This is a genomic window from Streptomyces sp. NPDC104202, assembly GCF_055584185.1.
Map to the genome: position 1 here is coordinate 1 of NZ_JBVJMN010000033.1, position 55,051 is coordinate 55,051.

At 74.8% G+C, this 55,051-nt stretch carries 51 protein-coding genes and 1 riboswitch (1 of these 52 cut by a window edge); of the genes, 21 read left to right on the forward strand and 30 right to left on the reverse strand.

All coding sequences use genetic code 11. From position 1 onward, the window contains the following. Positions 1 to 111: 111 nt before the first annotated feature. From ACZ60W_RS21270 to ACZ60W_RS21290, 5 genes are all read right to left on the reverse strand, one after another. A complete protein-coding gene (locus ACZ60W_RS21270; RefSeq protein ID WP_469756893.1) occupies positions 112 to 486 on the reverse strand; it encodes a VOC family protein in 375 nt (124 codons plus the stop codon). A gap of 248 nt (positions 487 to 734) precedes the next feature. Beyond that, positions 735 to 3,803 (reverse strand): tetratricopeptide repeat protein, encoded by a 3,069-nt coding sequence (locus ACZ60W_RS21275; protein WP_469756894.1) that lies wholly within the window; start codon positions 3,801 to 3,803, stop codon positions 735 to 737. Further along, complete coding sequence (locus ACZ60W_RS21280; RefSeq protein ID WP_469756895.1) at positions 3,800 to 5,665, reverse strand: HSP90 family protein; 1,866 nt, start codon at positions 5,663 to 5,665, stop codon at positions 3,800 to 3,802. The genes ACZ60W_RS21275 and ACZ60W_RS21280 overlap by 4 nt, the downstream gene beginning before the upstream one ends. 127 nt (positions 5,666 to 5,792) lie before the next feature. Beyond that, complete coding sequence (locus ACZ60W_RS21285; protein WP_469756896.1) at positions 5,793 to 6,857, reverse strand: AI-2E family transporter; 1,065 nt, start codon at positions 6,855 to 6,857, stop codon at positions 5,793 to 5,795. A gap of 129 nt (positions 6,858 to 6,986) precedes the next feature. Next, the gene (locus ACZ60W_RS21290; RefSeq protein ID WP_469756897.1) at positions 6,987 to 7,856 is read right to left on the reverse strand and encodes an alpha/beta hydrolase family protein; all 870 of its coding nucleotides are present in this window, start codon (positions 7,854 to 7,856) and stop codon (positions 6,987 to 6,989) included. A 290-nt stretch (positions 7,857 to 8,146) separates the two neighbouring features. Here ACZ60W_RS21290 and ACZ60W_RS21295 point away from each other — a divergent pair, with 290 nt between their 5' ends. Beyond that, entirely contained in the window at positions 8,147 to 9,418 is a 1,272-nt protein-coding gene (locus ACZ60W_RS21295; RefSeq protein ID WP_469756898.1) for a serine hydrolase domain-containing protein, read from the forward strand. Positions 9,419 to 9,458: 40 nt separating this feature from the next. Here ACZ60W_RS21295 and ACZ60W_RS21300 read toward each other — a convergent pair whose 3' ends face one another. The 3 genes from ACZ60W_RS21300 to ACZ60W_RS21310 form a co-directional block, all read right to left on the reverse strand. Further along, on the reverse strand, positions 9,459 to 9,992 hold the full coding sequence (locus tag ACZ60W_RS21300; protein WP_469756899.1) for a GNAT family N-acetyltransferase: 534 nt from the start codon (positions 9,990 to 9,992) through the stop codon (positions 9,459 to 9,461). 108 nt (positions 9,993 to 10,100) lie between these two features. Next, entirely contained in the window at positions 10,101 to 11,069 is a 969-nt protein-coding gene (locus ACZ60W_RS21305) for a serine/threonine dehydratase (protein ID WP_469756900.1), read from the reverse strand. Positions 11,070 to 11,116: 47 nt separating this feature from the next. After that, the gene (locus tag ACZ60W_RS21310; RefSeq protein WP_469756901.1) at positions 11,117 to 11,923 is read right to left on the reverse strand and encodes an alpha/beta fold hydrolase; all 807 of its coding nucleotides are present in this window, start codon (positions 11,921 to 11,923) and stop codon (positions 11,117 to 11,119) included. 180 nt (positions 11,924 to 12,103) lie between these two features. Here ACZ60W_RS21310 and ACZ60W_RS21315 point away from each other — a divergent pair, with 180 nt between their 5' ends. Next, positions 12,104 to 12,541, forward strand: coding sequence for a nitroreductase family deazaflavin-dependent oxidoreductase (locus ACZ60W_RS21315; RefSeq protein WP_469756902.1), 438 nt, complete (start codon positions 12,104 to 12,106; stop codon positions 12,539 to 12,541). Here ACZ60W_RS21315 and ACZ60W_RS21320 read toward each other — a convergent pair. After that, on the reverse strand, positions 12,538 to 13,533 hold the full coding sequence (locus ACZ60W_RS21320) for a DMT family transporter (protein WP_469756903.1): 996 nt from the start codon (positions 13,531 to 13,533) through the stop codon (positions 12,538 to 12,540). The genes ACZ60W_RS21315 and ACZ60W_RS21320 overlap by 4 nt on opposite strands. 71 nt (positions 13,534 to 13,604) lie before the next feature. On the opposite strand from ACZ60W_RS21320, the gene ACZ60W_RS21325 reads away from it, so the two are divergent. Next, positions 13,605 to 14,483: a LysR family transcriptional regulator gene (locus tag ACZ60W_RS21325; RefSeq protein ID WP_469756904.1), complete on the forward strand. Its 879-nt coding sequence runs from the start codon at positions 13,605 to 13,607 to the stop codon at positions 14,481 to 14,483. A gap of 61 nt (positions 14,484 to 14,544) precedes the next feature. Here the strand turns inward: ACZ60W_RS21325 and ACZ60W_RS21330 are convergent, their stop codons facing one another. Both ACZ60W_RS21330 and ACZ60W_RS21335 read right to left on the reverse strand, forming a co-directional pair. After that, the gene (locus tag ACZ60W_RS21330) at positions 14,545 to 15,381 is read right to left on the reverse strand and encodes a class II fructose-bisphosphate aldolase (RefSeq protein ID WP_469756905.1); all 837 of its coding nucleotides are present in this window, start codon (positions 15,379 to 15,381) and stop codon (positions 14,545 to 14,547) included. 39 nt (positions 15,382 to 15,420) lie between these two features. Next, positions 15,421 to 16,344 carry an SIS domain-containing protein gene (locus tag ACZ60W_RS21335; RefSeq protein WP_469756906.1) on the reverse strand — a complete coding sequence of 308 codons (924 nt, stop codon included), beginning with the start codon at positions 16,342 to 16,344 and terminating at the stop codon, positions 15,421 to 15,423. 404 nt (positions 16,345 to 16,748) lie between these two features. Between ACZ60W_RS21335 and ACZ60W_RS21340 the strand changes: the two genes are divergently transcribed. Further along, positions 16,749 to 18,773: a phosphocholine-specific phospholipase C gene (locus ACZ60W_RS21340; protein ID WP_469756907.1), complete on the forward strand. Its 2,025-nt coding sequence runs from the start codon at positions 16,749 to 16,751 to the stop codon at positions 18,771 to 18,773. Between the two features lie 87 nt (positions 18,774 to 18,860). On the opposite strand, the gene ACZ60W_RS21345 is transcribed toward ACZ60W_RS21340, so the two are convergent. Beyond that, positions 18,861 to 19,475 carry a DUF6197 family protein gene (locus ACZ60W_RS21345; protein WP_469756908.1) on the reverse strand — a complete coding sequence of 205 codons (615 nt, stop codon included), beginning with the start codon at positions 19,473 to 19,475 and terminating at the stop codon, positions 18,861 to 18,863. 343 nt (positions 19,476 to 19,818) lie between these two features. Next, positions 19,819 to 20,000, forward strand: a riboswitch (cyclic di-AMP (ydaO/yuaA leader). Positions 20,001 to 20,005: 5 nt separating this feature from the next. On the opposite strand from ACZ60W_RS21345, the gene ACZ60W_RS21350 reads away from it, so the two are divergent. Continuing rightward, positions 20,006 to 20,881 (forward strand): LysM peptidoglycan-binding domain-containing protein, encoded by an 876-nt coding sequence (locus ACZ60W_RS21350; protein WP_469756909.1) that lies wholly within the window; start codon positions 20,006 to 20,008, stop codon positions 20,879 to 20,881. Here the strand turns inward: ACZ60W_RS21350 and ACZ60W_RS21355 are convergent. The 3 genes from ACZ60W_RS21355 to ACZ60W_RS21365 all read right to left on the reverse strand — a co-directional run bounded on the left by ACZ60W_RS21355 (position 20,875) and on the right by ACZ60W_RS21365 (position 23,849). Continuing rightward, positions 20,875 to 22,164, reverse strand: a complete 1,290-nt coding sequence (locus ACZ60W_RS21355) for a phosphoribosyltransferase family protein (protein ID WP_469756910.1) — start codon at positions 22,162 to 22,164, stop codon at positions 20,875 to 20,877. The genes ACZ60W_RS21350 and ACZ60W_RS21355 overlap by 7 nt on opposite strands. A 114-nt stretch (positions 22,165 to 22,278) precedes the next feature. Continuing rightward, positions 22,279 to 22,875, reverse strand: coding sequence for an LURP-one-related family protein (locus tag ACZ60W_RS21360; RefSeq protein ID WP_469756911.1), 597 nt, complete (start codon positions 22,873 to 22,875; stop codon positions 22,279 to 22,281). A gap of 209 nt (positions 22,876 to 23,084) precedes the next feature. Continuing rightward, positions 23,085 to 23,849, reverse strand: coding sequence for an alpha/beta fold hydrolase (locus ACZ60W_RS21365; RefSeq protein WP_469756912.1), 765 nt, complete (start codon positions 23,847 to 23,849; stop codon positions 23,085 to 23,087). 158 nt (positions 23,850 to 24,007) lie between these two features. On the opposite strand from ACZ60W_RS21365, the gene ACZ60W_RS21370 reads away from it, so the two are divergent. The 3 genes from ACZ60W_RS21370 (at position 24,008) to ACZ60W_RS21380 (ending at position 27,975) form a co-directional block, all read left to right on the forward strand. Continuing rightward, positions 24,008 to 26,641: a SpoIIE family protein phosphatase gene (locus tag ACZ60W_RS21370; protein WP_469756913.1), complete on the forward strand. Its 2,634-nt coding sequence runs from the start codon at positions 24,008 to 24,010 to the stop codon at positions 26,639 to 26,641. A 131-nt stretch (positions 26,642 to 26,772) separates the two neighbouring features. Beyond that, positions 26,773 to 27,021, forward strand: coding sequence for a type B 50S ribosomal protein L31 (locus ACZ60W_RS21375; protein WP_469756914.1), 249 nt, complete (start codon positions 26,773 to 26,775; stop codon positions 27,019 to 27,021). A gap of 117 nt (positions 27,022 to 27,138) precedes the next feature. Then, entirely contained in the window at positions 27,139 to 27,975 is an 837-nt protein-coding gene (locus ACZ60W_RS21380) for an SDR family oxidoreductase (RefSeq protein ID WP_469756974.1), read from the forward strand. 142 nt (positions 27,976 to 28,117) lie between these two features. Here ACZ60W_RS21380 and ACZ60W_RS21385 read toward each other — a convergent pair whose 3' ends face one another. From ACZ60W_RS21385 to ACZ60W_RS21395, 3 genes are all read right to left on the reverse strand, one after another. Next, positions 28,118 to 28,615 carry a peptidylprolyl isomerase gene (locus ACZ60W_RS21385; protein WP_469756915.1) on the reverse strand — a complete coding sequence of 166 codons (498 nt, stop codon included), beginning with the start codon at positions 28,613 to 28,615 and terminating at the stop codon, positions 28,118 to 28,120. 143 nt (positions 28,616 to 28,758) lie between these two features. Beyond that, the gene (locus ACZ60W_RS21390; RefSeq protein WP_366301544.1) at positions 28,759 to 28,971 is read right to left on the reverse strand and encodes a hypothetical protein; all 213 of its coding nucleotides are present in this window, start codon (positions 28,969 to 28,971) and stop codon (positions 28,759 to 28,761) included. Then, complete coding sequence (locus tag ACZ60W_RS21395) at positions 28,968 to 29,615, reverse strand: DUF6629 family protein (RefSeq protein WP_469756916.1); 648 nt, start codon at positions 29,613 to 29,615, stop codon at positions 28,968 to 28,970. The genes ACZ60W_RS21390 and ACZ60W_RS21395 overlap by 4 nt, the downstream gene beginning before the upstream one ends. A 99-nt stretch (positions 29,616 to 29,714) precedes the next feature. On the opposite strand from ACZ60W_RS21395, the gene ACZ60W_RS21400 reads away from it, so the two are divergent. Next, on the forward strand, positions 29,715 to 30,236 hold the full coding sequence (locus tag ACZ60W_RS21400) for an AMIN-like domain-containing (lipo)protein (protein WP_469756917.1): 522 nt from the start codon (positions 29,715 to 29,717) through the stop codon (positions 30,234 to 30,236). Positions 30,237 to 30,294: 58 nt separating this feature from the next. Here ACZ60W_RS21400 and ACZ60W_RS21405 read toward each other — a convergent pair whose 3' ends face one another. Further along, positions 30,295 to 30,972: a response regulator gene (locus ACZ60W_RS21405; RefSeq protein WP_469756918.1), complete on the reverse strand. Its 678-nt coding sequence runs from the start codon at positions 30,970 to 30,972 to the stop codon at positions 30,295 to 30,297. Beyond that, a complete protein-coding gene (locus ACZ60W_RS21410) occupies positions 30,969 to 32,237 on the reverse strand; it encodes a sensor histidine kinase (RefSeq protein WP_469756919.1) in 1,269 nt (422 codons plus the stop codon). Before ACZ60W_RS21410 ends, ACZ60W_RS21405 begins: the two co-directional genes overlap by 4 nt. Positions 32,238 to 32,371: 134 nt before the next feature. Here ACZ60W_RS21410 and ACZ60W_RS21415 point away from each other — a divergent pair, with 134 nt between their 5' ends. Next, positions 32,372 to 33,280, forward strand: a complete 909-nt coding sequence (locus tag ACZ60W_RS21415) for an ATP-binding cassette domain-containing protein (RefSeq protein ID WP_469756920.1) — start codon at positions 32,372 to 32,374, stop codon at positions 33,278 to 33,280. Then, positions 33,277 to 34,119 (forward strand): ABC transporter permease, encoded by an 843-nt coding sequence (locus ACZ60W_RS21420; protein ID WP_469756921.1) that lies wholly within the window; start codon positions 33,277 to 33,279, stop codon positions 34,117 to 34,119. The genes ACZ60W_RS21415 and ACZ60W_RS21420 overlap by 4 nt, the downstream gene beginning before the upstream one ends. Before the next feature lie 3 nt (positions 34,120 to 34,122). On the opposite strand, the gene ACZ60W_RS21425 is transcribed toward ACZ60W_RS21420, so the two are convergent. Then, positions 34,123 to 34,980: a YhjD/YihY/BrkB family envelope integrity protein gene (locus ACZ60W_RS21425; protein ID WP_469756922.1), complete on the reverse strand. Its 858-nt coding sequence runs from the start codon at positions 34,978 to 34,980 to the stop codon at positions 34,123 to 34,125. 85 nt (positions 34,981 to 35,065) lie between these two features. Next, the gene (locus tag ACZ60W_RS21430; protein ID WP_469756923.1) at positions 35,066 to 35,539 is read right to left on the reverse strand and encodes a winged helix-turn-helix transcriptional regulator; all 474 of its coding nucleotides are present in this window, start codon (positions 35,537 to 35,539) and stop codon (positions 35,066 to 35,068) included. A gap of 101 nt (positions 35,540 to 35,640) precedes the next feature. Between ACZ60W_RS21430 and ACZ60W_RS21435 the strand changes: the two genes are divergently transcribed. Further along, positions 35,641 to 36,153, forward strand: coding sequence for a PaaI family thioesterase (locus ACZ60W_RS21435; protein ID WP_469756924.1), 513 nt, complete (start codon positions 35,641 to 35,643; stop codon positions 36,151 to 36,153). Between the two features lie 2 nt (positions 36,154 to 36,155). Here the strand turns inward: ACZ60W_RS21435 and ACZ60W_RS21440 are convergent, their stop codons facing one another. Both ACZ60W_RS21440 and ACZ60W_RS21445 read right to left on the reverse strand, forming a co-directional pair. Beyond that, the gene (locus ACZ60W_RS21440) at positions 36,156 to 36,521 is read right to left on the reverse strand and encodes a luciferase domain-containing protein (protein ID WP_366301558.1); all 366 of its coding nucleotides are present in this window, start codon (positions 36,519 to 36,521) and stop codon (positions 36,156 to 36,158) included. Positions 36,522 to 36,657: 136 nt separating this feature from the next. Then, positions 36,658 to 37,833: a PP2C family protein-serine/threonine phosphatase gene (locus ACZ60W_RS21445; protein WP_469756925.1), complete on the reverse strand. Its 1,176-nt coding sequence runs from the start codon at positions 37,831 to 37,833 to the stop codon at positions 36,658 to 36,660. 181 nt (positions 37,834 to 38,014) lie between these two features. Between ACZ60W_RS21445 and ACZ60W_RS21450 the strand changes: the two genes are divergently transcribed. The 3 genes from ACZ60W_RS21450 (at position 38,015) to ACZ60W_RS21460 (ending at position 40,956) form a co-directional block, all read left to right on the forward strand. Then, positions 38,015 to 38,896, forward strand: coding sequence for an AAA family ATPase (locus tag ACZ60W_RS21450; protein ID WP_469756926.1), 882 nt, complete (start codon positions 38,015 to 38,017; stop codon positions 38,894 to 38,896). Further along, on the forward strand, positions 38,893 to 40,281 hold the full coding sequence (locus tag ACZ60W_RS21455; protein WP_469756927.1) for a VWA domain-containing protein: 1,389 nt from the start codon (positions 38,893 to 38,895) through the stop codon (positions 40,279 to 40,281). Before ACZ60W_RS21450 ends, ACZ60W_RS21455 begins: the two co-directional genes overlap by 4 nt. Before the next feature lie 90 nt (positions 40,282 to 40,371). Then, positions 40,372 to 40,956: a nucleosidase gene (locus tag ACZ60W_RS21460; protein ID WP_469756928.1), complete on the forward strand. Its 585-nt coding sequence runs from the start codon at positions 40,372 to 40,374 to the stop codon at positions 40,954 to 40,956. 35 nt (positions 40,957 to 40,991) lie between these two features. Here ACZ60W_RS21460 and ACZ60W_RS21465 read toward each other — a convergent pair whose 3' ends face one another. Then, entirely contained in the window at positions 40,992 to 42,173 is a 1,182-nt protein-coding gene (locus ACZ60W_RS21465) for an alpha/beta hydrolase family protein (RefSeq protein ID WP_469756929.1), read from the reverse strand. A gap of 348 nt (positions 42,174 to 42,521) precedes the next feature. Between ACZ60W_RS21465 and ACZ60W_RS21470 the strand changes: the two genes are divergently transcribed. The 3 genes from ACZ60W_RS21470 (at position 42,522) to ACZ60W_RS21480 (ending at position 45,228) form a co-directional block, all read left to right on the forward strand. Then, entirely contained in the window at positions 42,522 to 42,635 is a 114-nt protein-coding gene (locus tag ACZ60W_RS21470) for a putative leader peptide (RefSeq protein WP_469756930.1), read from the forward strand. A 122-nt stretch (positions 42,636 to 42,757) separates the two neighbouring features. Beyond that, positions 42,758 to 43,867 (forward strand): LLM class flavin-dependent oxidoreductase, encoded by a 1,110-nt coding sequence (locus ACZ60W_RS21475; RefSeq protein WP_469756931.1) that lies wholly within the window; start codon positions 42,758 to 42,760, stop codon positions 43,865 to 43,867. Beyond that, entirely contained in the window at positions 43,864 to 45,228 is a 1,365-nt protein-coding gene (locus ACZ60W_RS21480) for an NtaA/DmoA family FMN-dependent monooxygenase (RefSeq protein ID WP_469756932.1), read from the forward strand. Before ACZ60W_RS21475 ends, ACZ60W_RS21480 begins: the two co-directional genes overlap by 4 nt. Positions 45,229 to 45,314: 86 nt before the next feature. Here ACZ60W_RS21480 and ACZ60W_RS21485 read toward each other — a convergent pair whose 3' ends face one another. From ACZ60W_RS21485 to ACZ60W_RS21500, 4 genes are all read right to left on the reverse strand, one after another. After that, positions 45,315 to 47,201, reverse strand: coding sequence for a CocE/NonD family hydrolase C-terminal non-catalytic domain-containing protein (locus ACZ60W_RS21485; protein WP_469756933.1), 1,887 nt, complete (start codon positions 47,199 to 47,201; stop codon positions 45,315 to 45,317). A gap of 149 nt (positions 47,202 to 47,350) precedes the next feature. Continuing rightward, positions 47,351 to 48,457, reverse strand: coding sequence for a PP2C family protein-serine/threonine phosphatase (locus ACZ60W_RS21490; RefSeq protein WP_469756934.1), 1,107 nt, complete (start codon positions 48,455 to 48,457; stop codon positions 47,351 to 47,353). 1 nt (position 48,458) lies between these two features. Beyond that, entirely contained in the window at positions 48,459 to 49,943 is a 1,485-nt protein-coding gene (locus tag ACZ60W_RS21495; protein ID WP_469756935.1) for an MFS transporter, read from the reverse strand. Next, entirely contained in the window at positions 49,940 to 50,599 is a 660-nt protein-coding gene (locus ACZ60W_RS21500; RefSeq protein ID WP_469756936.1) for a TetR/AcrR family transcriptional regulator, read from the reverse strand. Before ACZ60W_RS21500 ends, ACZ60W_RS21495 begins: the two co-directional genes overlap by 4 nt. 321 nt (positions 50,600 to 50,920) lie before the next feature. Between ACZ60W_RS21500 and ACZ60W_RS21505 the strand changes: the two genes are divergently transcribed. The 3 genes from ACZ60W_RS21505 (at position 50,921) to ACZ60W_RS21515 (ending at position 53,944) form a co-directional block, all read left to right on the forward strand. Then, positions 50,921 to 51,505 (forward strand): TMEM165/GDT1 family protein, encoded by a 585-nt coding sequence (locus ACZ60W_RS21505; RefSeq protein ID WP_469756937.1) that lies wholly within the window; start codon positions 50,921 to 50,923, stop codon positions 51,503 to 51,505. Positions 51,506 to 51,672: 167 nt separating this feature from the next. Then, the gene (locus ACZ60W_RS21510) at positions 51,673 to 52,290 is read left to right on the forward strand and encodes a TetR family transcriptional regulator (protein WP_469756938.1); all 618 of its coding nucleotides are present in this window, start codon (positions 51,673 to 51,675) and stop codon (positions 52,288 to 52,290) included. Then, positions 52,274 to 53,944, forward strand: coding sequence for an acyl-CoA dehydrogenase family protein (locus ACZ60W_RS21515; protein ID WP_469756939.1), 1,671 nt, complete (start codon positions 52,274 to 52,276; stop codon positions 53,942 to 53,944). Before ACZ60W_RS21510 ends, ACZ60W_RS21515 begins: the two co-directional genes overlap by 17 nt. Before the next feature lie 95 nt (positions 53,945 to 54,039). Here ACZ60W_RS21515 and helR read toward each other — a convergent pair whose 3' ends face one another. Next, positions 54,040 to 55,051, reverse strand: the final stretch of a protein-coding gene (gene helR, locus ACZ60W_RS21520) for an RNA polymerase recycling motor ATPase HelR (protein WP_469756940.1). It continues 1,136 nt past the right edge of the window; only the last 1,012 of its 2,148 coding nucleotides appear in the window; its start codon lies off the right edge, out of view; the stop codon is at positions 54,040 to 54,042.

The following is a 55,051-nucleotide window of genomic DNA, read 5'->3' on the forward strand; positions in this document are numbered from 1 at the left end:
CCGGGCCGGGGCACGGCCCGGCCCGGTGCCGCGCTGGTCAGGACGCTCCGGCCGAAGACCCCGGGGCCCTCGGCGGCCCGAGCCGCCGAGGGGCCCGGGCCGTCCGGTCCCCTAGAGGTAGGGCCGGGTGATCAGCTCGAAGGCGTGGCCGGCGGGGTCCTTGAAGTAGACGCCCCGGCCGCCGTGCTCGGTGTTGGTCTCGCCGGGCCGCTTCATCTGCGGGTCGGCCCAGTGCTCGACGCCGGCGTCGCACAGGCGCTGGTAGGCCCGCTCGAAGAGCTCGTCGTCGACCATGAACGCGTAGTGCTGCATCTGGATGTCCACCGGGGGTTCGGCGAACTGGATCAGGACGCCGTCCGGGAGCTGGACGTTGACGAACGGTCCCCACGAGGGTGCTTCGGGGAGTTCCAGGAGCTCACGGAAGAACCGAGCCGACGCGTGGCGGTCCTTGGCGGCGATGATGGTGTGGTTGAACGTGACGGTCATACAGGTGGCCTCGATGTGTTCGACGCGGAAAAGGACGCTCAGTGCTCGGGCACTGGGAGGTCCACGCGCGGAACCGAGGGGGTGCGCGGTGCGCACCCAGGGGCGGATCAGCCCTCCACCGGATAGCCCGTCCGTGAATGGCGAGTCGCCGGTCCGGTGTTCATACCGGAGACGCTACTTGATCGTCTCGGCATCGGGCAAGGACGGCGGGCGGAGGGCCCGCCGCCCCTGTCACCGTTCCCCGTACGTCACTTCAGCGAGTCGAGCACGCTCCGGGCCCGCGTCAGGAACTCGGCGGCCTCCGGCTCGTCACGGGCGTCGAGCTCCGCGGCGAACGCCGTCATGCGGGCGACGCCGTCCTCCACGCGGTCCAGGCGCCGCTCCGTCCAGGCCGCGTGGGCCAGGCACTGGAAACGCTCGCCGAGCGCTTCCGCGCCGAACCCCGCGTAGAGCGCGGCCGCCCGGTCCAGCAGGGTGACCATCTCCTCGAGGGCGGCCCGCGCACGGGCCGGACCCGTCCCGGCCTCCTCCGGACGCGCGCCCTCCTCGGCGCCGTCCTCGGCCTCTTCCTCCGCGTCCTCCTCGTCGTCCCCGTATTCGAGTGCGTCGAGGCCGTCCTGGAGGAGCCGGGCGAGCTGCTGGTACGTCTGCGCCCGCTCGTACCGGAAGGCGGGCTCGTCGGAGCCGCCCACGGCGGACGCCGCCTGCTCCATCCATGCTCGGGCGCGGGCGGCGTCACCCTCGTCGGAGTCCTCCCCCGCGGCGAGCCAGGCCAGCGAGCGCAGCAGCCGCGCCTCGGCCGGAGGGTTGCCGCCGGCCTTCCGCCACAGCTCCAGGGCGCGCTCGTAGGCGGCCTCGGCCTCGGCCGTGAGCCCCCCGGCGGCGAGGGACTCCCCCGCGGAGTGGGCGAGACCCGCCTCGTAGGCCGGCTCGTCCCAGCCCTTGGCGGTCTCCGCGGCCAGCAGGTACTGCTCGGCCGCGGCCCGGGGGTCGTGCAGGTCCCGCAGGATCCCACCGAGCAGTTCGCGGGCCTGCACCCCCTCCCCCTCGCCGTGCTCCAGGAGGTCGGGCAGCGCCGACTGGAGGACCTCTGCGGCCTCGGCGGTCCGCTCGTCCGCCGCGTACGCCCGGGCGAGGAGCATCCGCGCCCGGGCTCCGGCCGTGGCGCCGTGTCCCGCCTGGTCGAGCCAGTGCGTGGCGTCGAGTGCGTGCCGGGCGGCCTCCCTGGCGCCGTCGCCCCCGCCCCGCAGCAGGATGTCCGCGAGGGTGAGCCGTACGCCCGCCTGCTGGGAGGCGTCGGTGAGTTCGGCGGCGTGGTCGAGCGCGGTGCGGGCGGCCGCCTCGGCCTCGTCGCGCTCGCCGCGCGCCGCGAGGACGCTCGCGCGCAGGGCCAGCGGTTCGACCGCGTCCCAGGGCTGCCCGGCCGCGGTGAGGCGCCGGGCCGCCGCGTCCAGCAGGACCGCCGCCGTGTCGAGGTCGTTCTCCCCCAGGGCGAGCCTGGCCAGGGTCACCTCGCTGTCGGCGATCAGGTCGGCGATGCTGCCCGGGCCGCCGGTGTGGGCCGCGGGCTCGTCGCGGTGCCGTCCGACGATCCCCGAGAGTCCCTCGGCCAGGAGTGCGCCGGCCTGGGCCGCTGTCGCCTCGTCCCCCGCCGCCTCGCTCAGGTGCGCCTCGATGCGCAGGGTGGTGATCTCGGCCCCGAGGACGCGCCGGACGCGCTCGGGGGCGCTCTCCTCCAGCGCGTGCGCCGAGCGGGCGGCGGCGGCCAGCAGGGCGCGCACCTCCTCCGGGTCGGCGCCGGCCTGGACCGCGGACCCGGCGACGCCGAGTTCCGCGTGGGCGGCGCGGCCGGGCCGGCCGGCGGCCCGGTAGGACGCGGCCGCCTCCGCGTAGAGGGCACCGGCGGTCGCCGCGCCGGCCCGCGCGGCGGTCACGGCGCGGTGGGCGAGGAGGTCGGCGGTGAGCACGGAGTCGGAGAGCGCGGCCTCGGTCGCGTCGGCGCCGCCGCCCTCGACCCGTTCGGCGACCTCGGCCCAGAGCGCGTCGGCGGACGGGTGGGCCTCCTCTCGGGCCGCGCGGGCGCGGTCGAGGAGGGCGGCGAAGCCGGGCGCGGCGGTGCCCCCCGCCGTTCCGTGCGCGGGGGCGTCGGCGGAGGCGGTCGCGTCCGGCCCGGTGCGCGGGACGGGGACGGCCGCGGGCGGCAGTTCCGCGCTGCGGACGCCCAGGGGAAGGGCGGCGAGCAGGGGCTGTCGGGCGATCCGGTCGACCAGCCGCCGCGAGACCAGCCCGGTTCCGTTGCGGGCGTCGAAGCGGGCGGCTATCTCGGTGGCGGCGGCGTACAGCAGCGCGTACAGCTCCTTCACCGTGCGCTGCGTGCCCGCGTACGCGACGGCGGGGCGGTCGCCGTGGCCCAGGTCGGTGAGCCGGCGCAGGAGGACGAGGACGCCGCCGGAGAACTCCATCTGCGACTCGACGTCGGCGAGCGGGGCGAGGTGGGCGGCGTGCTCGGCGAGGATCTCCAGTCCGCGCGACTCGTTGCCGGTGAGGGCGCAGAACTCGATGTGCTCGCCGACCGAGCGGAGCAGGCTGTCCTTGCCGCGGACCATGCGGTAGCCGCGGAGGTGGTGGGAGCGGGCCTCGTCGGTGCGGCCGAGGCGGACCAGCGGGAGCAGGGCGTGGGCGAGCACCCGGTGGGGCTCCTCCATGCAGGACAGGCCGCCGGAGAGCACCGGGTCCCACACCTCGACGGCCCGGGCGTCCTCACCCTTGCGGGACCAGTACCAGCCCTGGGTGTTGATCTCGCAGGCGTGGCAGTCGCTCATCGCGTCCCGGTCGGCGGCCGACCAGCCGCTGATGGCGCGCTCCGTCCTCGCCGTGTCGCCGATCGCGTCGGCGAGGTGGAACTCGGCCTGCCGCACGGCGCGTTCGCTGTAGCCGGCGATCCGGTAGCGGCGCTCCATGTCGGTCAGCCAGCCGTCCACGGCGGCGAGCGGGATCTCGGGGGACTCGACGATCCGGCCGGCCACCCACTTGAAGCGCCAGTACAGCCGGTGGGCCTCGCCGGACGTGAAGGAGCCCGGGTCGCGGTCGTACTCCTGGAGCAGCCGGGCGAAGGGGACGACCATCTTGGTGCGCTCGGCGCTGTACTCGTACGCCTCGATCTGGCAGACGAGCGCGGCCTGGAAGAGCTTGCGGTCGCCGGTGGACTCGGCCGCGGCCGCGAGTGTCTCGGCGTGGACGTTGCGCGCGGCGCCGTAGGGCGCGCGGCCGTTCTCGGCGAGGCCGCGGCGGATGTCGTCGGGGGTCATGGCGGTCATGCGCGGTTCTCCTCGGCGTCCGTGGCGGAGGCGGGGTGGGTGGCCCACTCCAGGAGCCCGAGGAAGGCCCGGTTGAGCAGGGTGGAGTCGGCGGGCCGCAGGGGCCGCTGGGACATCAGCAGCGCCTGGCCGTACAGCGACTCGACGGCGGTGCCGGTGAGTTCGGCGTCGGGGAGCGCCCCGATGCGGCGGACCAGCGGGTTGTTGTGGTTCAGGACCAGCCGGGCCCGGGGCGCGGAGCCGCGCAGGGAGCCGAGGATGTCGCTCCACAGCGAGTCGGCGCTCGCCTGGGCGGTGGCCCGGTCCCGCTCCTGGCGGGCCTGGCGGTCGTCGAGGTACAGCGCGGGCACGCCGACCGGCTGGAAGGCGCGCAGCACCACGTCGCAGCCGTGCGGGTCGAGCCGGGTACGGGCGGTGGCGAGGAAGGAGGCGAGGGCCAGTTCGGCCGTGGTGGGCACGGGGTCGAGCCGGTCGGTGACGGCGCCGGCGTCGAGTTCGGTGACCGTCACGCCCGGCCGGACGGCGGGCAGCTGGGCGAGCAGCTCGGCGTCGTAGGTGTAGCCGGCGTTGACGACGCCGAGGCCGTGCGCGGCGGCGATCGGGGCGATCTGCCGGAACTCCTCGACCGTCCGGGTGAAGTGGATCTCCCGGTGGGCGGCGGCGAACTCCTCCAGGCCGACGTGGCCGTCGCTGGTCTCGAAGGGGAGCCACGGCAGCATGAGCGCGAAGAGCTCCGCGTCGTGGCGGGCGAGGGACTTCACGCCGAGGTGGTGGACGTCCAGGAAGGCCGCGAGGCGCTGGGGGTCGCCCGCGGCGAGTTCGGCGAGCCACTGGCGGATGCGGGCGCCGAGCGCGTCCCGGACGGCTGCGAGGGTCTCGTCGTCGTAGAGGTTCTCGCGCGAGGCGGTGGGCCGCAGGGTGTCCGTGTCGACGACCGCCCGCACGAAGAAGGCCCATTCGGGCAGCAGGTTGCTCGCGTGGTCGGTGAGGAGCATGCCCTTGAGGTACGCGCGGTGGCCGGCCCGGTGCGCGGGGCTGGTCGGCTCCGGGAGCACGTACGCCACGCCCCGCACTCCGGCGACGGGCAGGTCGAGGTCGATGCTGTCGAGCGGGGTGAAGCCGAAGACCTGGGCGCAGTGGCCGGCGAGCGCCACCCGCCGGGAGGCCGGGGTGGGGTGGCTGCGGTCCCAGACGGCGGGGCGGTCGGTGATCGGCCGTTCCACGTCGTCCGGCCCCGCGAAGGTGATGTCGTACGGGAGCAGGGAGCCGAAGTCGCGGGCGAGCTCCTCGACGCGCGCGGGTTCCAGCCATTCGCCGACGCCGGGGCGGGCCTCCAGATGGACGGTGGTGCCGGGTTCCCGGCGCGCGTCGTCGGGCAGGGTCCGGACGGTGTAGGAGCCGTCGTCGGAGGCGAGCCACTCGACGGGCGCGGCCCACGGGGTGCGGGCGGAGCGGGTGACCACCCTGATCCGGCGGGCGACGACGAAGCAGGCCAGCAGGCCGATGCCGAACTGGCCGAGGAACTCGCGCCGCGCGGACTCCAGGCCGTGCTCGCCGCCGCGCTTGGAGCTGCGGCCGATGGTGGCGAGGAGGCTGTGGACCTCGTGTTCCGTCAGGCCGATGCCGCTGTCCTCGATGGAGACGGAGCCGTCGGCGGCCCTGAGCCGGATGCGGATGGCGGCGACGGGGTCGAGCGCCTGACGTGCGGTGACGGCGTCCACGGCGTTCTGCAGGAGTTCGCGGACGTACACCCGGGGACTGGAGTAGAGATGGTGGGACAGCAGGTCGACGAGACCGCGCAGGTCGACCTGGAAACTGCCGGCGTCGGGCGCCTTCTCGTCGTCCGGGGTGGCGGATGTCATGGTGCATCACCTCGTGTGCGCAGGGTGGGACAAGCGACCTCGAGGACCCCCCCTCATAGATCGCGAACGAGACACAGCCTAGGGGTGACCACCGACATCGGGCCTGGTGATATTCGCCGGCCCGTCCTCAGGCGTTCCTCGTGGTCCGGGCGTCGCGCAGGGCCGTGTGGACGGACCACACGACGGAGACGAGGGGCACGGCGACGACGGCGCCGACGATGCCGGCCGCCACCGATCCGGCCACGACGGAGAGGGCCACGACCAGGGGGTGGAGCCGCACGGCCCAGCTCATCACGAGCGGGTGCAGCAGATGGCCCTCGATCTGGCCGATCACCACGATGAGGGCGACCACCAGGGCCGCCACGAGCGGCCCCTTCGAGGCGAGCGCCACCACGGCCGCGACGGCGAGCGCGAGGGGCGAGCCGATCAGTGGCACGAACGCGGCGACGAACTCCAGTAGGGCCAGGGGGACGGCGAGGGGGACGCCGAGGAGCCAGAGCGCGAGGCCGACGAGCACCGCGTTGGTGGCGGCCACGAGCACGATGCCGTGCGTGTAGCCGGTGAAGGTGCGCCAGGCGGCCCGCCCCGCGATGCCGACCCGGCCGCGCACCGACCTCGGCAACTGGTCCTGGAACCAGTCCCACTGCCGGTCGCCCGAGTGCACGAAGAACACGGCGCAGAACAGCGCCAGGGCGAGGGTCGTGAGCACGGCCACCACGTGGCCGGCCCCGCTCAGCGCCGTGCTGACCAGGGCGGAACGGTGGCTGGAGAGGAACTCGCCGACCCGGGCCTGGAGCTCGGTGAGCGCTCCGGGGTCCAGGTGGAAGGGCGGGCGCTCCAGCCAGTCCTCGATCCGGCCGACGCCCACGCGGAACTCCCTGACCAGGGTTGTGCGCTCGCCCGCCACGGCCTCGCCGACCAGGGCGAGTACCCCGAGGACCAGCGCGATGCCGCCGAGGAGGGTGAGGGCGACGGCCGGCCCGCGGGGGATGCCCCGGGCGACGAGGTCCGCGACGGGGCGGAGCAGTGCGGTGACGACGAGGCCGAGGAAGACCGCGACGCCGATCTCGTGGAACCGGCCCAGGACCGCGAACAGGCTGTAGACGAGCAGGCCGACGACGAGCACGCGCCACGCGTAGGCGGCGGCGGTGCGGAGGAAGGGGGTCACCGTCGGGGGTGTGCCTGGCTGCATGGCGTACGAGGTACCACCCGCCGTCCGGTGCCCCACGCCCTCCGGTCGACATTCGCCCGACCTGGGTGCCGCATTCGCCCGACCGGGGTCCCGGCGGGCGTCGCCGCGGGGACCCCGGTCGGCGGGGCGTCAGGCCGTGGTGCCGGGGATCTGCCGGGCCCTGGCGTTGCGGTCCCAGCCCGACCACAGGCCGGTGTCAGCGCAGTAGGCGCAGCCGGGGCCGAAGAACATCCCGCGGGCGTTCTCGTCGCCGAGCAGCCAGAACCGGAGCCAGGCGGTGGTCGGGGCGCGGAAGTTCCCGCCGTCGCCGATGGAGCTCAGGTGGCCGGCGCCGCGGACCTCGCCGTAGACGGAGGGGACGTGGTCGGAGTCCCGGTGGAAGGCCTTCACCAGGGCGGGCCACACGGTCAGGTCGTTCTGGCCGGCCAGGTAGAAGACGGGTGCGTCCATGAGGTCGGGGTCGGCCAGTGGTCCGGGCTGGATGGGGACGGCGGTGTCGACCCGGGGGTCGACGGCGGCGTTGAGGGCAGCGGCGCCGCCCTGCGAGTGCCCGGCGGAGGCGATGTGGTCGAGGTCGACCTTGCCGAAGAAGGGGCTGGCGCTGTCCGCGTCGCGGTGCTCCAGCACGTCGATGCCGGCGCGCATGCTGAGGGCGAAGTTGGAGGTGGGGGTGTTGGCGGCGGCGACGATGAAGCCCTGGCTCGCCCAGTGCCGGAGCAGGCCGCTGTAGAAGCCGGGGACGGCTCCGGTGCCGTTGCCCCAGATGACGACGGGGTGCCGCTCCCCGCGGCGCCCCATGTCGCGCGGGTAGTAGAAGGTGTGGACGACCTCGATGTCGACGTTCACCTCGTACGGGCCGGGCGCGCCCCAGTCGGTGCCGACGGACGGGATGGTGCCCGTCGTCCCCGCGGCGGCGCCGGCGCTGCCGGGCGCGGCGCAGACGGCTGTGACGACGGCGAGCAACAGGCCGCCCAGTGCGCGGCCCCATTTCCCTGACATAGGAACTCCTCTACGGATCCGTCACGTTGCGCGTCCTCGCAAGCGTGGCCAGCGCCATGATCCGGCTCCCCGTCGCGCGTGTCTGTCCGCAGGAGCCCAGACCTCCGGGAGGCGGCTTGGGCGTCTGCCCAAGGCGCCGTCGGGCCCGAGGCCGCCCGCGCGCCCGTGGCCGGATACCGGTCCGGAACGGTGACCTCCACAACCCGTCGCCCGTGTCAGGAACCGATCCGCCGCGTTGGCACTCATGATCCATACCGAACGAAACGATTCGAAGAAGCAGAGGAATCACCGTGCCCCTGTCGTCACACCGACGTCTGGCCGTCAGCACCACCCTCGTCGCCGCGCTCGCCGCCGGCCTCGCCCCGGCGGGCAACGCCTTCGCCGCGTCGCCCGCTCCGGCGGCCCCCGTCCGGACCGCGACCCCCGCCGTTCCCGCCCCGGACATGGAGGGCGTCGTCGCCGCGCTGAACTCGGCGATGGACAACGGCGCGCCGGGCGCGATGGCCCGCTTCGTCGGCCCGGGCGGCGCCCAGGGCCGGACCGTCGGCGTCCAGGACCGCGTCTCGGGCGCGCCGATGGACATCGACGCGCGCTTCCGGATCGGCAGTGTCAGCAAGACCTTCTCCACGGTCGTCCTCCTCCAGCTCGTCCAGGAGGGGAAGGTGGAGCTCGACGTCCCGGTCAACCGGTACCTGCCGGGCCTGCTCCCCGACGACCGCATCACGGTCCGTCACCTGCTCACCCACCGCAGCGGTCTCGCGGACTACACCAACGCGATGTTCAACGACACCGTGCCGGGCTTCGAGGCGGTCCGGAACCGGGTGTTCAGCTACCAGGAGCTCGTCGACCTGTCGCTGAGCGAGCCCCGCACCACCGAGCCGGGCGTGTCGTACAAGTACTCGAACGCCAACTTCGTGGTGGTCGGGATGATCATCGAGAAGATCACCGGGCGTCCGGTCGCCGACGCGTACAAGCAGCGCATCTTCAAGCCGCTGAAGCTGCGGAACACCTCGTACGTCCACCCCGACACCCGCATCAAGGGGCTGCACGTCCGCGGCTACCTGCACCCCGACGCGGCCGGCGACCCGCTCGTGGACTCCACCGAGCAGACGGTGTCCTGGGCGCAGTCCGCCGGTGCGGTCATCTCCAACCCGGCCGACCTGAACACCTTCACCAGCGCGCTGATGCGCGGCCGGCTGCTCTCCCCGGCCATGATGGAGGCGATGACGACGGTCACCCCGACGGACGCCACCAACACCCGGTTCTACGGTCTCGGGCTGCGCCGCTACGACCTGTCGTGCGGCACCCAGGTGTTCGGTCACACCGGTACCGTCCAGGGCTTCTACACGTACACCTTCTCGACGCGTGACGGCCGCCGCAGCCTGTCGGCCATGGCCAACACCTCGAACCACGGGGCCGCCAACACCGCGCTGGGCGGCACGCTGGAGGCCGCGTTCTGCGGCAAGAAGCCCGTCCCGGCCGCCCACGCGCGCTCCGCCGCCCCGGCCGCGGCCGACCTCACGTCGCGGCCGGCCGAGCGGGACCTGCCCGAGCGTCACTGACGCGGCGCCACGCCGTCGACACCCGGTACGGGGCCCCTGGTCAGGCCTCGTACTCGGTGAGGTCGATGGCGTGGACGTGCAGGGCCACGTCGAGGACCGGGTCGGTCGTCTCGCGCTCCAGGGTCATCCCCAGCTTGCCCGCGACGTTCGCGGACGCGCTGTCGCCGAGCCGTGTGACGGCGACGACCCGGCCCAGCCCGCGGTCCTGGAGCGCGAACTCCAGGACCGCGTGGGCGGCCTCCGAGGCGTACCCCTGTCCCCAGAACTGCCGGCCGAGGCGCCAGCAGATCGCCACCTCCGCGCCGAGCTCCGGCGGAGAGTCCGGCACGAACAGCCCGGCGAGCCCGATCAGCTCCCCGGAGCCGAGCAGCTCCACGGCGAAGACGCCGAAACCCTCCTCGTCCCACTCCTCCTCGTACCGCTCGATCTCCTCGGCGGTCTCGTCGAGGTCCCGGACGGAGCCGTCACCGACCCACCGCATCACCTCGCGGTCGGCGTTGATCTCGGACAGCGGGACGAGGTCGTCGTCGCTCCAGCTCCGGAGGACGAGACGAGGGGTACGAATGTCGGTCATGCCCCCATCCTGGCGCACTCCCGACCGCGCCCGCGCCACGGCCCCTCCACCCCGGCCGGCGCGGGTCGGCGGCGGGCCGGGACCGCGGCGGACCGGTGCGGCAGCACGTCAGGCGCCCGCCGGCGCGCCCGTGAGGTCGGCGGGGTCGGTGTTGGCCCCGCAGAGGACGACGCAGACCGTCTCGCCGGGGGCGGGACGGTAGGGGGCCGGCCCGCCGGGTGCGGTGACGGCGGCGAGTGCGGTGGCGGCGGCGTGTTCGACGGCGAGGCGGCGGTCGTCCCAGAGGGCACGGCGGGAGCGGGTGATCGCGTCGTCGCCGACGAGGACCGGGCGGACGTCTCCCTCCCGGGCCGCGCGCAGGGCGGTGGCGGAGGCGCGGCGGGCGCCGAGGGAGTCGGCCGCGACGGAGTCGACCGGGACGTCGACGGGGTGACCGGCGCGCAGGGCGGCGTCCAGCGCCCGGCAGTTCTCGGGTTCGACCGCGACGGTCCGGACGCCGTGGTGCCGGGCGGCCGTGGCGACCCCGGCGAAGAGTCCGCCGCCGCCGACCGCGACGACGACGGTGTCCAGGTCGGGGACGGAACGGAGGATCTCGTCGAGCAGGGTGCCGGCCCCGGCGGCGATCAGCGGGTGGTCATAGGCGTGGGAGGCGAGCGCACCGCTCTCCGCGGCGAACGTCTCGCAGGCGGCGAGGGCGTCGGCGTACTCGGAGCCGGCCAGGCGCACGTCGGCCCCGTAGGAGCGGAGCCTGTCGGCCTTCACCTTCGGGGCGGTGGCGGGGAGGAACACGGTGGCGGGCACGCCCTCCGCGGCCGCGGCCCAGGCGCAGGCCAGACCGGCGTTGCCGCCCGAGGCGATCGTGACGCCGGCGGCGGGCAGGGTGCCCCGCTCGCGGTGGGCGAGGAGGAAGTTGCGTGCGCCGCGCGCCTTGAAGGAGCCCGTGTGCTGGAGGTGTTCCAGGGCGAGGTGGAGCTCGTAGGGCTCGGTGCCGGAGGCGGGGGCGACCGTGACGGGGCGGACGTGGCCGCGGATCCGGGCCGCGGCGGTGGTGACGTCGTCGTACGTGAGGGGGTGCACCTGGTGCTCCTGGGGGCCGGGGCGGGACGTTCGTGCCGAAGATCCTCTCAGGGCGTCTCGGGAGCGGCACGGCCGGCGGCCGGGGGCGCGGTGCCGTCCGCGGTGAGGAAGGCGGCGAGCGCGGCGACGAACCCTTCGGGGTTGTCCAGCATCAGGTTGTGCCCGGCGCGCGCGATCTCGGTCACCGGGACGCCGAGGGCCGCCATCTTCTCCGCGTCCGCGTCCGGCAGGCTCAGCTCGCCGACGAGGAAGAGCCGGGGCGCGGCCAGGCCGGGGAGCAGGTCACCGGGCGCGGGCACGCATCCCTCGACGAGGGCGACGGCGCTGCGGTGGACGGCCAGCGGGTCGGCGAGCCGCAGGCGGGCCGCGTAGTCGGCGCGGCCGGCGACGGCCAGCATCCGGCCGAACCCCCTCGCCACGAAGGCGGCCTCGTCCTGGGCGGCGACCGGGGAGCTGAAGGCGCCCCCGCCCGCGAAGAGGTTGGGCTCGGCCACCACCAGGCGCGCCACCAGGTCGGGGCGGGCGGCCGCGAGGAGGATCGCGACGGCGCCGCCCATGGAGTGCCCGACGAGGTCCACGCCCGCCACGCCCACGTGGTCGAGCACGGCCGCCACGGCGGCGGCCTGGGACTCCATCCGGTAGTCGAAGGCCACCGGCCGGTCGCTGAGGCCGTGGCCCAGGAGGTCGACGAGGAGCGCCCGCCCTCCGCCGAGCGCCGGGTGCGCGGCGATGTGGGCGAAGTCCGAGGCGGCCGTGCAGCCCAGGCCGTGGACGAAGACCCGGACCGGACCGTCCCCGGGCAGGTCGATCCACCGGATGTACGCCTTCTCGTCCGCGAGGAACAACTCCCGCATGCCGCCCACTCCCCTGTCGTCGACCCGATCCCGCCTGCGCACCCACCCTACGAGCGGTGACCGACATCCGGGCCGGAGGGGCGTGCCGCGCGGGACCGGGAGCGGGGCGGGACCCGTCGCGTCGGATAGCGTCGGCAGGACGAGCGCCGGCGGTGCCGGCATCCCTCCGAAAGGACAGTCATGCCACTCGAAGGCGAGTACGAGCCCAGCCCCTCGACGTGGGTGCGGAACCAGGTCGAGCTGTACGAGTCCTCCGGCGGGACCAAGGGGACGACCATGCGGGGCATGCCGGTCGTCCTGGTGACGAACGTCGGCGCGAAGAGCGGCAAGCTCCGCAAGACCCCGCTCATGCGGGTCGAGCACGAGGGGGCGTACGCCCTGGTCGCGTCGAACGGCGGCGCGGTGAAGCACCCGGTCTGGTACCACAACCTGGTCGCCTCGCCCCTCGTCGAACTGCGGGACGGGACCGAGGTGTGGGACATGAAGGCCCGGCTGGTCACCGGCGACGAGCGGCGGGCGTGGTGGGCGCGGGCCGTCGACGCGTTCCCCGACTACGCCGACTACCAGCGCAAGACCGAGCGGGAGATCCCCCTCTTCGTCGTCGAGCGGATCCACTAGCGGCACGACCCGCCCTCGTCCGGAAGGCGGCGCCGCGCGCCCGAGGCGCGGGCGGGGTCTCCGGACGGGGCCCGGTCCCCCTCGGGGACCGGGCGCGGGACGGCCGCCGGGGTGGGCGCGGCGGCGGCCCGGCCCTGCGTGACCCGGGTCAGACCGACGCCCGCCAGGACGACGGCCATGCCCGTGACGACCCGTGCCGTCAGGGGCTCGTCGAGGACGAGCGCGCCCAGGCCGACGGAGACCACCGGCAGGAGGTAGCCGACGGTGGCGGCGCTGGTCGGCCCCTCCTCCGCGATCATGCGGTAGTTGAGGTGGAAGGTGAGGCCCGTCGCCAGGATCCCGAGCGCGGTGACGGCGAGGACCCCGGTCCAGGTCACCGCCGGCGCGCCGCCGACCGTGAGGGCGGGGACGCCGAGGCCGGTGGCCGTGAGGAGCTGCGCGGCGGAGAGGGCGAGCGGGGCGGTGCCCCGGCCGGTGAGGTGGCGCGCCATGTAGGCGAAGGCCAGCGCGTACGAGGCGGCGGCGCCCAGCAGGGCGAGCGCGCCCGGACCGGTCAGCCCCGATCCGGCGCTCCAGGGGGCGAAGATCAGCAGGACGCCGGCGAAGCCGAGCGCGAGCCCGGCGAGGCGGGTGGCCCGCAGCGGGCGTTCGGTGCCCAGGCCGAGGCCGATGAGCAGGGACCAGAGGGGTGTGGTGGCGTTCAGGACGCCCGCGACGCCGCTGTCCACGGTCTGCTCGCCGATCGAGAAGAGCAGGAACGGCAGGGCGTTGCAGAGGAGGGCGGCGACGGCCAGCCGTCCCCAGGTGCCCCGGTCGCGGGGGAGCCTCTGCCCGGCTCCGTGGGCGAGTCCGAGGAGGACGGCCGTGCCGAGGAGGCACCGCGCAAAGGTGATCCACCCCGGGGTGAGGCCCTCGTCGAGGCAGATCTTGATCCAGAGGAAGCCCGAACCCCAGAGCAGCGCCAGTACGCCCATGCGCGTCGCGGATGTCATGGCTCCACGGTCCCCGGCGGCATTCGACAGGACAAGCGAAGGTTCGTACACCCGGCGTTAAGCTCTGCTACATGATGGATGTGAGACGCATGCAGGTGCTCCGGGCCGTCGTCACCAGCGGCTCCGTCACCGCGGCCGCCGGCCACCTCGGTTACACGCCGTCGGCCGTGAGCCAGCAGATCGCGGCGCTGGAGAAGGAGGCGGGCATCGCGCTGCTGGAACGGTTCGGCCGCGGGGTGCGGCCGACCGCCGCCGGGCGGCTGCTCACCGAGCACGCGGCCCTCATCGGGCGTCAGGTCGCCGAGGCGGAGACGGCGCTCGCCGATCTGCGGGCGGGCCGCACCGGACGGATCGCGGTCCGCTACTTCGCCACCGCGGGCGCCGACCTCGTCGCACCGGCCCTGGCGCGTTTCCGCGTCCGGTACCCCGACGTCCGCGTCGACCTGCGGATCGCCGACGGCACACCCGACGAGGAGGCGGACCTGACCCTCGTCGTCCGCGCCCGGGGCGGCGACGGGGACGGCTTCCGGCTCGTCCACCTGGTCGACGACCCCTACCGCGCGGTGCTGCCCAGGGGCCATCCGCTCGCCGGCCGCCGTTCCGCCGTCGACCTGGCCGCGCTGGCGGCGGAGCCGTGGGTGGGCAGCGAGCGGCCGGGGCCCTGTCTGGACGCCGTCCTGGAGGCGTGCGCGGCGGCCGGCTTCGCCCCGGACATCGCCGTGCAGTGCGAGGAGTACTCCGCCGCCCAGGGGTTCGTGGCGGCCGGCCTGGGCATCACGCTGATCCCGCTCCTCGGCCTGGGCAGCCGTCACCCGCACGTGGTGGTCCGCAGGCTCCGCGGTCCGGAGCCGGTGCGCTCCCTCCACGCGGCGGTACGGGAGTCCTCGCTGGCGCTTCCCGCCGTACGCGGGCTGCTCGCGGCGTTCCAGGAGGTGGCGGGGGCGTCCTGACCATGAACGGGGACCTGCCGTGACGGAGGCGGCGGCCCGGGCCGGCCCCGCCCCCGTCGGCTCAGGCGGGGGCCAGGACCGTGAGGAGGTGTGCGACCGCCTCGGCGACCGCGGCCCGGGCCGGGGCGAGGTAGTGGCGGGGGTCGACCGCCGTGGGGTGGTCGGCGAGGTGGGTACGGACGGCCCGGGTGAACGCCTTGTTGAGGTGGGTGGAGACGTTCACCTTGGTCATGCCGGCGGCGATCGCCGCGGCGAGGCCGGGGTCGGGGACGCCCGAGGAGCCGTGCAGGACCAGCGGGGTGTCCACCGCGGCCCGCAGACGGGCGATCAGGTCGAGGTCGAGGACGGCGTCCCTGGTCACCATCTGGTGGGAGCTGCCGACCGCGACGGCGAGCGCGTCGACGCCGGTGGCCGCGACGAAGGCACGGGCCTCGTCCGGGTCCGTCCGCACGCCGGGGGTGTGGGCGCCGCCCTTGCCGCCGACCTCGCCGAGCTCGCCCTCGACCCAGACGCCGTGCCGGTGGCAGTGCTCCACGACCTCGCGGGTCGCGGCGACGTTCTCGGCGTAGGGCAGCTTCGAGGCGTCGAACATGACGGAGCCCAGGCCGAGTCCGACAGCCTCCCGGACGAGGTCGGGGTTCTCGGCGTGGTCGAGGTGGACGGCGACCGGGATCTTGGCGGAGCGGGCGATCGCCAGGGAGGCGAGCGCGACCGGTTCCAGGGCCCCGTGGTAGCGGACGGTGTTCTCGCTGATCTGCAGCACCACGGGACGGTCGGCGTCGGCGGCGCCGGCGACGATGGCCTGGGCGTGTTCGAGCTGGAGGACGTTGAACGCCCCCACGCCCGTGCCCGCCGCACGGGCACGGCGGACGATCTCGTCGGTGGGCGTCAGCGGCATGGTCCTTCTCCCGGGTCTGCGGAGGGGCGCGGGCTGCGGTCAGGCATGGACGTCGGCGAGGACCACGGAACGAGTCAGGTTCCGGGGGGTGTCCGGGTCGAGGCCGCGCGCCTCGGCGACGGCCACGGCGAGGCGCTGGGCGCGGATCAGGTCGGCGAGCGGGTCGAGGTCGCTCTCGGAGAGGGTGCCGCCGACCTTGCGCACGTCGTCCGCGAGCCCGGCCGGCAGCGCGCCGAAGCCCCAGGCCACCCGGCCGGGTCCGGTGATGCTGATGGGTCCGTGGCGGTACTCCATGGCCGGGTACGCCTCCGTCCACGCGCCGGCCGCCTCCCGCATCTTGAGGCCGGCCTCCAGGGCGAGACCATAGGTCCAGCCGCTGCCGAGGAAGGTGAACTGCTCGGCCGTGAGGACCTCTTCGGCGAGCGTGGACGCGAGGGCCCGTTCGGCGTCGCGCGCGGCCCCGGCGACGGTGCCGACCCCCTCGGGCAGCGCGTCCTCCGCCTCCAGGTGCGCGCGGAGGAGGGCGAGGGCCGTGGTGGCGAAGCGCGTCTGGACGACGGACTCCTCGTCGGCGAAGTCCAGGACGGCGACCGCGTCGGCGAGGTCCATCACCGGGGTCGCGGGGTCGGCGGTGACGGCGCCCGTGGGGACGGTGCCGCGCAGCCGGGAGAGGACGGCGAGGACCTCGCTCGTCGTGCCGGAGCGGGTGAGGGCGACGACCCGGTCGTAGCGCCGGCCGTAGGGGAACTCCGAGGCCGCGAAGGCGTCGGTCTCGCCGTGGCCGCCGGACTCGCGCAGCTCCGCGTAGGCCAGGGCCATGAACCAGGACGTCCCGCAGCCGATCACCGCGACCCGCTCGCCTCGCCGGGGCAGCGCGGCGGCGTGCTGGGGCAGGGTGCGGGCCGCCTGGCGCCAGGTCGCCGGCTGGGAGGCGATCTCCAGGGAGGTGCGGGTGGTGACCATGCGGAGCTCCTTGCAAGAAGGGGTGCGCGATGATGAGTGAATCTGTTTGAAGTCAAGCTCATTCAAGCAGAAGCATGCAGCGCGTTTCCAGGTCCCACGCCCGCCGGCCGGCCGCTCGACAGGAGGTCCCCCCGGACCGCCGGAGGCGTGGTCTGGACCGGCTCGACGCACCGGCGACGACCGCGCGCCTCACGTCGACGACGGGCCCCCAGCTCACCGGCGCGAGCACGCGAGTCGATGCATCGGACATCATTGGTTCTGAGGTAGACCAATTCAGACCCCGATCTTCCTGGCCTCTGGCTGTTAACCCAGTAATTACGGCGCAGCCGTATACCTTTAAGCTCCCCTCCCCCATCATGTGTCCGACGTGCCGCTGGGGCACACCGTGACACGAGAGGCGGGGCATGCTTCCCATCAGCCGCAGGGGATTCGTCGGGATCGGCGCGGGGCTCATGGCGGGTGCGGCGCTGCCGCCGGCGCGGGCGTCCGCGGCCGCGACGGCGGCCACCGGCACCCTCACCGACGTCCGGCACGTGGTGATCCTCATGCAGGAGAACCGCAGCTTCGACCACTACTTCGGCACCCTCCGCGGCGTCCGCGGATTCGGCGACCGCGCCGCGGGCAACCTGCCCGGCGGATGGGGCATGTTCAACCAGCCGAACTGGGGCGGCCGTCACTACCCCTGGAAGCTGAGCGACACCCCGCCGGCCGGCGGGGTGGACGGCGAGACCCTCGCGCAGTGCAACGGCGACCTCCCGCACAGCTGGACCTCGCAGCACGCCGCCTGGAACAAGGGGCGCCTCGACAACTGGGTGACGGGCGTGGGCAACACCCGCTCCCTGGGCCACCTGGACCGCGGCGACATCCCCTTCCACCACGCGCTCGCCGACCACTACACGATCTGCGACGCGTACTTCTGCTCCGCCCTCAGCGCCACCGGCCCCAACCGCACGTTCCTGTGGAGCGGGAAGATCGACGGCTCCAGCAAGGACGGCGGCGACGAGTCGGGCCTCACCTGGGAGACGTACGCCGAGGCGCTCCAGCGGGCCGGGGTGAGCTGGAAGGTCTACCAGAACGCCCAGGACAACTACGGCGACAACGGTCTCGCGTACTTCAGGAAGTTCACCGACGCGCGCCCCGGCGACCCGCTGTACGACCGCGGCATGGGCTCGGTCCCCAGGGTCACCGGCTCGACCCCCGACGACATCGCCGCGGCGATCCGCTCCGACGTCCTCGCGGGCACGTTGCCGCAGGTCTCGTGGGTCGTCGCCAGCGAGGCGTTCTCGGAGCACCCCTACGCCCCGCCCGGCGACGGCGCGCACTTCGTCGACCTGGTCTACCGGGCCCTCGCGGCCGACGCCGAGGTCTTCGACTCGACCGTGCTCTTCCTGAACTACGACGAGAACGACGGCTTCTTCGACCACGTGCCGCCGCCGGTCGCCCCGCCGGGGACGCCCGGCGAGTACCTCGACGGCGTGCCGATCGGCCTGGGCTTCCGCGTCCCCATGATCGTCATGTCCCCGTGGACCCGAGGCGGCTGGGTGAGCTCCGAGGTCTTCGACCACACCTCCGTGCTGCGCTTCATGGAGACCTGGACGGCCGCGCTGGGCACGCCCGCCACCTGCCCCAACATCAGCGCCTGGCGCAGGAAGGTGACGGGGGACCTGACCGGGGTGTTCGACTTCGCGAACCCGGTCTACGGCGTGCCGGCGGGGCTCCCCTCCACGGCCAAGGTGATCGGGCAGGCGACCTGCGGCCCGATGCCGAACCCGGCACCCCAGAACAACGCCCTTCCCGCGCAGGAGTCCGGCACCCGACCGGCCCGTGCCGTGCCGTACCAGGTCAACGGCAACCTGGACCGGTTCGAGTTCGGCGCCGCGGGCAAGATCCTCGCCTGGTTCTCGATGACGAACCAGGGGGCGCAGGCACGGCGGCCGGCGCACTTCTCGATCCACCCGCACCAGTACCGCGACACGGCCGCCTGGCAGTACACGGTCGACCCGGGCGGCACGGCCTCCGACTACTTCAACATCGGGCTGGGGTCGGGGTCCGGGAAGTACGACCTCTCGATGATGGGCCCCAACCGCTTCCTGCGGCGCTTCATCGGCGACGCCTCCAAGGCCGGCAAGGACGTGGAGGTCTCGGCCCGGTTCGCGACCGAGCCGGGCACGGGGAAGACGGCCCTGTGGTTCCGCATGACCAACGCCTCGGGCGGCCCGGTCACCTTCACCATCCGTTCGAACGCCTACCGCACCGACGGGCCGTGGACGTACACGGTCCCGGCGGCTTCCAGCCGGGAGGACTTCTTCAACGCGGTGGCGTACAACGGCGGCTGGTACGACTTCACGATCGTCGCCGACATCGACGGAACCTGGTCGCGCCGGTACACCGGCCACATCGAGACCGGGGCCCCGAGCGTCACCGGCTGACCCGCCCCGCCGGCGTGCCGGGGCGGGGCGACGCGCGGGCGCGGGGTGGCGCGCCCGCGAGACCCGGCCCGGCACGCCGGAGGCGCGTCAGCGGCCGGCCCGTGCGGCCCGGCCGATGGCGGCGTCGAGCAGGTCCACGGCCTCGCCGGCCGTGCGGCCGGGAGCGCGGTTCCACGGCCCGATCAGGTCGTGCCACCCGCGCGAGCGGAGCTCGGTCATGACCCAGGCCGCCGCCTCGTTCATCGTGTCGGCGCTGCCGTGCCCGAGCCGGTGCGCGGCGAGCAGGGCGCCGCACACACAGCGGGCCCCCCGTCGGTCGCGCAGCCGGTACGGGGCGTTCTGCCAGCCCCACTCGGTGAGCACCAGGCGCGCATAGCCCAGATGGACCGAGGGGCGCAGGTCGGGCCTGCCGATCCGGCGCCAGACATGGAGCCGGTCGGGCAGGGCGGCTCCGACGCGGCCGGGCAGCCGGCGTTCGGCGGGGAGCGGCGGGGATACCTCGGCGAGCGCGTCGGCGACCAGTCGCTCCACCGGCACCGTCAGGAGGTCCCGCCACCCCTCCGCGGAGAGGGGCGGGGCGAGGGGCTCGTCGATGACCGGTCCGGCGACGAGCCGCTGCCAGCCGGCGTCGGCACAGAGAGCGGCGGCCTCGCGGTCGACGGTGTCGGGACTGAGCAGGGGGGCGGAGGTGGCAGGGGGCATCCAACGGCTCCTCGGTCGGGGTGGCTCCATCTTTCAGGATAAATGTCGGTTTTGCGACTTTTGCCCTTGAGTGCCCACCCGCCGTTCGGGGCTTTTCCACTCACTCCCCCATTAACAGAATTACCGTGCATATTCGGACATTGAGACCCTGGTGACGCGACTCACTCCCCGGCCGGGATCCCGGCCGCCGAAATCCGCGGGAGCCATGGGGCATACGGAAGTTCACCGCGCCGGAGAGCCGGTCGATCTTGAATTCTGCGAATTCGGTGATCCTTTTCCCGCAGGCGGCGTCCCGGTCCTCTTGTTATCCGTCGCATTACTGGCCTACGGTCACCTCCATTCGAGCGGATCGCCGAATCCTGCCACTGCTCGAAATACCTCCCTTTTCACCCGACGGCAGGAGCGGGGGACCCACGAATACGCCGGCCCGGATTCCGGGACGGCTCGGGGTGCAGCCGCGTGCGCGCGGCCGGACATCTCCCGTCCGAACCCGACAGCTCACCCCGCAGGCGCCGGAGAGGAATCCCGTCATGCCTGCTCACGGTAAGCACCGCCGCACCCGCCGCCGTCCCGTCTCCCAGGGCATCGCCCTGGTCGGCACGGGTGGCGTCGCCCTCGCCCTCCCGCTGATCGCACCGGCCGTCGCCGGTGCGGCGCCCGTCTCCGGGACCCCGGAATTCGCCGCCCAGGCCGTTTCCGCTCCCGCGAACACGGCAGCCGCGCCGATCACGGCCAAGGCACCGGCCGCGCCCGCCGCGGCCCGCACCTACACGGTCGTCAGCGGTGACTCGCTTTCCCTGATCGCCCAGAAGAAGGGAATTCAGGGCGGCTGGAAGGGCCTTTACAAGGCCAACCGCGCCACCGTGGGTGACAATCCGTCACTTATTCACCCCGGCCTCGAACTGACGCTTCGTCGGGATTCGGTCCAGACCGCCGCTCCGAAGGCGAAGAAGGCCGCCACGGCCGAGCGCGCGAGCCGCTCCGAGCGCCGCGCGCCCGCCCCTGCCGCCGCCACCGGCGCGTCCGCCGCCGCCCCGGCCGCCGCCGCTCCGGTCAAGGCCGCGCCCGTCGCCGCCACCAACTACGCCGACAACCTGGACGGCTGGATCCGCGAGTCGCTGGCCATCATGGGCCAGCAGGGCATCCCCGGCTCGTACGACGGCATCCTCCGCAACGTCATGCGCGAGTCCTCCGGCAACCCCAAGGCCATCAACCTGTGGGACTCCAACGCCGTGGCCGGCACACCGTCCAAGGGCCTGCTCCAGGTCATCGAGCCGACCTTCCTCGCCTACCACGTGCCGGGGACGTCCATGGACCTCTTCGACCCGGTCGCCAACATCACCGCCGCCTGCAACTACGCGGCCGACCGCTACGGCTCCATCGACAACGTCAACGGCGCCTACTGACCGGCGAAGTGCCCGGTGAACCAGGAGGCGGCGAGTTCCGCCACCTCCTCCAGGGCGCCGCTCTCCTCGAAGAGGTGCGTGGCGCCCTCCACCACGGCCAGCCGGTTCTCGCACCGCAGCCGTGACAGGGCCGTGCGGTTGAGCTCCAGCACCGACGTGTCCGCGCCGCCCACCACCAGGAGGGTCGGCGCCCGTACCGAGGCGAGCCGGTCGCCCGCGAGGTCGGGGCGGCCGCCGCGCGAGACGACGGCGCTCACCGGGCTCTCCGTGTCGGCCGCCGCCCACAGGGCGGCGGCCGCTCCCGTGCTCGCGCCGAAGTAGCCCAGCGCAAGCCCCGTGCCCTCCGGCTCCCCGGCCAGCCACTCCGTGGCCCCCGCGAGCCGGCCGGCCAGCAGGGGCGCGTCAAAGACCATCAGCCGGTCGCCCGCCTCCTCCTCGGTGAGCAGGTCGAACAGGAGCGTCCCCAGCCCCGCCCGGTGCAATGCCTCCGCCACCGCCCGGTTCCGCGGACTGTGCCGGCTGCTGCCGCTGCCGTGTGCGAACAGGACGATGCCGAGCGCTCCCCCGGGCACGGCGAGCCGCCCCGCCGCCGGCGCGGCGCCCTCGACCGGGATCCGCACCTCCCTGCCCCCGCCCCGGGGCCCCCGCACGTCCCGGGCACGGTCGAGGCAGGCGATCACCTCGGCGTCAGGGGTCTGGCTGAAGTCCCGGTAGAACGGTCCGATCGCGTAGAAGACCTCGGGCTCGTGGACACTGACCGTCTCGTCCGCCTCACCGCCGAGCCGTTCCGCCCAGCCGCGTGGCGCCACCGGGACCGCCAGCACGATCCGGGCCGCACCCCCGGCCCGCACCACCCGGCAGGCCGCGAGCGCGGTCGCCCCCGTCGCCAGCCCGTCGTCCACGACGACGACCGTGCGCCCGCGGAGGGAGACCGACCCCCGGTCGCCCCGGTAGCGGCGGGCGCGCTCGTCGAGCAGCGCGTGCTCCTCCGCCTCGACGGCGGCCAGGCTCCGGTCGTCCACCCCGGCATCGCGGAGCACCCGCTCGTTGAGCACCCGCACGCCGCCCTCGCCCAGGGCTCCCATGGCCAGCTCGGGCTGCCGGGGCACACCCAGTTTCCGCACGAGACAGATGTCGAGGGGGGCGCCGAGGGCCTCCGCGACCCGCGCGGCGACCGGGACACCTCCCCTGGGGAGACCGAGGACCACGACGTCCTGGTCCTTGAGGTGGTCGAGACGGCCGGCGAGCTGCCGGCCGGCGTCGGTGCGATCGGTGAAGAACATGGTCCGCCGCCCTTCCGCCCGCGCGGCCCGGGCTAGGGGAGGAGCGGCGCGACCCGCCCCCTGCCCCTCCTTCCAGGGTAGATGCGTCGGCAGCGCGCTGGGGGCGGCCCCGGCTCAGCGGGACTGGAGGGCGTCCAGGGCGACGGCCTGGGCTATCGCGAGCCGCCGGTCCAGCTCCGGGTCCGCTATGTCCAGTACGTACCGGTCGCGCAGGCCGAAGCGCTTGTCGACGGACATGACGGGCCGTCCCGCCTCGGCGAAGTCGAAGTGGTACGGCACGGCGAAGGGGATCAGGTCCGTGAAGGGGAGGAACTCCCAGACGCGCCGCAGCAGCGCCACGCCCCGGTGCCGCTCGCGTCCGGTGGTCTCCGTCGCCGCACCCTCCCGTGCGAGGTGCCAGGTGCTGCGGAGCAGCGAGGCCCCGAAGTCCTTCCGGAAGCCGCCCAGGCGGCTGCCGGAGGCACCGTGCACGTCGTAGGTCGCGCCGACGTCGAGGACCTGGCGGGCCTTGAAGGTGAAGAGGACCTGGCGGCGGGACTCGTCCGTGTAGAAGGTGACGTGCTCCTTGAACGCCATGCGCTTCTGGTGGGCGAAGGCGACGAGTTCCGCCTCCTCACCGCCGGCGCCCTCGGTGTGCACCAGGTAGCGGTTGGCCATCGGCGTGACCTTCTGCCGGACGAGGAAGCGGTGCTGCGACTGCGCGAGGCCCATCGGGTGTGCTCCAGCTGATCGTGGACGGTCGGCCGCGGACCGTCCCGTGGCGTCGTGACCACGATGATCGCGTGGCGCCCCGCGCCTCCGCTGTCCTCGAAAGTCGTCCGCGCGATCGACGTTCGGATGACGTCCGGGACCGCGCCGCCCGCCGCGGTGCCGGCCCGCGCCGGAGCGCCGGACCCGGCACCGCGCGAACGGCGGCCCGGTCAGGCGGCGAGGAACGCCTCGATGGCCTGGGCGAGGGCCTCCGGCGTCTCCTCGGGCGCGTAGTGGCCCGCGTCCTTCAGGACCTCCAGGCGGGCGTTGGGGTACCAGCGCAGCCAGGTGGCCTCCATGGCGTCGCTGCCGAGCGCCGGATCGTGTGCTCCGACGACGAGGAGGACGGGCACGGGGTTGTCGCGGACGCGCTCGTGGAAGTCGGTGCGGGACCAGGAGTCCAGATAGGCGCGGAAGGCGCGGGCGTTGGACCGTCCCACGGAGCGGTCGACGAGCGTGCCCAGCCACGCGTCGTCGTACCGGCCGCCGGTGGTGTTGTCGATGATCGCGCGCCGGTTGGCCGGCGCCCCGGCCGCCCCCGCGAAGAGCTCCCACGTCTCGCCGTCGAGGGGGAAGCCCGCCGCCGAGACCGGTGAGATGCCGACGATCGAGCGCACGCGCGCGGGGGCGTCGAGCAGCATCAGCTGGGCCGCCTTGCCGCCCATGGAGTGGCCGATGACGGAGAAGGTGTCCCAGCCGAGGTCGTCGGCGACGGCGAGGGCGTCGGCGGCGACCTCCTCCATCGTGTAGGCGCCCGGGTGGTCGAGGGCCTCGCCGTACCCGCGGCAGTCCACGAAGGCGTAGCTGCCGGTGGCGGTGTCCAGGTGGGCGCGCAGGGGGTCGAAGCTGGTGCGGTCGCCGAACCAGTTGTGCAGGACGACGGCCCGGGCGGGCCCTCCGCCGTGAACGTCGTACGGAAGAAGCCGGTCCGTCATCATGCCCCCTGGTCCGAGGTGCTGGGCGCCGCGCGCCGGCGGCGGCGGTCGACGACCGAGTGTGACGGCATGGACGCGCGCGGTCAACATCGCCGGGCCGGCAGCGGGCGGCCGGGCCCGGGATGCGGAGCCTTTCGCGTCGGGGGCATCCTGGCTGTGTGACCTCGCACGGCACGTCCGGCTCCGGCCCGACGGGCGGCACCGGGCGTCCGGCCGGGAACGGAGCTGCCGACGGGCCCGCTTCGTCCGCCCTGACGTGGACGCTGGCCGAGTCGGTGCTGGGGGCGGTCGAGGAGGTCGGGGGCTACGCGGGCGGGGTGTACCTGCGCTCCGGAACCCCGGGACTGCTCAGGCTGGCGGTGCTCGTGGGCCTGCCGGGACCGCTCTTCCGCCCCTGGTTCCGCATGCACGCGAACCGGCCCTTCCCGGTGGCGGAGGCCTTCCGCTCGGGGCAGGCCGTCCACCTCTCCGACGTCGAGGAGGCGATGCGGCGGTTCCCCCAGCTGGTGGCGAGCCTCCCCTTCCCCTTCGCCTCGATGTACGCGCCGGTCTTCGCGGGCCGTGAGCGGTTCGGCGTGCTCGTGGTCCTGCGGGCGCCGACACCGGGGGTGCCGGTGGACGCGCGCGACAGGGACCGGATGACCCGGGGCGCGCTCCGCCTCGGCGAGGAGCTGACCGGCCTGGTCCGCGAGGGCACCGTGGTCGAGTGGCCCGGCGACCCGGTGTGCGTGCAGCTCTCCACCGGCTCCGGTCCGCCGGTCCGGTTCGGCTCCTTCGACTGGGACCTGGACACGGGGGAGGTCGTCCTCGACGAGGGTCTGCTCGCGATCCTCGGCGCGGAGGTCGCCTCGCCCTGCCGCATCGAGGTGCTCACCTCGATGCTGGACCCCGAGGACGGCTACGCCCTGTGGGCGGCGGCGCGCCAGGCCACGGGCACCGACGGGCGGCCCGCCGTCCGCAGGCTGCGCCTGAAGGGGCCCGACGGGGGGCTGCACCTGCTGGAGGTCTCCGCACGGACCCGGAGGAACGCGCGGCCGGGGCCCGCCCGGCCCCCCGGCTTCGCTGACCTGGGCACCGCCCTCGCGCCCGAGCCCGAACCGGCCGGCGGCGACGGCCCGGGCAGCGCGAGCGGCACCCGCACCGGCACCGGCACCGGCGGCCACCTCGCCGGCACACTGGTCGACCTCGGCACCGGGCTGGTCGGCTCGGACGCGACGGACCGGCTGCCGCGCGCGATCCTGGCGATCGACCGCCTCGGCCGCATCACGTACGTCAACGAACGCACGGAGCGGCTGCTCGGCAAGCCGCGCGGGGCCCTGGCAGGCCGGCCGCTCTGGGAGGCGCTGCCCTGGTTCGGTCATCCCTTCCACGAGGAACAGCTGCGGGAGGCCCTGCTCTCGGGCGAGCCGGTGCGCTTCCTGGCCCGTCCGGGACGCGGGCGCTGGATCTCGGTCTCGCTGCATCCCGGGCGGGACGGGGTGACGATGCTGCTGGTCCCGGAGGAGGACCCGGCCGCGACCGGGCTCCGGGCCGGCGGCCGCCGGAAGGCGGACGACGGTCTCTCCTCCCCCGGCGACCGGGCGGCGGCCCTGTACCGGCCGGTGGCACTGGCGATCGCGCTGACCGAGGCGGTGACGGCGCGCCAGGTGTCGGCGGTGGTGACGGAGGAGCTGCTGCCGGCGTTCGGCGGACGCCAGCTGGCGATCTACCTGCTGAGCGACCGGCGGCTGTACCTGGCCTGGGAGACGGGCTTCCCGCCGGGGTTCCTCGAACCGTTCGACGGGGTGGCCCTGGACAACCGGATGCCGGGCGTGGAGACGCTGACGACGGGCCGGCCGCTGTTCTTCGAGTCGATGCAGCAGCTGGGCCGGGCCTATCCGGATCTGCCGATGGACTCGCATTCCGGGGCCCGGGCCTTCCTGCCGCTGATCGCCTCCGGCCGCCCGGTGGGCTCCTGCATCCTCGGTTTCGACCGGCCGCGCGGCTTCAGTCCGGAGGAGCGGACCGTCCTCACCGCGCTCGCCGGCCTGATCGCCCAGGCCCTGGAGCGGGCACAGCGGTACGACACGGAGTCGGCGGTCGCACGCGGCCTCCAGGACGCGCTGCTGCCGCACCGGCTGCCGGTGCGGCACGGGGTGGACACGGTGGGCCGGTACCTGCCGGGCACGCAGGGCATGGACGTGGGCGGCGACTGGTACGACGTCATCGAGACGGATCACGGTCGGCTGGCCCTGGTCATCGGCGACGTCCAGGGGCACGGAGTGGCGGCGGCGGCCACCATGGGGCAGCTGCGGAGCGCGGTACGGGCGTTCGCGCTGGGCGGTCACCGTCCGCAGGACGTGATGCGCGGGACCAACCGGCTGCTGATCGACCTGGACCCCGGGCAGTTCGCGAGCTGCTGCTACGTCCTGCTGGACCCGGAGACGGGTGAGGCGCGGGCGGTGCGGGCCGGGCATCCCCAGCCGCTGCTGATGCGGCCGGACGGGACGACGGAACAGGTGGAGCTGGCGGGCGGGGTGGTCCTCGGCGTCGACGACCGCGCCTCGTACCCGGTGACGCGGCTGGCACTGGAGCCCGGCGCGGTGCTCGCGCTGTTCACGGACGGGCTGGTGGAGCGGCCGGGCCGGGACATCGACGAGGGGATCGAGCGGCTGCGCCAGGCGCTGGCGGCGACCGGTTCGCTGCTGCTGGCGGAGGCGGCGGACCGGCTGATCCGGGAGGCCCGGCAGGCCACGGCGCGGCCCGACGACATCGCGCTGCTGCTGGCGGCCCGCTGGCCGGACAGCGGCTGAGCGGGGCGGTGCGGGTCGTGTCACCCGGTCGGCCCCGTGGCGCTGGTCGGCGGTCGTGGGCGCGGGGAGTCTGGAGGGGTGCCGTGCCGTGAGGGCCGGCCACGTCTGGACCGCAAGCCCGAGGAGGACGCGTGCAGCAGGACAAGCAGCCCGAGTACGGCCCGGTGGTCTTCCGCGACCGCTCGGCCGGGTACGCCTTTCTGACCCGGTCCACCGCGAAGAGCGACCGGACGATCGAGTGGGACGACGGCGAGACGTACCCGGTGATCGACGTCGAGATCTCCTCGGAGAGCCATCCGTTCTACACGGGCACGGCGCGGACCGTGGACTCCGAAGGCCGGATCGCCAGGTTCGAGCGCCGTTTCGGCGAGGGGAGCTGAGCCTGCCGGAACCGGTCCGGTGAAACTGGCCGGAGGATGGCCAGTTCGCCTTCCAGGATGAGGTCACGAAGACGGCGGGGCGTCCGCTCCGCCGCCGACTTCCTGGAGGGGACTGCCGTGATCCTGGTGACCGGAGCGACGGGCAACGTGGGACGACCGCTGGTGGAGCTGCTGGCCGCGGCGGGCGAGAGGGTGACGGCGGTGAGCCGCCGGCCGGGCGGGGAGCTGCCCGTCGGGGTCGCGCACCGCCGGGGCGACCTGGCCGACGTCGACGGCCTGAAGGAGCTGTTCGAGGGCGCCGAGGCCGTCCACCTGATCGCGCCCGGCCTCGGGGACGTACTGCGTCCGGAAGAGATCGTCGCGGCCGCGGCGGCCGGCGGGGTGCGGCGGATCGTGCTGCAGTCCTCGCAGCTGGTGGGGACCCGGCCCGGATCGGCCTCGCACGCGGCCCTGCGGGCGTTCGAGACGGCGGTGCGGGCGTCGGGGCTCGACTGGACCGTCCTGCGCCCCGGGGGCTTCGCCTCCAACGCGTTCCTCTGGGCCGATCAGGTGCGGACGGCCCGCACGGTCGCGGCCCCGTTCGCCGACGTGGCGCTGCCGGTGGTCGACCCGCTGGACATCGCCGAGGTGGCGGCGACCGCGCTGCGGGACCCGGCGCACTCGGGGCGTACGTACGTGCTGACCGGTCCGGCCGCGGTGTCGCCCCGCGAGCAGGCGGCGGCCCTCGCGGCGGCGCTGGACGCTCCGGTGGGGTTCGTGGGCCTCACCGCGGAGGAGGCCAGGGCGGGGCTGGTGCGGTTCCTGCCGGAGGAGGCCGTCGACGGGATGCTGGCGGTGATGGGCTCCCCCGGTCCCGAGGAGCGGCGGGTGAGCGCCGACGTGGAGCGGGTCCTCGGCAGGGCTCCCCGGTCCTTCGCGGCGTGGGCGGAGCGGAACGCGTCCGCCTTCGCCTGAGGCTCCGCGAGCGTGCGCCGCTCCGGGCGCTGGGGAGCCGCGGCGGGGGCGGGGACGCGGGTCCGGCGGACACCGCTCCCCGCCTCCGGCCGGGTGGTCGGGCGAGGGCGCGCGGCGCCCTCGGCTCGGACCGGGAAGGCGACTAGGCCTTCACGATGCCGGACTCGGCGACCTTGATGGAGGCGCTGGTGGCGCCGGAGCGGGAGCCGAGGCCCTCGATCTTCTTGACCAGGTCCTGGCCCTCGACGACCTCGCCGAAGACGACGTGCTTGCCGTCGAGCCAGTCGGTGACGATCGTGGTGATGAAGAACTGCGAGCCGTTGGTGTTGCGGCCGGCGTTCGCCATCGAGAGCAGGAACGGGCGGTCGTGCTTCAGCGTGAAGTTCTCGTCGGCGAACTTCTCGCCGTAGATGCTCTTGCCACCGGTGCCGTTGCCGTTGGTGAAGTCGCCGCCCTGGAGCATGAACTGCGGGATGACGCGGTGGAACGGGGAGCCGGCGTAGCCGAAGCCGTGCACGCCGGTGGCGAGCTCGCGGAAGTTCGTCGCCGTCTTCGGGACGACGTCGTCGTACAGCTTGAAGACGATCCGGCCGGCGGGCTCGTCGTTGATGGTGATGTCGAAGTAAACGTTGTCGCTCATGGGGACATCCTGTCATTACTCGCGCACTGCGCGCGCACGGGCCGCCTCCTCCCGGGTCACGGCGTGCCGGTGCCCCGCGGCAGGCGGGGGCGCGGGGCACGGGGCACGGGTCGCGACGGGGGGATTCCCGCGGGGCGGTGGGGTCAGAGAAGGCTGCCCGGGGCCTGGTCCTGGAGGGCGCCCTGGGCGCCTTCGACGGTCTCGTGGAGGACGGGGGCGACCTGGTCGTCCTGGAGGAGACCGGTGGCGCCGCCGAGCGGGCTCTCCACGGCGCTCGCCTGCGGCGGCGGGGTGACGAGAGCGGTGACGACGCCTGCGGCGAGGGAGGCGATGGCGAGCATGCTGCGCTTCTTCATGCCCGGGTCAACTGCTGAGAGGCCGTGGGGTTACGGCCGGGACGCCGCCGGATCCAGACGAGGAGCAGCAGCGAGGCCACGGCGGCGAGGGCGCACCAGGTGGAGACGAAGGCGGTGCGCCACAGGACCGCGCAGACGACGGCCCCCGCTCCGGTGACGAGTCCGAGCAGCCGGAGCAGCCGGTCGCGGGCGAGGAGCAGGGCCCCGACGGTGGCGACGAGGTAGCCGGCGAGGACCAGGGGTCCGTGCGGCAGGTCGACGGCGTAGCCGAGGGTGTGGCCCCGGACCTCGGCCGCGACGGGGTGGGTGGCGAGCCGGACGGCGAGGGCGGCGGCGGTCGCGGCGCCGACGGCGAGCGGCACCCCCAGCCGGCGCCGGTCGGCGGGGGGCGCGGCCGCCATGACGCCGGACGGCACCCAGAGCGCCAGGAGGGGCAGGGCGATGACGGCCCAGGCGAGCGTGGCGGGTCCGGTGCCGCCGCCCCCGTGCCAGACGGCGGCCTCGACCACCTGGTGGGCGCCCAGGAGCAGGGGGAGGGCCGCGAGCGGGGCGTCGGCGGGACGGCGTACGGCCGCGAGGCAGGCCATGCCCACGGCGCCGATCCCGAGGCCCGCCCAGAGGTCCGCCGTCGCACTCCAGCACATAGCGCACTTTTACCCCATAAAGGGTGGAACCGTACGCTGGTGACGGATGTCTCTCCCCATGACACCACTGTCCCCGAACAGCAGAAACAGGGGGACGTCATGCTGCACCGTCACCCCCTCGCGGCCGTCGCCGCGGGAATTCTCCTGACCGCCGGAATCGGCGCCACGATCCCGGCCGGCGCTTCCGGCGCCGCCGCCCGCACCTCCGCCGCACCGACGACGTCCCTGGTGGTCGGCGCCCGCTGGGGCGGCCACGCCACCTTCGACCGGCTCGTGATCGACGTGCGGGGCGCCCTGCCCACCGTCGCGGTGCGACCGGTCTCCGCTCTCCACTACGACGGATCGGGAGCCCGGGTCCCGCTTCCGGGGAGGTACTTCCTGACGATCACGCTCTCCCCCGCCGCCGCGCACGACGACGCCGGGCGCCCCGTCCACCACGGGCCCCGACTGGCGAACACCGGTCTGCCCGTCCTCAAGGGGGTGGCCCTGACCGGCGACTTCGAGGGCGTCGTCTCCTTCGGGGCCGCCTTCGACTCCCCACCCGCCTACAAGACGTTCACGCTCCACTCCCCCGAGCGGTACGTGATCGACATCGCCCGTCCGGCCGGCTGCCGGGCCTGACGCGACGGCGGGACGGGACCGTCCTCGGGGACGGTCCCGTCCCGGTGCGGGCGGCCGTTCAGCCGGCGGAGACCAGGCCCGCCTCGTACGCGATGATCACCAGCTGCACGCGGTCGCGGGCGTCCAGTTTGGCGAGCAGGCGGGTGACGTAGGTCTTCGCGGTGGCGACGCTGATGTGGAGCTCCGCGGCGACCTCGGTGTTGGACAGGCCGCGTCCGACGAGGGTGAGGACCTGGCGCTCGCGGTCGGTGACGCCCTCGATCCCGCGGCGCGGCGCGGGGGCGGACCGGGGGCGGCCGGTGAACTCCTTGATGAGGCGCCGGGTGACGCCGGGCGCGATGAGGGCGTCCCCGCAGGCCACGACGCGGACGGCGGCGAGGATGTCGTCGAGGGCCATGTCCTTGACGAGGAACCCGGACGCGCCCGCGTGCAGGGCTCCGTAGACGTGGTCGTCGTCGTCGAAGGTGGTGAGGACGACGACCCGGGCGCCGGTCGGCCCGGAGGTGATGAGCCGGGTGGCCTCGATGCCGTCCGTGCCGGGCATGCGCAGGTCCATGACGACGACGTCGGCGCCGGTCTCCTCCACGAGCCGCACGGCCTCGGCGCCGTCGGCCGCCTCGCCGGCGACGACGAGGTCCGGGGTGTCGGTGATGACCATGCGGAGGGCCGTGCGCACCAGCGGCTGGTCGTCGGCGAGGACGACCCGGACGGGCCGCCCGACGGTGGTCTCGGTCATGGGGTGGTGACTCCTGGGGCGGTGACGGGGACGGGGATCCGGGCGGTGACGCGAAAGCCGCCGCCGGGGCGCGGGCCCGCCGAGAACGCGCCGTCGAGCAGGCCGACGCGCTCTCGCAGGCCGGCGAGGCCGTATCCCGAACCCGGGCCGGGGCGCTCCCGGGCCGGGCCCGCGGCCCGCGTGCCGCGGCGGGGCGCGCCCCGGTCCTGGACGGTGACCACGACGGCGTCGGGGGCCGCGCGGTCGACGGTGACCTCGCAGACGTCGGCGTCCGAGTGACGGACGACGTTGGTGACGGACTCCTGGACGATGCGGAAGGCGGAGAGGTCGATCTCCTGCGGCAGCGGCCGGGACGGTCCGAGGCGGCGGACGGAGACGCGGACGCCGGCGGCCCCGGTGGTCTCGGCGAGCCGGTCGAGCGCGGCGAGGCCGGGCATCTCGGGGAGGCTCCGGTCCGTCCGGCCCGTGGCCGAGTCGGCTTCCGCTTCCGCGGTGCGGAGGGCGCCGAGCATCCGGCGCAGTCCGGCGAGCGTCTCGCGGCCCGCCGTCTCGATCTCGGTGAGCGCCTGCCGGGCCTGTTCGGGCTGGGTCTCGATGACGCGGCGGGCGGCCCCGGCCTGGAGGGCGACGATGCCGATGCTGTGGGCGACCGTGTCGTGCATCTCGCGGGCGATCCGGAGCCGTTCGGCGGTGGCGGCCTGCTCGGCGACGCGGGCGCGGGTCTGTTCGGCGTGGGTCCGGGTCTGCCGCTCGGAGCGGCCGAGGAGCCAGGCGACGACGGCGGCGAGGCCCACGGCCAGTTCCACGGTGGTGCCGACCGACCAGCCCTTGAGGAGCCGGACGGCGAGGTAGCCGCCGAGCACCCCGAGGGAGAGCCCGAGGGCGCGGTTCGCGGCGCGGGGCGGACCGGTGGCGGCGACGACGTAGAGGGCCACGTCCACCGAGAGGTACTGCGCGAACGGGATGGCCGTGACGCCGAGCGGGGTGCAGCAGACGACGGCGGCGGCGAGCAGGTGGACGAGCGCGGCCGTCGGACGGCGGGTCAGGAGCACGCTGCCGCGCAGCGCGAGGGCCGTGGCGACGACCGTCATCGTGATGCCGTCCCAGCGGAGGATGACCACCCCGGGCATGACCTCGGCGGTCTCCTGGCCGGGCAGGCGCATGCGCAGCAGCGCGGTGAAGAGCAGGCCGGCGACCCAGGCGAGCGCCGTCCACCCGCCGGGGGTGATCCTCCTGAGGAACGGTGCTGACGCGGTGGCGGACATGCGGTGACCGTAGGCGGCGGTCCGGGGCGGGGGCATCGGACCCGGGGTGTACGCCCAGGGGTGACAGAGGCGGCCGCGGATTGTCGCCACCGGTCCGATGCCCCCCACGGCGTCCGGGCGGCACGGTGGTGCCCATGATCGAAGTCAGGGAACTCACCAAGCGCTACGGCGCCACGACCGCCGTCGACGCGCTCACCTTCACCGTCCGGCCGGGACGCGTCACCGGGTTCCTGGGGCCCAACGGCTCGGGCAAGAGCACCACCTTGCGGATGATCCTGGGCCTGCACGTGCCGACGAGCGGTGCGGTGACCGTCGACGGCCGGCGGTTCGCGGACCGGCCGCGCGGGCTGCGGCACGTCGGCGCGCTGCTCGACGCCGGGGACGTCCACGGTGGGCGGACCGCCCGGGCCCATCTGGCGGTGCTGGCGCGCGGCAACCGCATCCCGCTCGCCCGGGTCGACGAGGTCCTGGAGGAGGTCGGGCTCGCCGCTGCCGCCAAGCGCCGGATCGGCGGATACTCGCTGGGGATGCGCCAGCGGCTCGGCATCGCCGGCGCTCTTCTCGGCGACCCGCCGGTGCTGCTGTTCGACGAGCCGCTGAACGGCCTGGACCCGGAGGGCGTCGCATGGGTGCGGGGCTTGTTCCGACGGCTGGCCGAGGAGGGCCGGACGGTCTTCGTGTCGAGCCACCTGATGACCGAGATGGAGCACACGGCGGACGACCTGGTCGTCATCGGGCGGGGCGCGCTGATCGCGGCGGAGAGCCTGGGGGAGTTCGCGGCGCGGGGCAGGCGTCCGAGCGTGATCGTCGGCGCCCCCGGACGGGCGCGGCTGACGGCCCCGCTGCGCGCGGAGGGTGCCGAGGTCGAGGAGGAGGCCGGGGTGCTCTCGGTGACCGGGCTCCCGGCGGCCCGGATCGGCGAGCTGGCCCTGGAGCACCGGGTGGCGCTCGACCGGCTCACCCCCCGCACGGCCTCTCTGGAGGAGGCGTTCATGGAACTGACCGCCGACCGTGTCGAGTACCTCGCTGGAGACGCCCGATGACGACCCTGACCCTTCCCGCGGCCGCCCCGCCGGAGCCGCGCGCCCGCTTTCGCGACCTGGTGGCGTCCGAGTGGCTGAAGCTGTGGTCGCTGCGCTCGACGGGCTGGTCGCTCTTGCTGGGCGGGCTCGCGGTGGTCGGCTTCAACGCCGGCACCGCGTGGGACCACTACCGCTACTGGCTGCAGTACGACGCGGGGAGCCGGGCCGAGTTCGTGGCGAACGACATGGCGCTGTGGGACGCGTTCACGTACAACGCGGTGATGGTCCTGATCCTCTGCTCGGGTGCGTTCGGCGTGATGGCGGTGGTCGGCGAGTACGGGAGCGGGCTGATCCGTACGACGTTCACGGCGGTGCCGGCGCGGAGTTCGCTGACGGCGGCGAAGGTGCTGGTCGTGACGGTCTCGCAGACCCTGTTCGGGGCGGTGGTCGCGGGCGCGTCGTTCTGGTCGACGCAGGCGATGCTGTCGGCGCGGGGCATCGGGCTGCCGATCACGCATCCGGGGGCGGCCCGCATCGTGGTGGCCTCGGCTCTCCTCGCACCCGTGTGCGCGGTGGCGGGGACGGCGGTCGGCGCGCTGCTGCGCCGGAGCGCGCCCTCGGTCGTCGCCACGGTGCTGCTGCTCCTGCTGCTGCCCGCGGTGCTGTCGGACCGGCGGCACCTGACCGCGGTCCTCGCGCACGCGACGCCCCTCCACGCCTGGCAGCGGCTGGCGGACGCGGGCCCGCCCGTCGGGGAGCCGTTCCCGTGGTCGGCGGGCGGCGCGTGGCTGGTGTACGCGCTGTGGGCGCTGGGCGCGGCGGGGGTGGCGGTGCTCGCGGTGCGCCACCGGGACCAGTAGGGGTCAGCGGGGGCGCTTCAGACGGCGGCTGACGAGGTGTTCGTGGACGAGGCGTCCGGCGAGGGCGCCTCCGTAGACGACGAAACCGACGCCGACCAGCCAGGACTGGAGGACGAGGACGGTGCCGAACTGGCCGTAGGTGACGGCGTTGGAGGCGATGAGCGGGGAGAAGACCAGCTGGGAGAAGATCCGCAGGCCGAGCAGGCCGAGCGCGGTGAGGACGGCGCCGGGTGCGAGGGCGCGCCAGCGGATGCGGCCGCAGAGCAGGAAGCGCTGGGACCACCAGAAGAAGAGGAAGGTGCCGAGGGTGTCGCCGACGGCGACCGCGGTGGTGACGTCGGCCGGTGCGTCCCCGGGCGCGGGGAAGGCGACGAAGACCAGCAGGGACGCGATGAGGACGGCGAGCCAGACGACGTGGCGCCACATGGTGTGCCAGCGGGCCGTGGGGAGGTCCCAGACCCGCTCGTACCCGGTCTGCACGGCGGATCCGAAGGTGACGCCGAAGGCCGCGAGGGCCGCGAGGCCGAAGGCGGTGGTGCGCTGGAGGGCCTGGCCCGGCTGGCCGAAGAGCCGCTCGACCTCCTCCTGCGAGACCTCGGTGACGCCGAGGCCCTGGACGAGCCAGCGGGCGAAGCCCTGTCCGCTGGCGAGGTCGGCCGCGGCGACGACGATGAGGAGCGGGACGAGCGTGAGGAGGCTGAGCGCGGCGAAGCCCATGGCGCGGTGCATGAGTTCCATGGCGCGGCCGCGGTTCCAGGCGAGCCCGACGGGCGAGGCGAGGACACGGGCGTGGAGCCGCTGGAACCAGTGGCCGTTCTCGGTGGGGGCGCCGTCGTGCGGCGGACCGGGAGGAGAGGGCATGCCACGTGAGGTACCCGGCCGGGCGCCGGGCCATCGCAGGGGTGCGGCCGAACGGGTGGCGGCGACCGGCGGGACGGGCGGCGCCTCAGGGGCGGAGCGGGCGGGCTCCGGGTCCGGGGCGGGCGGTGACGTCGCGGGCCGTGAGGGTGGCGTGCTCCTCGCCCTCGCACTGGACGACGACGCGGACCGGGGCGCCGCAGCCGGTGTGGGAGATGTCGAGGACGGGGCCCTCGGGCTCCGGGGCGTGGCTGTCGCCCCACTGCTTCAGGGCGAGGAGGACGGGCCAGAGGTCGACGCCCTTGCGGGTGAGCCGGTACTCGTACCGGGTGCGGGCGCCGGGTTCGCGGTAGGGCTCGGCGCGCAGGACGCCGGCCGCGACGAGCTTGCGGAGGCGGTCGGCGAGGACGGCCTCGGACAGGCCGAGGTGGCGGCGGAACTCGTCGTACCGGCGGACGCCGTTGAAGGCGTCGCGCAGGACGAGCAGGGTCCACTTCTCGCCGACGAGGTCCAGGGTGCGGCGTACCGGACAGTTCTCCGTGTCCGTCTCCAGCCATTTCATCGTCACACTGTAGCCACCTGACTGCTTCGTTGACAGTCAGCTGACGCGAGGGCTAGCTTCGCCGTACAGAGTCAGCTGGACGCACAGGGTGGAGAGTGGTCATGGGTCGGTCGCGCACGGTCGAGTGGGAGGACCCCGCGGCCTCCGCGCGGGCCGCGGGGGCGATGGCGGGGCTCGACTTCCTGAGGGAGATGATCGCCGGACGGCTGCCCGGACCGCCGATCGCCGCGCTCCTCGGCTTCACCCTGGAGGAGGTCGAGGACGGCCGGGCGGTCTTCGCCTTCGAGCCGGGCGAGGAGCACTACAACCCGATCGGCAGCGTGCACGGCGGGGTCTACGCGACCCTGCTCGACTCGGCGGCCGGCTGCGCCGTGCACGCGACGCTGCCGCAGGGCGCCGCGTACACCTCGCTGGACCTGTCGACCCGCTTCCTGCGGCCGCTCACGGCGGGCACCGGAAAGGTCCGTGCGGTCGGCACGGTGCTGTCCCGGGGCCGCCGCACGGCGCTGGCGGAGGCGGGGCTCTACGACGCCGAGGACCGGCTGCTCGCCCACGCGACGAGCACCTGCATGATCTTCCCCGTGCCGGACGGGGGCGGGACAGCGCGCGCGTAGCGTCAGCGCGCCCCCGGGACCGGGAGGGTACGGGTGCAGCCGTCGGGGGCGACGTCGGGAACACCGTTGGCCTGGAGTGCCGCGCTGACCAGGGTGGCGAGCAGGTCGATGTCCGAGCCCATGTCCAGACGGACCGTCACCCACCCGGATCCGGCACGCAGGCGCACCGCGCTCGACCCGAGGAGGGCGTGGCGCAGTTTCGCGACCATGGCCCGGGTGAGATGGACGTCGGCCTCGTGTTCGCCGTGGAAGTGGACGATCTCCTGCGTCGCGGTGCCCAGTCCGAGCTCGGCGCCGCAATGGGCGCGGCCGGGGGTCAGCGAGGGCCAGCTCATCAGACGTTCACTGGCATGCCTGGCCGTGTTCATACGAGGAGCGTGCCGGGCGCCGGGGCCGTGCACAAGCGTCCTGCGGAAACAATCCGGCCCGGGCGCGAAACAGGTGGCCGAGAACCGCGGTGTGACCGTGCGTCACCGCGTTTCGTGGGGAGGAAGTGACTTTGTGTCACGATGTCGGGCGCGCGCGGACACGCGCCGCGAGCACGGCGACGTCGTCCTCGGCGGCGTCGGCACCGAGCCGCCGGAGCACCTCGTCGACGACCTCCTGCGGACCGGAGTCCGCGCGGAGCCGCAGCGCGGCGAGCCGGGCGAGCGAGACGTCGATGTCCTCGCCCCGCCGCTCGACGAGGCCGTCGGTGAAGATCAGCAGGGTCTCGGCCGGGGTCAGCGCGCGCGTCGTGGGTTCATAGCCACCGACACCGGTCCCGAGCGGCGGACCCACCGGCAGCTCCACGAGCTCCGCGGACCCGTCCTCGGCGAAGACCACGGGCGGCAGGTGGCCCGCGGCGGCGAAGGTCGCGGTGCCGCGCGCCGGGTCGACCCGGACCAGCAGGCAGGTCGCAGGGCGGCGCGCGTCGTCCTCGGCGACCACGGAATCGAGGTGGCGGAGCACCCGGTGCGGCGGCAGATCGGTCGCCGCGACCTCCCGCAAGGCCGTGCGGCAGGCGTTCATGTCGACCGCGGCGGCCAGGCCGTGCCCCATCACGTCGCCGACGACGAGAAGGGTGCGGCCGAAGGGGAGGCGCACGGTCTCGAACCAGTCGCCGCCCACCAGGGTGCGATGGCCGGCGGGCAGGTAGCCGCCCGCCACCTCCAGGTTCGGATGCGGCCGGCCCGGTTCGGCCACGAGGGCGCGCTGGAGGTGGAGCGCGGTGTCCTCGGTCGCGGCGAGCCGCCGGGCGTGCGCCAGGTGGCGGGCCGCGAGCCGCGCGGCCTGCCGGAGCAGCGCCGCCTCGCCCTCGGCGAAGGGCCGTTCGGCGGCCCGCGTGACGGTGACCGCACCCAGGGGCTTCTCGTCCCCGACGGCGAGGGGCACCGAGAGCGCGGCGGCCGGAGGGGCCGGCGCGGGGTCGGATGCGGGGTCCGGCACCGTGCCGTCGGGGGGTGGCGGGCCGGGCGCGGCTCGCCCCGCCGCCGGATTGGCGGCGGCCCTCCGCTCCGGGCCGCCCCCCTCGGCGAGGAGGTCGACGTCGACGGAGACCCCGTCGAGGTGGCGGACGAGGAAGGACGCGAGTTCCCGGCAGGTCGTCGCGGCGTCGAGCGTGGTGCCGATGTCGCCGATCGCCTGCTCCAGCGCCCGCGCCCGCGCCCCGGCCGGCGACGGCTCGTCCCGTTCCGCCACGACACCTCCACCGGCCGCGCGGTCCTCCGGGTGGCGTACCCGGTCTCCCCCATCGCACCAGGGGGCGGCGTCCCGCGCGGCGCGGACCTCGTGCGGGACGGTTGTGCGACGGTCCCCGATCTGATCGAGTACTCCTGATGCTACTGGCCGGTAAGCCGCTTCGCTCCCCGGGGGGACAGCCATGACCACCGCCACGACGACCGGATTCTTCGCCTCCGTCGACGAGGTCGCCGAACGGCTCGCCGCGACCGGCTACCTGGCGTCGCCCGCCGTCGCGACCAGCGTCTTCCTCGCGGACCGGCTGGGCAAGCCGCTGCTCGTCGAAGGTCCGGCGGGCGTGGGCAAGACCGAGCTCGCCAAGGCCGTCTCCGCGGTGACGGGGGCGCGGCTGGTGCGGCTGCAGTGCTACGAGGGCGTCGACGAGTCCCGGGCCCTGTACGAGTGGAACCACGCCAAGCAGCTGCTGCGGATCACGGCCGGACGCGGCGAGTCCTGGGACGAGGCCCGCACGGACGTCTTCGGCGAGGAGTTCCTGCTCCCCCGGCCGCTGCTGACCGCGATCCGCTCCGAGGAGCCGACGGTGCTCCTCATCGACGAGACCGACAAGGCCGACGTCGAGGTCGAGGGCCTGCTCCTGGAGGTGCTCGGCGATTTCCAGGTGACCGTGCCCGAGCTGGGCACCATCACGGCGACGCGGCGGCCGTTCACCGTGCTGACCTCCAACGCGAGCCGCGAGCTGTCCGAGGCCCTCCGGAGGCGCTGCCTCTTCCTGCACATCGGCTTCCCCGAGGAGGAACTGGAGCGCCGGATCGTCGCCCTGAAGGTCCCCGGGCTCGACGCCGCGCTCGCCGCGTCCGTGGTGCGGGTCGTCGGCGCCCTGCGGGCGATGGACCTGCGGAAGGTGCCGTCCGTCTCGGAGACGGTCGACTGGGCCCGGACCCTCCTCGCGCTCGGCGCGGGCCGACTGGACGAGAACGTCGTACGGGAGACGCTGGGCGTCCTCCTCAAACACCAGGACGACATCGTCAGGGCGGCGGCCAAGCTCGACCTGGACGCGGTGTGAGCACGGCGGCCCCCTCGGACGGGACCACGGAACGTCTGACGGGTCTCGTGGCGGCGTTGCGCGCGCACGGGTTCGGCATCGGCACGGGCGAGACGGTCGACGCCGGGCAGGCCCTTGAGGCGGTCGGGTTCGCGGACCGCGAGCGGGTCCGGGAGGCACTGGCGGCGACCCTGCTCCACGGCCTTCCGCAGCGCGGCGTCTTCGACCGGGTCTTCGACCTGTACTTCCCGCTCGGCGGCGGCGCGTCCGGGGCGGCGGAGACACCCGGCGGCGCGGCGGACAGGGCCGCGCTGCGGGAGCGGCTCGCCGAGGCCCTGGCCGCCGGCGACACCGCGGCCCTCGACGTGCTCGCCGCCGAGGCCGTGGGCGGCTTCGGCGGATTCGGTTCGGGCCCCGAGTCGGACGGGTGGTCCTCCTACCAGACGCTGTCCCGGATCCGTCCGGAGACGCTGCTCGCCCGGGTCAGGGAGCTGCGCCGGGCGGAGGCCGGGGCGGCGGAGCCCGAGTTCACCGACCGGCTGCTCGACGACGAGATACGGCGCCTGATCGAGTCGTTCCGGGAGCGGGTGCGGACCGAGGCGCGGCGGCGTGTCGCCGAGCGGCAGGGCCGGGACCGGGTCGCCCGGCGGGCCGTCGCCGCGACGGCGGACCGGGTGGACTTCCTGCTCGCCGGGCGGGCGCAGCTGGACGAGCTGCGGCGCACCGTCCGGCCGCTGGCGCGCAAGCTGGCCACCCGGCTCGCGGCCCGGCGGCGACGAGCGGCCCGCGGGGCGATCGATCTGCGACGCACGCTGCGCGGCTCGCTGTCGACCGGCGGCGTGCCGATGCGCCCGGTCCTGCGCCGCCGTCCTCCCCGGCGGCCCGAGCTGGTCCTGCTGTGCGACGTGTCGGGGTCGGTCGCGGGCTTCGCCCAGTTCACGATGCTGCTCGTGCGGGCGCTGCACGACCAGTTCAGCCGGGTGCGGGTCTTCGCGTTCGTCAACCGGACGGACGAGGTCACGGACCTGATCGCCCGGGGCCCGGAGGACCCCGCCGCGCTCGGCGACCTGATCCTCGGCGAGGCGCGGCTGACCGGCTGGCACGGGCAGAGCGACTACGGGACCTCGCTCGGCGAGTTCGCCGAGCGGTACGCGGACGCCGTCGGCCCGCGCACCGTCGTGTTCGTCCTCGGTGACGCCCGCACCAACGGCGCCGATCCCCACCTCGCGGCACTGCGGCTGATCGCCGCCCGGGCCCGCCGGGTCCACTGGCTCAACCCCGAGCCGCCGTCCCTCTGGGGCACCGGCGACTCCGTGGCCCCGGCCTACGCCGAGGTCGTGGACATGCGCCCCTGCCGTAACGCCCGGCAGCTCGGCGCCCTGATCGGGCGGCTGCTGCCCGTCTGACGCGGGAGCACGGCCCGGCGGCCGGGAGGAGGCCGCCGCCGGGTCCGCCCGGTTGTACGAAGACCTGACCGGCGAACTAGCGTGGCCCTCATGGAACTCTTGGGAGAGATCACCGCCGGCCGTCCCCTGTTCGTCGTCGCGGTCAAGGAGGAGGCGCAGTTCCTCGACACGAACCTGCCCGTGCTGCTGACCGGCATGGGCAAGGTCAACGCGGCGACCGCACTCGCGACCGTGCTGGGCCGGGGCCCGCGGCCCTCCGGGATCGTGAACCTGGGCACCGCGGGCGCGCTGCGGCACGGCTGGACGGGCACCCACGTGGTCGGCACGGTGGTCCAGCACGACCTGGACGGGGAGCTGCTCGCCACCCTGACCGGCGAGACGTACGGAGCGCCGCTGACCCTGCCGGACGGCGGAGAGGTGGTGCTCGCCACCGGCGACGCGTTCATCTCGGACGAGGCGGCCCGCGTCCGGCTCGCGGAGCGGGCGGCCCTGGTCGACATGGAGGGGTACGCGCTGGCCACGGCCGCCGCGCTCGCCGGCGTCCCGCTGCGCATCGTGAAGCACGTCAGCGACGAGGCCGGCGACGGAGCCGCCCGCAGCTGGCGCGAGTCCGTCGCCGAGTGCGCGCGGGCGCTGGCGGAGTGGGCCGAGGCGAACACCCCGTACCGCTCCTGAGTCCGGGCGCGGCCCGCGCGCTCCCGGCCCCCTCGTCAGGGGTTCTGGAAGTGGACCTCCGGGTTCTCCTGCGACGGGCCGTCGAGGAGCGGGCGCGGGAGCCCGCGCAGGTGCCGGTCGAAGAAGGCGGCGACGTACGTCCGGGTGACGGCGACGGCCCGCTCGGTGGGCAGCTCGGACTGGGGCAGGCCGAAGTGACGGGCGATCACGGGGCCGTCGGAGAAGGTGAAGTGCTCGGATCCGGCGACGGTGATCCAGCGCTTCCACCCGCCGAGCGCGCTCCACGTCGAGTCCCACGTGGTGTCCGTCCCGCCCGGCAGGTGCATCGCGTCGTGGGTGCCGAGCATCATGAACGGGCGGCCCCCGAGACCGTCCGCGGGGAGCTCCTCCCAGAACGCGCCGTCCATGTCGATCCCGGCGTCGATGCGCCGGTCGGCGGCCATCGCGGTGGCCGCGCTCGCCCCGCCGATGGAGTGTCCGGCCATGCCGATCCGGCCGCGGTCGATGACGGCGGCGTACCGCCACGCCGGCCGTGGTCCGGTGAGCCGGTCCAGGACGTGGCGCATGTCGGCGGCACGGGTCGACGTCACGACGCTTCCGTGCACCCCGCCCTCGTCCAGGGCCGTGCAGGCGACACACGTCAGGGTGCGGCCGTCGGGGAGGCTGATGCCGTACGACTCGTAGGCGTGGTCCACGGAGGCGACGACGTAGCCGCGGGAGGCGAGGTCCTCGGCGAGGTGGGTCAGCGTCCAGCGGGAGACGCCGAAGCCCGGCGAGAGCAGCACCAGGGGGCGCCGCCCCGGCGCGGGCCGGGCGTCGGTCCTGCTGTGGGTGCGGGTGCGGGCGAGTTCGTCGCCGGAGACGCCGGGACCGAGCTGTGCGGCCAGCAGCCGGGCCTCCTCGCGAGTGGCATACGGAGCCGGGCGGCCGCCCCCGGAGCGCGAGGCCGGGTAGTGCAGGGTGACCATGAGCGCCCGCCCGTCGGCGGTGGGCACCCAGGGGTCGGTGCGGGAGTGGTCGACCAGCGGCAGCACGGTGCTGCCGACGGCGTACGGACCGGTGGGCGCCGGCAGGACGGCGGCACGCGCGGAGGGCACGGAGGAGGCGGCCGGGCCCGTGGCTCCCGGCGTGACGGCCGCCGTGGCGGCTCCGGCGGTGGTCAAGGCGAGCGAGCAGGCGAGAACGGCGGCCGCGGCCGCCCGGGTGATTCGGGTCATGCGGGCACGGTAGGCGGCGGGAGCCGGGGGGCGCGTCCGCCCACGGTCCCCCCCTTCGGTCAGCCCGGAGTCTGACGCGGTTTCCGGCCGGGGGCCGACACGCGACGGGGCCCCAGGCCAAGCCCACGACCACCCCGGCTCCGGGGCCACGACCACCCCCGGGTGCGAGGCCACGACGCCCCCCGGATACGCGGCCGCGGCCGACGGCGTCGACCCGACTTCCCCTGTCCAGAAGCCTCCTGACGTCCCGAGGGCCGGCCCTCCCTTGACAGTCCGGAAGACGTCCTGCCTATGGTGAGCCGGAGTCCTCGTCCGCACCGGGCGGGTCCACCACCGGGGGAGGCGCACGTGGTCGCGACGCGCACCGCGCCGTACGCCCCCGTCGACGCCCGGCTGGTCTGCCGTCGGCACGTCGACCTCTGCCGCACCTCCTCGGCCATCTGTCCTTCCCCTCGCGCCTGATCCCGCCCCGCGCGGGTCCGCGCGTCCCGTGACGTCCCGCCCGACCGGCCCCGGCCCTCCGTGCCCCGCGCACGTCCGCCGCGGGTGCCGTCGTGCGCTCCCCGACCTCCGGAAGGACTCCCATGCCCCGCCCCGCCCTGCACCTGGCCGTCGAGATCGACGGCGACGGTGCCCATCCGGCCGCGTGGCGCCGTGCCGCGCACGCCCCCGGCGCCCTGCTGAGCCCGCGGCGGCTCGCCCGGGTCGCCGCCGTCGCCGAGAACGCCGGTTTCACCCTGGTCACGCTGGAGGACTCGATCCTGCCGCCCGGTTCCGGCGCGGACCCGGTGGGCCGGATCGGCGCGGTCGAACGCGCCGCCTTCGTGGCCGCCTCGACGAGCGTCCTCGGCGTCGCGCCGGTGGTGGCGACGACGTACGCCGAGCCGTTCCACGTCTCTTCGCAGCTCGCCTCGCTGGACCACGTCTCGGCCGGCCGCGCCGGCTGGGTGGTGGGGGTCGAGGAGGACCCCGGAGCCGCCCGTGCCTGGGGCCGGCCCGTGGTCGAGGGCGCCGACGCCCTGGCCCGCGAGGCCCACGACGGACTGCGGGTCGTGCGGGACCTGTGGGATTCGTGGGAGGACGACGCGGTGATCCGGTCCGTCGCCACGAGCCGCTACCTCGACCGATCCCGCCTGCACGCCATCGACTTCACGGGCGAGACCTACTCCGTGCGGGGGCCCTCGATCGTGCCCCGTCCCCCGCAGGGGCGCCCCGTGGTGCTCGCCCGGCGGGGCGTCGTTCCCCCGGGGCTCACCGACGTGGCCTTGGTGGGCGGCGCCACCGAGGCGCGGGCGGCGGCGACGGCCTCCGGCGCGCCGCTGGCCTTCGCCGAGATCGAGGTGGCCCTGGACACCCCGCGGGAGACGGCCCGGGAACGGATCGCCGACCTGGAGCGGTCCGCACCCTGGGAGCGGCACCCCGGCCGGCTGCGGTACACGGGTTCCGCCGACGGGCTGGTGACCCTCCTGGCCGACCTGGCCGGCCGCGTCGACGGCGTCCGGCTCCATCCGCTCGTCGTCGACGAGGACCTCGCGGTGCTCTCCCGGCTCGTCCTGCCCGAGCTGTTCGTGCGGCGCCTCGCCGCACGGCCGCTGCCGGGCACCACCCTGCGCGCCGCCCTGGGCCTGCCCCGGCCGCCGAGCCGCTTCACGACCGAAACCGCCGCCGTGCCCGTCCCGGAGGAGACCCGATGACCCGCGCCGACCACGACGACGTGCCCCGCCCCGACGCCCGCCTGCACTTCGGGGTGTTCTTCCAGGGGGTCAACCACTGGACGATCTGGTCGGACCCCGCCAGCGGTTCCCAGATCGACCCGGCGTCCTTCCTGCGGGTCGCGCGGACCGCCGAACGCGGCCTGTTCGACGCCTTCTTCCTCGGCGACGGCCTGCGGCTGCGCGAGTCCGGGGGCGGCGTCCACGAACTCGACGTGGCGGGCCGCCCGGACTCGATCACGCAGCTCGCGGCGCTCGCCGCCGCGACCGTGCGGATCGGGCTCGTCTCCACCTCCAACACCACCTTCAACGAGCCCGGTGACCTCGCCCGCCGGCTCGCCGGGCTCGACCTGCTCTCCGGCGGCCGGGCCGGCTGGAACGTGGTGACCACCCACAACGCCTGGACCGGGGAGAACTTCCGCCGCGGCGGCTTCCTCGACCACGCCGACCGCTACACCCGGGCCGAGGAGTTCCTCGCCGTGGCGCGGGCCGTGTGGAACGGCTGGGCGGACGGTGCCGTCGCCGGCTCCGCGGACGCCCGGTCCTGGTCGGTGCCGGAGGCGGTGGGCCGCGTACGGCATCGCGGGGCGCACTTCGACGTGGACCTGGCGCCCACCCTGCCGCGCAGTGCCCAGGGGCATCCGGTGATCTTCCAGGCGGGCGACTCCGGGGAGGGCAGGGACTTCGCGGCGCGCAACGCCGACGTGATCTTCTCCGCGCACGGGACCGACTTCGACGACGCCCTCGCGTTCGCCGAGGACGTCCGGCGCCGGCTCCGCGCCGCGGGCAGGGCCGAGGACGCGCTGCGCATCCTGCCGGGGACGGAGATCGTCCTCGGGACGACCGAGAAGGAGGCGGAGGAGAAGGCCCGCTGGGTGCGGCTGGAGCAGGTGACGCCGGCGGTGGCCCTCGGGATCGCCGGACGCCTGTGGGGCTTCGACCTGTCGGACCGGGACGCCGACGGTCCGCTGCCCGCCGAGGAGCCGGTGGTCGCCCGGGACGAGGGCACCTTCGGCACCCGCTGGGTGGACGACCCCCGCGCGGTGGTGGCCGAGTGGCGGGCCAGGGCGGAGGCCAACGGCTGGTCGCTGCGCGAGACCGTGATCGAGCTGGGCCCGCAGCGCGGGCACGTCGGCACGCCGGCCGGACTCGCCGAGAGGTTCGCCCGGTTCGCCCGCCACGGAGCCGTCGACGGCTTCAACATCTCGCCGTACCTGGTGCCGGACGGCCTCGACGACATCGTCGACCTGCTCGTCCCCGAGCTGCAGGAGCGCGGGGTCTACCGGACCGCCTACACGGGGACGACGCTCCGGGAGCACCTGGAGCTCCCCCCAGCGGCGTGAGGCGACGGGGCTCGGGACGCGCCCCTCGCGCTCCGGGTCCGGCCGACGCTGGGCGCCGGCCGGACCGGCTGTGTCGCCTCCCCCGCTCAGCCCAGGGGCAGGTCCAGGAAGGACGGCGCGTCCTCCGGCGAGCCGAAGGTGGTCTGGGTCCAGGTGACGGACGCGTCGCCGTAGAGCGGGTCCTTGCTGTCGACCACGAGCATGAGGCGGTGGCCGGCCGGGACGTCGTACGCCGCTGCCTGGAGTTCCCAGGTCACGGTGGTGTCCTGCTCCGGCAGGAGGCCGTACACGGTGAGCGGCTCGTGGGTGATGATCCGGGCCGTCTCGTCGTCGGCGACGTCGAGGAGATGCGCGAAGAGGCTCGCGGACGCGGCGGTGGAACGGACGGTGAGGCGCAGGCGCGGGATGCCGCGCACCCGGCGGCCGGCCCGTTCCGCGCCCCTGGGGTCGTAGAGCGGACCGGTGGTCCAGGCGACGGCGTGCCGGCGGTCGATCTTCCGGGTGTCGTAGGTCTTGGGGGTGCCGGACCACTCCGCCTGACCGGTCCTCAGAAGCGCGTCCATGGCGGTCGCCTCGGTGTCGACGCCCGCGAGGAACGCGCGCCGCCAGCCGGTGCCGCCCGCGGTGCCCTCGGCGGCGGGCAGGAGGAGACCGTCGGTGCCGCCCGCGCCGTCGCCGGTGAGCCCGAAGGTCTCGACGCCGGTGGTGACCGCGGCCCAGGCGGCCCGGTGCTCGCGGACGGCGGGCAGGACGATCCGCCGCTCCCCGGTCGGCTCGCCGCCCACGGGGTCCGTGACGGGTTCGGTGATGTAGGTGAACATGACCTGGCCGCAGACCGGCGCCCACTCCGCGACCCCGTTGCGGGCGCCCCGCAGATGGTGGTCGAGCCAGGCGTACGCCTCCTCCAGGGCGAGGTCGGGCCCGTCGGGGTCGGTGCCGGTCAGGCCCGCGCCCTCGGGGGCGGTGTGGTCGCCGATCCAGAGGTTGAGGCGCTTGGGCACCTCCAGGGCGTCGAAGGTCCTGACGACCTGGTTCACGGCGAAGAGTCCCTCGTGCCAGGTGTGGGAGAGGAGGGTGGGCGTCTCGTTCTCGTTGGTCAGGTGCAGGTAGGAGTCGGGGGAGCGCAGCCGGCACCACTCGACGACGGCGTCCAGGTTCCGGTCGGCGAGGAAGTCCGCGAGGACCGCCCGGTCGGCCTCGGCGAACTTCTCCTCCATCGGCCCTCCGGTCAGCGCGAGGAGGGTCCGCACGGCCGCGAGCCGGCGGGTGCCGTGGTCGAGGAGGCCGGCGGCGAGGTCACCCCAGGTGCTCAGCGCGGCGACGGCGGAGACACGGTCGTCGTGGGCGGCGACCAGCCGGCCGATGCCCGAGCCGTAGGAGACGCCGAGGAATCCGACGGTGCTCGGCGCCAGGTGGTCGACGGCGAAGTCCACGACGGACGAGCCGTCGGCCCAGTCGTGGGGCCCCGCGACGTCCACGAACCCCTCGGAGGTGGAGGGCAGTCCGGGGGTGCCGAGGCCGCGGGGCGTGTACGCGAGGACGTGGTGGCCCCGGAGGGCGAGCGCGAGGTACGCCCAGAGGAACAGCGGCCAGCCGTACGGCGTCCAGCCGGCCGGGACGACGACCAGCGGATGGGGGCCGGGACCGCGCTGGCGGAGGCTGAAGGCGGACAGCCGGACGCCGTCGAAGGACTCGATGCGGTGGTGGCCGGGCAGCGCCCGCGCGCGCACCTCCTCGACGCGGGCGGCGAGCGGCGGCGGCAGCAGGGCACGGGGGGCGTCCCCGCCCGCCAGGACGGCGGTGGTCAGGGTCTGGCCGAGCCGGGCGACGTCGGGGTCGACGGTGCCGTCGGCGGCCCACAGGCCGCGGCCCTTCATGCGGGCGGCCTCGGCGGCGCTCACGCCGGCCGTGACGCCCGGGAAGCCGGGGAAGTCTTCGGACGGTCCAGCGGTGAAGGGGTAGTCCTGGGACACGTGCACCCGTTCCTCTCGCCTGGTCTGCTGACGGTCCGCTCTACGGACGGGGCAAGCCTCACGCATCGGGCAGGGCGCGACCAGAGCGCACGAACGGCGCACGTGACGCGCTATCGGGTCACAGCGGACCAAGACGCCCCGGCGTCCGGTCAGGCCGTGTCGGGCGGGAAGGCGACCAGCAGGGCGGCGACGTCGTCGTCGAGGCCGTCGGCACCGTAGGCGGCGAGGTCGCGGTGGAGCAGCGCCGGGACGTGGGCGGGCGCCTCGCGGACCCAGCCGCGCAGCCGGAGCTCCAGCGGGTAGAAGGTGCCGGCCCGGTCGCGGGTCTCGCTGACGCCGTCGGTGTAGAGCAGCATCCGGTCGCCGGGGCCGAACGGGACCTCCTCGATCCGGTGGTGGTTCTCGGCGAGGCCGGCGAGGTTGACGGGCAGCGAGGGGTCGGCGAAGGCGACCGGTGCGACCTCACCGGCGTGCTGGAGGAGCGGGGCGGGGTGACCGCAGCTGAGGAGCCGGGCGATGTTCCGGTCGTCGGGGAGCTCCACCAGGACGACGGTGGCGAAGCGTTCGGCGGCGTCCGAGTCCGGGTCCCAGCCGTTGTAGCGGGCGAGGCCGTCGTCGAGCCGGTCGGCGAGGGACGCCAGGTCGGGGGCGTCGCCGACGGAGGCCCGGAAGGCGCCGAGCAGGACGGAGGCGGTCTCGACGGCGCCGAGCCCCTTCCCCTGGACGTCGCCGAGCATGATGCGGACCGCGCCGGGGACGCGGACGGCCTCGTAGAAGTCGCCTCCGATCCGCGCCTTGGCCGCGGCCGCGAGGTACAGCAGGTGCAGTTCGAACCGTCCGAGCCGCTCGGGCAGCGGGCGCAGCACGACCCGCTGGACGACCTCCGCGACGGCGGTGACCTCCCGCAGGTCCTGTTCGTAGCGGGTGCGGACCCTGCTCACCCAGGCGGCGACGGCGGTGACGACGGCGAGCACGACCTCGCTGGCGAGGAGTTCCTGGGCGGTCTCGGCCCGGCCGAAGCTCAGCAGTCCCCGCAGCGCCATGGTGAACAGCCCGATGCCGATCGTCCCGCGCACGCTCCAGGTGACGGCGGCGAGCGCGGGCGCGGCGACGAGCAGGCGTTCGAACCGCTCCTTGTCGGGGGTGAACACGTCGGCGAGGGTCGTGAGGGCCAGGACCAGGAAGGGCAGGGCGCGACCGAGGTTCAGCTGGGTGCGCGCCGCTCCGGCGGGACGCCGGGGGCCGGCAGCGGGCATCTCATGATCGTACGCAGGCGTCCCGGCCGGAGCGGGGTGGCGGCGGCCCCGGGCGTGTCCCCGGGGGCTTCTGCGGCGGCGCCCCGGCCTGGTCCCGGCGGCCGGGCAGCGCGAGGGCGGCCGGGAGGGCGAGGGCGGCGATCGCTGCCAGCGCGGGCAGGGCGAGCCCCTCGGCGGGGACGAATCCCGCGCTCGGGACGAGGGCCAGCAGCAGGGTCGCGAGGGCGACGCCGAGCGCCGGCCCGATGTTCATCACGGTCTGCTGGAGGCCGCCCGCGACGCCGGCGTGGGCCTCGGGCGCGCGGTGCACGACGACCGAGGTCGCGGTCACCATCAGGACGACGAACCCCGCCCCGAGGAGGGCCGATCCGGCACCGACGACGAGGGCGCCCGCCGTGGTGTCCAGCCGGGAGAACAGCAGGACGCCGGCCGCGAGGAGCGCCGCTCCCCCGGTCGCCGTCCGCCGCGGGCCGAACCGGCGCTGGAGCGGCGGGCAGAGCGGGGCGCCGAGCACCATGCACAGCGCGAGCGGCAGGACGCGCAGGGCGCAGTGGAGCGGGTCGAGCCGCTGGACGTCCTGGAGGAAGTACGTGGCCACGAACAGCGTGCCGAAGAGGGCGGCGGAGGCGGCGAGGAGGACGGCGAGTCCCGCGAGGACGGGCCGGGTGCGCAGGAGGCCGGGCGGCAGGAGGGGCCGTGCGGTCCGCCGTTCGTGGCGTGCGAAGAGGAGGCCGGCGGCGGCGCTCGCCGCGCAGGCGAGCAGCGCGGTCCCCGCCCCGCCGGGACGCGACGCCTCGACGAGGCCGTGGACGAGCAGGCCCAGCGCGGCGGCGAGCAGCACGGCCCCTCCGGGATCGAGCGGGTCACGGCGCACGACCGGCGCGGCGGGGCGGTCCGGTTCTCGGGTCGCCAGGGCCAGGAGGCCGATCGCCAGCGTCGGGGGGACGCCGAGCAGGAAGACGGAGCGCCAGCCGTACGCGGAGACCAGCGCGCCGCCGACGAGCGGTCCCGCCGCGGCGGCGAGGCCGATGACGGCGGTGCGCACGGCGATCGGGGTCGAGAGCCGCTCGGGCGGGTAGGCGGTCCGCAGCATGCCGAGGGTGGCGGGCTGGAGGAGGGCGCCGCAGACGCCCTGGAGGACGCGGAGCAGGATCACGGCGCGGATGCCGGGGGCCAGGGCGACGGCGGCGGAGGCGGCGGCGAACCCGAGGGCGCCGACGGCGAAGATCCTGCGGTGGCCGTACCGGTCCCCGAGGCGGCCGGCGAGGACCAGGAGGCCGGCCACGGCGACGAGGTAGCCGGTGCTGGTCCACTGGACCTGGCCGACGTCGGCGTGCAGGTCGCGCTGGAGGGCCGGCTGGGCGACGGTGAGGACGGTCCCGTCGAGGGCGACGACGGCTGCGCCGACGACGCTGCAGGCGAGGACAGGGGTGCGCCGGCGGGACTCGGCGCCCGCGCCGGGTGTCCGGGGGCGTGTGCGGATCATCGGGCCGGCTCCTCGGGGCCGAGGTGGGCGTCGAGCGCGGCCGTCAGGAAGGGGGCGGGGTCGTCGGCGCCGGTCGCGAGCCGGAGGCTGCCCCATTGGCGGAGCTGGGCGATCCCGTGGAGGTTGGCCCACAGCGCGCCCGCCACGACGGCGGGGTCGGCGTCGGGCCGGACGCGGGCGACGAGGCCGGTCAGGCGGGCGAAGAGCGGCAGGCTCGTCTCGCGCAGCCCCAGCCGCCCGCTCTCCAGGAGGTCGTGGCGGAACATCAGCTCGTACATGCCGGGCCGGGTGGCGGCGTAGTCGAGGTAGACGGCGGCGAGCAGGGCGATCCGTTCCCGGGCGCCGGCGCTCTCGCGGTCCTCGGCGGCGACGCGGCCGGCGAGTTCGGCGAAGCCCTGCCGGGCGATGGCCGACAGGAGGTCGAGGTGGGTGGGGAAGTGGCGGCGGGGCGCGCCGTGGGAGACGCCCGCCCGGCGGGCGATCTCGCGGAGGGTGAGGGCCGGAGCCCCCTTGGCGTTCACCAGCTCGACGCCCACCCGGACCAGCCGCCCGCGCAGGCCGTCGCCGCCCCCGGCGTCCGCGCCGGTAGGGGCCGGGGGGTCGCCGGCCGGGAGGTGGTCGGCCGGCCTCTCTTCGTGTTCCTCGGTGTCACGCATGGACACTGTCTACCAAGATCGAGTAGACAGTGTCTACCCAGGCAGGTGGACAGCGTCTACTCACCGGTGTGTCCGCGTCCGTTACACTGAGGCACAGCGAAGGGGAGTAGCCCTGCGAACCGGTCGTCGACACACTGGAACCCCCGGGTTCCCGGTGACCGGGTCCGCGCACGACGCGGACGGGCGAGACCTTCGGCCAGGCAACAGCCGTACCCGCGTTTCCGTGGGCGCGGTCCGTCATGCCGGGCCGAGTGGTCCTCCCGTCGCCCACCGAGGCGCCGTGCGAAGCCCATGGGCCCGGACCGAGCAGAGAGCCCCGGTATGCACCTCGACCCCTTGGCGATCCTCACCGCCTTCGGGCTGATCTTCCTCGCCGAGCTTCCCGACAAGACGATGTTCGCGTCCCTCGCCATGGGCACGCGCATGCGTCCGCTGTACGTCTGGATCGGCACCTCCACCGCCTTCCTGGCCCACGTCGCCATCGCCGTGGGAGCCGGCAGCCTGCTCGGGCTGCTCCCCGGCTGGTCGGTCAAACTCGTCTCGGCCCTGCTGTTCGGCTTCGGCGCCTTCGTACTGCTGCGCGGCGGGGGCGACGACGACGAGGCGGACGAGGGCGGCCGGACCGTCACCGGCTTCTGGCCCGTCTTCTCGACCGCCTTCATGGCCGTCTTCATCAGCGAGTGGGGCGACCTGACGCAGATCACCACCGCCAACCTCGCCGCCACCAACGGCACCTGGTCGACGGCGATCGGCTCGCTCGCCGCCCTGATGAGCGTCTCCGCCCTGGCCCTCGTGGCGGGCCGGTTCATCGCCAAGCGCGTGCCGCTCAAGACCGTGCAGCGTGTCGGCGGCGTCATCATGGCCGGCCTCGCGATCTGGTCCCTGACGGAGGTCTTCACCGGCTGACGGCCCGCCCGCCGAACGTCCGACGCCGCACACCCCCGCCCGCAGCGGGGGTGTGCGGCGTCCGGCGTCCGGCACGACGACGTCGGGGCCCGCGACACCACGGACACGTGGAGGGGCTCCTCGCACACCCCTTGTTGAAGCAATGAATCATTGCTTCACTTCTTCCCATGCCCTACCGACGCACCCCCGCCGTCCAGGCCAGGCTGGACGCCCAGCGGACCTCCGTCGTCGACGCCGCCCTCCGGCTGCTCGCCGAGCAGGGCTACGCGGGCTGCACGATGGCGGCCGTCGCGGCCAGGGCCGGGATCGCCACCGGCAGCGTCTACCGCCATTTCCCCAGCAAGGGCGACCTCGCCGTCGAGCTCTTCCGGACCGTGGTGAGCCGCGAGGTCGCGGCGGTCTCCGAAGCCGCCGGGGACCCCGGGCACCGGTCCGCGGCCGATCGGGTCGTCGCCGTGACGGAGACCTTCGCGCAGCGCGCCCTGAAGGCCCCGCGCCTCGCGTACGCGCTGCTCGCCGAGCCCGTCGACCCGGCCGTCGACGCCGAACGGCTCGTCTTCCGGCGCGCCTTCCGCGACGTGTTCGCCGCCCGCGTCGCCGAGGGCGTGCGGTCCGGAGAACTGCCGCCCCAGGACCCGGCCCTGACCGCCGCCGCGCTGGTCGGGGCGGGCGCCGAGGCGCTCGTCGGCCCGCTGGCCGAGGGCGCCGTCGGGCCCGACACCGTACCCGCACTCGTCACCTTCACCCTGCGAGCTCTGGGAGTTCCCGATGCCGACCACGCATGAGGTCACCAACCAGGTACCGCCGCTGACCGGATACGACGTGTCCGCCGACCCCGCGCTCCTGGAGGCCCTGCGCCGGGAGGGCGCCGACTGGGCCGAGAGCGAGGTCCGCGCGCTCGGCCGGCGGGCAGGCGGCGAGGAGGCGCAGGAGTGGGGGCGGCTCGCCGAGCGCCACTCCCCCGTCCTGCACACCCACGACCGGTACGGCCACCGGATCGACGAGGTGGAGTTCCACCCGCACTGGCACGACCTGATGGACGTGGCCGTGCGCCATGGTCTGCACGGTGCGCCCTGGCGCGACGAACGGCCCGGCGCGCACGTGGCGCGCGCGGCGAAGGTCTTCGTGTGGGGTCAGGCGGACGCCGGACACCTCTGTCCCGTCTCCATGACGTACGCCGCCGTGCCCGCGCTGCGCGCCCAGCCGGACCTCGCCGAGGTGTACGAGCCGCTGCTCACCTCCTCCTCGTACGACTTCGGGCTGCGGGTGCCGACGGAGAAGCGCGGCATCATCGCCGGGATGTCGATGACCGAGAAGCAGGGCGGCTCGGACGTGCGGGCGAACACGACCCGGGCGGTGCCGACGGGCGAGCCCGGCCTGTACGCCCTGACCGGGCACAAGTGGTTCACCTCGGCGCCGATGTCGGACGTCTTCCTCACCCTGGCGCAGGCGCCCGGCGGCCTCTCCTGTTTCCTCGTCCCCCGGGTGCTGCCGGACGGCGGCCGCAACGCCCTCCGGCTCCAGCGCCTGAAGGACAAGCTGGGCAACCGGTCGAACGCCTCCTCCGAGATCGAGTACGAGGGCGCGCTCGGCCGGCTCGTCGGCGAGGAGGGGCGCGGGGTGGCCACCATCATCCGGATGGTGAACATGACGCGGCTCGACTGCGCGATCAGCTCGGCGTCCGGGATGCGTCTCGGCCTCGTCCAGGCGGTGCACCACGCCACGCACCGCGAGGCGTTCGGGGCGCGGCTGGTCGACCAGCCGCTCATGCGCAACGTCCTGGCGGACCTTGCCGTGGAGGCCGAGGCGGCCACGCTCGCGGCGCTGCGGCTCGCCGGTGCGGTGGACCGCGCCGCGCGCGGCGACGCCGAGGAGGAGCAGCTGCGCCGGCTGGGCCTCGCGGTCACCAAGTACTGGGTGTGCAAGCGGGCGCCCGCGCACGCCGCCGAGGCGCTGGAGTGCCTGGGCGGCAACGGTTACGTCGAGGACTCGGGCCTGCCGCGGCTCTACCGCGAGTCCCCGCTCCCGTCGATCTGGGAGGGCTCGGGCAACGTGGCGGCCCTGGACGTGCTGCGGGCGATGGTCCGTCAGCCGCAGGCGGTCCAGGCGTACTTCGCCGAGGTCGACCGCGGAGCGGGCGCGGACCGGCGGCTGGACGCCGCGGTCGCCGGCCTCCGCAAGGAGCTCGCGGGGCTCGGAGACCCGGACTCGGTGGCGTACGGGGCCCGCCGACTCGTGGAACGGCTCGCCCTCGTCCTGCAGGGCTCGCTGCTCGTCCGCCACGGGCACCCGGCCGTCGCCGACGCCTTCTGCGCCTCCCGTCTGGACGGCGACCGCGGGCTCGCCTTCGGCACGCTGCCCGCGGGGGTCGACACGGCGGCGATCATCGCGCGCAGCGGCCCGGACCCGGTGGGCGTGGGCCAGGGCGTCACGTCCTGACCGGCCGGCCCGCGCGCCGCCCGCCGAACACGGCGGGCGGCGCGTGGTCGTCCCCGGCGCGGGCCGTGCGGGGTCACGCGCCCGTCAGGAGAGGCTCAGGAGTCGCTCAGGACGACGAGACGCTGGGTCGCGCGGGTCATGGCGACGTAGCGGTCGACGGCCCCCTCGACGCCGTCGCCGAACCGCTCCGGTTCGACGAGGACGACGAGGTCGAACTCCAGGCCCTTGGCCAGCGACGGGGTGAGCGACCGGACGCGTGAGGTCTCCCGGAAGGCCGGGTCGCCGATGACGCAGGCGATCCCCTCCGCGTGCTCGCTCAGCCAGCCGTCGAGGACCGGGCGGAGCTCGGAGACGGCTCCGTACGTGACGGGCAGTCCGCTGCTGCGGACGGAGGTCGGGACGTTGGCATCGGGGAGCGCGGCCCGGATGACCGGCTCGGCCTCGCTCATGACCTCCTCCGGCGTGCGGTAGTTGATGCTCAGCGACGCGACGTCGATCCGGTCGAAGCCGTTCCGCTCCAGCCGCTCGGTCCAGGACTCGGTGAACCCGTGGCGGGCCTGGGCCCGGTCGCCGACGACGGTGAAGCTGCGCGACGGGCAGCGCAGCAGCAGCATCTGCCATTCGGCGTCGGTGAGCTCCTGCGCCTCGTCCACGACGATGTGGGCGAAGGGGCCGGCCAGGGGTACGGGGTCGGTGACGGGCAGGGCCGCGTCGTCGACCAGGCTGTCCTTGAGGTCCTGTCCGCGCAGCATCGTGACCGCGCCCTCGCCGTCGTCGTCGGCGGCGAGCACGTTGTCGATGACGTCGGCCATGCGGGCCCGCTCGGCCTCGACCGACGCCTGGTGGCGGCGTCTGCGCGCCGACGACTCCGGGTCGCCGAGCCGGTGGCGGGCGGCGTCCAGGAGCGGCAGGTCGGACAGTGTCCAGGCGTGGGGGTCGGTGCGCCGGAGCGTGCGCACCTCGTCGGGCCCGAGCCAGGGGGCGCACAGCCGCAGGTAGGCGGGGACGGTCCACAGGTCGCCGACGAGGTCCGTCGCCTCCAGGAGCGGCCAGGCGCGGTGGAGGGTGCCGACGAGCTCCCGGTCGAGCAGCAGCGCCTTGCGGAAC

Coding starts and splice junctions, on each gene's coding strand:
- ACZ60W_RS21300 (WP_469756899.1), bottom strand. CDS start 9,992: ATGACCGACATTCGTACCCCTCGTCTCGTCCTCCGGAGCTGGAGCGAC.
- ACZ60W_RS21365 (WP_469756912.1), bottom strand. CDS start 23,849: ATGACGGACCGGCTTCTTCCGTACGACGTTCACGGCGGAGGGCCCGCC.
- ACZ60W_RS21500 (WP_469756936.1), bottom strand. CDS start 50,599: ATGCGTGACACCGAGGAACACGAAGAGAGGCCGGCCGACCACCTCCCG.
- ACZ60W_RS21385 (WP_469756915.1), bottom strand. CDS start 28,615: ATGAGCGACAACGTTTACTTCGACATCACCATCAACGACGAGCCCGCC.
- ACZ60W_RS21270 (WP_469756893.1), bottom strand. CDS start 486: ATGACCGTCACGTTCAACCACACCATCATCGCCGCCAAGGACCGCCAC.
- ACZ60W_RS21390 (WP_366301544.1), bottom strand. CDS start 28,971: ATGAAGAAGCGCAGCATGCTCGCCATCGCCTCCCTCGCCGCAGGCGTC.
- ACZ60W_RS21335 (WP_469756906.1), bottom strand. CDS start 16,344: ATGGTCACCACCCGCACCTCCCTGGAGATCGCCTCCCAGCCGGCGACC.
- ACZ60W_RS21290 (WP_469756897.1), bottom strand. CDS start 7,856: ATGTCAGGGAAATGGGGCCGCGCACTGGGCGGCCTGTTGCTCGCCGTC.
- ACZ60W_RS21435 (WP_469756924.1), top strand. CDS start 35,641: ATGGGTCGGTCGCGCACGGTCGAGTGGGAGGACCCCGCGGCCTCCGCG.
- ACZ60W_RS21350 (WP_469756909.1), top strand. CDS start 20,006: ATGCCTGCTCACGGTAAGCACCGCCGCACCCGCCGCCGTCCCGTCTCC.
- ACZ60W_RS21495 (WP_469756935.1), bottom strand. CDS start 49,943: ATGATCCGCACACGCCCCCGGACACCCGGCGCGGGCGCCGAGTCCCGC.
- ACZ60W_RS21515 (WP_469756939.1), top strand. CDS start 52,274: ATGCCGACCACGCATGAGGTCACCAACCAGGTACCGCCGCTGACCGGA.
- ACZ60W_RS21450 (WP_469756926.1), top strand. CDS start 38,015: ATGACCACCGCCACGACGACCGGATTCTTCGCCTCCGTCGACGAGGTC.
- ACZ60W_RS21425 (WP_469756922.1), bottom strand. CDS start 34,980: ATGCCCTCTCCTCCCGGTCCGCCGCACGACGGCGCCCCCACCGAGAAC.
- ACZ60W_RS21465 (WP_469756929.1), bottom strand. CDS start 42,173: ATGACCCGAATCACCCGGGCGGCCGCGGCCGCCGTTCTCGCCTGCTCG.
- ACZ60W_RS21420 (WP_469756921.1), top strand. CDS start 33,277: ATGACGACCCTGACCCTTCCCGCGGCCGCCCCGCCGGAGCCGCGCGCC.
- ACZ60W_RS21320 (WP_469756903.1), bottom strand. CDS start 13,533: ATGACATCCGCGACGCGCATGGGCGTACTGGCGCTGCTCTGGGGTTCG.
- ACZ60W_RS21505 (WP_469756937.1), top strand. CDS start 50,921: ATGCACCTCGACCCCTTGGCGATCCTCACCGCCTTCGGGCTGATCTTC.
- ACZ60W_RS21315 (WP_469756902.1), top strand. CDS start 12,104: ATGCCACTCGAAGGCGAGTACGAGCCCAGCCCCTCGACGTGGGTGCGG.
- ACZ60W_RS21345 (WP_469756908.1), bottom strand. CDS start 19,475: ATGCCCCCTGCCACCTCCGCCCCCCTGCTCAGTCCCGACACCGTCGAC.
- ACZ60W_RS21490 (WP_469756934.1), bottom strand. CDS start 48,457: ATGCCCGCTGCCGGCCCCCGGCGTCCCGCCGGAGCGGCGCGCACCCAG.
- ACZ60W_RS21410 (WP_469756919.1), bottom strand. CDS start 32,237: ATGTCCGCCACCGCGTCAGCACCGTTCCTCAGGAGGATCACCCCCGGC.
- ACZ60W_RS21310 (WP_469756901.1), bottom strand. CDS start 11,923: ATGCGGGAGTTGTTCCTCGCGGACGAGAAGGCGTACATCCGGTGGATC.
- ACZ60W_RS21405 (WP_469756918.1), bottom strand. CDS start 30,972: ATGACCGAGACCACCGTCGGGCGGCCCGTCCGGGTCGTCCTCGCCGAC.
- ACZ60W_RS21415 (WP_469756920.1), top strand. CDS start 32,372: ATGATCGAAGTCAGGGAACTCACCAAGCGCTACGGCGCCACGACCGCC.
- ACZ60W_RS21440 (WP_366301558.1), bottom strand. CDS start 36,521: ATGAACACGGCCAGGCATGCCAGTGAACGTCTGATGAGCTGGCCCTCG.
- ACZ60W_RS21400 (WP_469756917.1), top strand. CDS start 29,715: ATGCTGCACCGTCACCCCCTCGCGGCCGTCGCCGCGGGAATTCTCCTG.
- ACZ60W_RS21460 (WP_469756928.1), top strand. CDS start 40,372: ATGGAACTCTTGGGAGAGATCACCGCCGGCCGTCCCCTGTTCGTCGTC.
- ACZ60W_RS21280 (WP_469756895.1), bottom strand. CDS start 5,665: ATGACATCCGCCACCCCGGACGACGAGAAGGCGCCCGACGCCGGCAGT.
- ACZ60W_RS21275 (WP_469756894.1), bottom strand. CDS start 3,803: ATGACCGCCATGACCCCCGACGACATCCGCCGCGGCCTCGCCGAGAAC.
- ACZ60W_RS21480 (WP_469756932.1), top strand. CDS start 43,864: ATGACCCGCGCCGACCACGACGACGTGCCCCGCCCCGACGCCCGCCTG.
- ACZ60W_RS21330 (WP_469756905.1), bottom strand. CDS start 15,381: ATGCCGCTGACGCCCACCGACGAGATCGTCCGCCGTGCCCGTGCGGCG.
- ACZ60W_RS21475 (WP_469756931.1), top strand. CDS start 42,758: ATGCCCCGCCCCGCCCTGCACCTGGCCGTCGAGATCGACGGCGACGGT.
- ACZ60W_RS21325 (WP_469756904.1), top strand. CDS start 13,605: ATGATGGATGTGAGACGCATGCAGGTGCTCCGGGCCGTCGTCACCAGC.
- ACZ60W_RS21340 (WP_469756907.1), top strand. CDS start 16,749: ATGCTTCCCATCAGCCGCAGGGGATTCGTCGGGATCGGCGCGGGGCTC.
- ACZ60W_RS21430 (WP_469756923.1), bottom strand. CDS start 35,539: ATGAAATGGCTGGAGACGGACACGGAGAACTGTCCGGTACGCCGCACC.
- ACZ60W_RS21285 (WP_469756896.1), bottom strand. CDS start 6,857: ATGCAGCCAGGCACACCCCCGACGGTGACCCCCTTCCTCCGCACCGCC.
- ACZ60W_RS21360 (WP_469756911.1), bottom strand. CDS start 22,875: ATGGGCCTCGCGCAGTCGCAGCACCGCTTCCTCGTCCGGCAGAAGGTC.
- ACZ60W_RS21510 (WP_469756938.1), top strand. CDS start 51,673: ATGCCCTACCGACGCACCCCCGCCGTCCAGGCCAGGCTGGACGCCCAG.
- ACZ60W_RS21355 (WP_469756910.1), bottom strand. CDS start 22,164: ATGTTCTTCACCGATCGCACCGACGCCGGCCGGCAGCTCGCCGGCCGT.
- ACZ60W_RS21395 (WP_469756916.1), bottom strand. CDS start 29,615: ATGTGCTGGAGTGCGACGGCGGACCTCTGGGCGGGCCTCGGGATCGGC.